This window comes from Lactococcus sp. LG1074, assembly GCF_017309525.1.
Classification (GTDB): Bacteria; Bacillota; Bacilli; order Lactobacillales; family Streptococcaceae; genus Lactococcus; species Lactococcus petauri.
In genome coordinates, this window is record NZ_CP071293.1 from 748,147 (window position 1) to 805,817 (window position 57,671).

Genomic DNA, 57,671 nt, shown 5'->3' on the forward strand with positions numbered 1-57,671 from the left:
AGTACAAACTACAGAAGGACCACTTTTAATCATGGCAGGCGCGGGCTCAGGAAAAACCCGTGTTTTGACACACCGCATTGCTTATCTTATCGATGAAAAAATGGTGAATCCTTGGAATATTTTGGCGATTACCTTTACCAACAAAGCTGCGCGTGAGATGAGAGAACGTGCGCTTAATTTAACCCCGGCAGCTCAAGATACATTAATTGCAACATTTCACTCTATGTGTGTCCGAATCCTCCGACGTGATGCTGACCATATTGGTTATAACCGAAACTTTACGATTATTGATCCAGGGGAACAAAAAACCTTGATGAAGCGTATTTTAAAAGAAGCAAACTTGGATCCTAAAAAATGGGAACCTAAAACGCTCCTTAATACAATTTCAAACGCTAAAAATGACCTTCTAGATCCAGAAGCTTACGAAGGACAAATCAATGCTCGTAATCCTTATGAGTTACTGACAGCCCGTGTTTATAAAACCTATCAGGCAGAACTGCGTAAAGCGGAGTCGATGGATTTCGATGATTTAATCATGCAAACCTTACGTCTTTTTGATAAAAACCCAGATGTTTTAGCCTATTATCAAGGTAAATTTCAATATATCCATGTGGATGAATATCAAGATACTAACCATGCGCAATATCAGCTCGTCAAGTTAATGGCTCAACGTTTTAAAAATATTTGTGTCGTTGGTGATGCTGACCAATCAATCTATGGCTGGCGTGGTGCAGATATGCAGAATATTCTTGACTTTGAAAAAGATTATCCCGATGCGAAAGTTGTTTTACTTGAAGAAAATTATCGTTCTACAAAAACAATCTTACAGGCTGCCAATAATGTGATAAATAACAATGTGAATCGTCGCCCTAAAAAATTATGGACCCAAAATAATGATGGGGAGAATATCCTTTATTACCGCGCCAATGATGAGCGGGATGAAGCAATCTTTGCAGCTTCGACGATAAATGAGCAAGTGCAAGCTGGTCGGAAATATTCTGATTTTGCTGTCCTTTATCGGACAAATGCACAATCACGTACAATAGAAGAAGCGTTTTTGAAGTCAAATATTCCCTATAGTATGGTTGCAGGAACAAAGTTCTACTCACGTAAAGAAATTCGTGATGTGATCTCTTACCTTAACGTGATTGCCAATCCTCGAGATAATATGAGTTTTGAGCGGATCGTTAATGAGCCTAAACGTGGTGTTGGTCCAAGTGCTCTGGAAAAATTGAGAAACTTTGCGGATATGCAAGGTAAATCTTTAGCAGAATCAACGTTGGATATTACTTTATCGGATATTCGAGGCAAAGCAGCTGGCGAAATCTACAATCTTGGGCTAATTTTTGATTTCTTGCGTAGCTTCATTGAAACATCTAGTATCACGGAACTTGTTGAAGAAATGCTTGACCGCACGGGCTATATGAAGTTCCTACGAATGCAAGCAAATCTTGAAGCTCAGACACGGATTGAGAATATCGAAGAATTTCTCTCCGTGACAAAGAATTTTGATGAAAAATCAGAAGTACCACTAGATGAAATGACTGGAGAACCAATCAAGGAAACCGGTTTGGACCGCTTGAGTCGTTTCCTTAATGAAGTGAGTCTTCTTTCTGAGGTGGATGAATACGAAGAAGCGAGTGACGCGGTTACTATGATGACCTTACATGCTGCAAAGGGTCTAGAATTTCCTGTTGTATTTCTTATTGGGATGGAAGAAAATATCTTTCCACTTTCACGTGTTAATGATGATCCTGATGAATTGGAAGAGGAACGTCGTCTTGCCTATGTGGGAATCACGCGCGCCGAAGAATTTCTTTATATGACCAATGCAAATCAACGTGTGCTCTACGGTAAAACCAGCTATAATCGTCCGAGCCGTTTCATCTCTGAGATTGATGATGAGTTATTGGACTATGGAGGGATTGCACGTAAGGCCAATTCAAGCTTCAATGCTAGTTATAAAATGGCTGGAGGTGCGACACGATTTGGTACTGGCATGTCCATGACAGATGCTCTTCATCAACGTAAAGCTGCAGTCAATTCTGGAGCATCACGTGTGATTGAAAAAGCAGATGTAGCTACAGAAGATTGGACGATTGGAGATACTGCCGTCCATCGCAAATGGGGCGAAGGCATTGTGTTAGCTGTTACTGGAACCGGTAAGAATATGGAGCTGAAAATTAAGTTTCCTGAAGTGGGTATGAAACGTCTTTTGGCTGCAATGGCACCAATTGAGAAAAAGGAGTAGTAAATGGATAAGAAGCGATGCAAGTGGTGTCTTTCTTCGGAGAAGATGATTCATTATCATGATACATATTGGGGTACTCCGGTCCATGACGATCAAGAGCTTTTTGCAAAACTCGTTTTAGATATGAATCAAGCAGGCCTCTCTTGGTCAACCATTTTAAACAAACAAGAAAGCTTCTATAAAGCTTATGATCAGTTTGAGATTGAAAAAGTAGCCAGCTATAGTAAGGAAAAGGAAGAAGAACTCCGCCAAAATGCGGGAATTATCCGCAACAAGCTAAAGATAGCAGCTGCAGTAAATAACGCTCAAAAAGTTTTAGAACTTCAGAAAGAATTCGGTTCTTTGGATAAATATATTTGGTCTTTCTCAGAAGGTCAAGTGTTGCAACATCAAATTACTGATGAGAGCCAAGTACCTGTTACCAATGCTTTAGCTGAAGCTATGTCTAAAGACATGAAGAAAAGAGGAATGAAATTTGTTGGTCCAAGAATAATCTATGCTTATCTTCAAGCTGTAGGCGTGATTAATGACCATGCGGATTATTGTTTCCGTAATAAAGAGCTGTTGTAGAAAGAGGAGCGTCTGACATTTATCAGGCGCTTTTTGATGCTTCTTAATAATCAGCAAAATACTAAAGGTTAAGGTTTGAATTGCTTTGAGAACTCTTCCTTTTTTGATATGCTAATATTTAAAAAGGAGAAGAATATCTGTTTGGATTACGGATAAAATTTTAGGCTCCTTAAAGAAAATATAGAAAAAGGAACTCTATGAACACATCAGTCCCGCCAAATTGGCGGAAAAATTTTTATTTGTTTTTGATAGGTCAGCTCCTAACGGGCGTGACTTCAATGATTGTCCAGTATGCGATTATTTGGTATTTGACCCTTGAAACAGGTGAAGAATCTGTCCTTGCAATTGCTACACTTGTAGGTATGTTACCAATGGCGCTTCTAAGCCCGTTTGTTGGGCCATTCATTGACCGTATCAACAAGAAGTTCTTACTTATTTCATATGATGCTGTGGTGGCAGTAATAGCCTTGGGTCTTTTTATTTACGGGATTAATAATGATGTTTATCCACTTTGGATGGTCTTTGTGACTATTGGTATTCGTGCGGTTGCACAGACCGCTCAGATGCCAACAGTCCAATCTATTATGCCCACAATGGTACCAGAAGACGAAATTACTCGAGTCAACGGACAGTTCGGTATTATTCAATCTTTGATATTTATTGTTTCACCTGGGATTGGAGCTTTCATGGTAGCAACTATGCCGATTCATTGGGTTATTTTACTTGATGTGATTGGCTTCATTCTTGGTGCTGGAATGTTGCTTTTAGTCAGGATACCAGAAGTCGCTTCACAGGGCGAAAAGATCTCTGTGATTAGGGATACGCTTGAAGGGTTTAAAATTCTCCGTGAGAATAAACCGATGTGGAAAATGACACTCATCGGTGCCCTATTTATGTTACTTTTTATGCCTGCAATGAGTCTTTATCCTCTAGTGACCACAAAATATTTTGGCGGCACGATTGTCCACGCGGGTTGGGTTGAAGTTCTATTTGCTGCTGCGATGCTGATTGGCTCTTTTGCTGTTGGTATTTTTGGAAAAACTAAGGACCGTATGCCCTGGATTATTGCGGCTTATCTTATCGTTGGCTTGAGCATCGGTGGTTCAGGCTTTCTTCCTGGCAATATGAACGGGTTTTGGGTTTTCCTTGTTTTGAATGTTTTTGCTGGAATTGTGGGACAGATTTATACCACAATGAATATGGCAATCACGCAGCAATCATTTGAAGCCCAATACTTAGGACGGGTTATGGGAATAGTCTCTGCATTGATGAGTATTGCCGGACCAGTTGGGCTAATCTTCGCAGCTCCAGTAGCGGAATCCATAGGTGTTCAAAACATGCTTGTGATTGCAGGCTTTGGAGGCATATTAGCTGCAGCTCTATTATATTGTACGCCCTCAGTTCGGAACTATGATAAACATTTGCAAAGAAAGTTAGAAAATGAAGGACAATGAAATAAATGTCAAATCAATAGTTGAAAGAGCTTCCTTATGATAAAATGAAGGTATCACAATAGCAAGTATAAAAAAGAAAGAGGCGCTTATGGCTAACATACATCCTTATATTGCTCTTAATAATACCAAAGAAGCACTTGCTTACTATGAAGAAGTTCTTGGTGCAAAAAATATCCGCCGTGTTCCTGTTGCTGCTGAACAGGCAAAAGAATTTGGTTTATCTGAAGAACAAGCAGCAGAAATGACAATGCACAGTCAGTTTGATATCTTAGGAACGACTATTATGGCAGCAGATAATTTTCAACATGAAGCTTTAAGTTATACAGGAATATCGATCTTATTAGATCTTAATTCAGAAGATAAAGAGGCGATGGCAGAAGCGCAGGAATTTTGGAAACACTTATCTGATTCAGGAAAAGTGACAATAAATATGCCTTTTGAAGAACAATTCTGGGGCGGCGCTATGGGCGATTTTACTGATAAATATGGCGTACGATGGATGTTGCATGCGCAACCTTACTCTAAACTTGGAGAAATGTAAAAACGGGCAAAGTTCACTTGTATTTTAACGTAGCAGAAAATGCTACGTTATTTTTATGTAAATATTTTAAATTGAAGCGCTCCTTTATCTGAAATAAGTCTGAAAAAGTGCTATAATTATGTATCTATGAATGGAATTTTAAATGTATATAAAGAAGCGGGCTGGACATCTTTTGATGTTGTTGCTAAACTTCGAGGAATTTTAAAAACAAAAAAAATCGGCCACGGAGGAACGCTTGATCCACAAGTGACAGGAGTTCTCCCTGTAGCTGTTGGTAAAGCCACTCGCCTTCTGGAATACATGGAAGAGGCGGGGAAAGTATACGAAGGTGAAGTGACAATCGGTTTCTCTACAGAAACAGAGGATGCTGAAGGTGAAGTCATTGAAACTACACCTGTGCCATCAACCCTCTCAGACGAAGAAATTGATGAGGTAATGACACGTTTTGTCGGGGAGATTCAACAGGTCCCACCTATGTATTCAGCAGTTAAAGTGAAAGGCAAGCGCCTTTACGAATATGCACGGGCTGGGCAAATGGTTGAGCGTCCCATACGAAAGGTTACCATCAAATCATTTACGCGGACAAGTCCAGTGACTTTTGAAAAGGGCTGCGCACGATTTACGTTTCGTGTAGCTTGTAGCAAGGGTACTTATATTCGTACTTTGGCAGTTGATCTCTCTGATGCTTTGGGCTATGCGGGGCATATGTCTAAATTACAGCGGACTGCAGCTAACGGTTTGCATATTGCTGATGCACTGACTTTGGAGCAGATTGAGACTTTAGTTAAGGCTGAAAAACTTGATGAAATATTACAGCCAAACGAAGTCGCAGTCTCTGACTTGCCACGCCTTGATGTGACAGACGAACAAGCAGCAGCAGTACGCGTGGGTAAAAAGTTTGAAGAAGCTGAGTTTGCTAAGCTTGGCGAAGCCACACGTTTTTCTTTCTTTTATCAAGATCAATTGATTGCTGTCTATATGAGACATCCCGAAAAACCAGGAATATTAAAACCAAATAAGGTAATAAATTAAAATGAAAACTTTATATTTTGACGAAATTGAAGATTGGACTGACCCGACAGTTCTTGTCTTGGGCTATTTTGATGGTTTACATCGTGGTCACCAAGCTTTGTTTGCTGAGGCAAAAAAACTCGCAGCTGTTCTAAATTTGAAGATTGCCGTCTTAACTTTTCCAGAAAAACCGACACTTACTTTTCAAAAATTTGAACCAGATATGTTGCTTAAGTTAACAAGTGATAAAAAACGAGAAGCACTTTTTGCAGAAAATGGTGTAGACTATCTAATTTTTAAAGATTTTACTTCAAGTTTTGCTAAACAAACAGCAGAAGAATTCTCTAAAAATGTAGTGGAAAAATTCTTACCGAAAATTGTTATTACAGGCTTTGATCATAAAACGGGCTCAGACATGACACAACTCAAAAGCAATGATCAATATAAAGTGGTCGTTATACCAGAAGTTGCAGATGATGAAGGAAAAATTTCCTCTACTCGGATACGTGAACTTGTAAAAACTGGAGATATTGAAGCAGCAAACGAGCTTTTAGGTTATCCTTATGAGACAACTGGAATTGTGGTGCATGGTTTTGCACGTGGCCGAACAATCGGCTATCCAACTGCTAATCTAGCGATTAAAGACTTTATTCATCTCCCATCAACTGGTGTTTATACGGTAGATGTTCTTTGGGAGGGCCAACGTCAACGTGGCTTTGCTTCAATCGGCTATAATGAAACTTTTAATGGCAAAGAAAAAACAGTCGAAATCCATATTTTTGATAAAGATTTGGACTTGTATGGAGAAAATTTAACGGTTCTCTGGCTAGATAAGATTCGAGAAATGATTAAATTTGACAGCATTGAAGCTTTGATTGTTCAGATGAAAGATGACGAAGAAAAAGCACGTCAATATAAAGTAAAAAAAGCCTAATTTTGATTAGGTTTTTCTGTTACCCTTTACTTGGTTCACGAGTTGGCGGGTAAAAGGTTGAAACGTTAATCCAAGCAGAAAGAGCCAGATTGTGATATACTTAATAAGAACAATTTTTAAGGAGAACATTAATAATGTCACGTAAACCTATTATCGCTGGTAACTGGAAATTGAATAAAAACCTCAAAGAGGTTAAAGAATTTATCGCTAACATTGACGGTAAATTGCCATCAGAAGACAAAGTAGAAGTTGCTATTGCAGCTCCTGCACTTTACCTTGTATCAATGGTACAAGAACGTGGAAATAACCCACTTAAAGTTGCAGCAGAAAATGTTTACTTTGAAAATTCAGGTGCCTTCACTGGTGAAATCGCTCCAGCTATGCTTGCAGCAGAAGGAATCGAATACTCAGTAATCGGTCACAGCGAACGTCGTGAGTACTTCCACGAAACAGACGAAGACATCAACAAAAAAGCTAAAGCTCTTATCGCAGCTGGTGTAACACCAATCCTTTGCTGTGGTGAAACACTTGAAACTTTTGAAGCTGGTAAAACAGCTGAATGGGTTTCAGCTCAAATCGAAGCTGGTCTTGCTGGTATCGACGGTAAAGATGTTGCAAACATGGTTATCGCTTACGAACCAATCTGGGCTATTGGTACAGGTAAAACTGCTACTGCTGAAATCGCTGACGAAACTTGTGGTGTTGTTCGTTCAACAGTTGAAAAACTTTACGGAAAAGAAGTTTCAGATGCTGTACGTATCCAATACGGTGGTTCTGTAAAACCTGAAACAGTTGCTGAACTTATGTCTAAAGAAAACATTGACGGCGCTTTGGTTGGTGGAGCTTCACTCGAAGCTGATTCATTCCTTGGCTTGCTTGAAATTTACAAATAAGATTAACATGCATAATAAAAAAAGGGAACCTTTAAGGTTCCTTTTTTTATTTCATATAGTATTATTTACACTCATCTCTTCTTCAAATAATCCGAGTAATATTCCTTAAGGAGATTGATAATCTGCTTCCCAATCAAGTAATAATCCTCTGTAGGTAAGTTGGCTTGAGAGATGCGGAGTGTTCCGCTAGAAGCACCAAAACCTGTCCCGTCCATCAAAACAACGCCATTTTTGTCGGCGAGATTGAGCAAGAACTCTAAGTAATCAAAGTTTTCTTCCAAATAGATACGGAATTTTTTACCAAAACGGATTTCGGCAAGTTGGTAAATATCTACGAGTGTATAATATTTAGCATTCTCTTTCGAGTTGTCTGGCTCTAATTTCATGGCTTTAAGCAAATCTTGATAACGTTCATCAATAAGAGCATCACAAGCCTCAAAGTAAGGATCTGCCTCTTTACGATGAATCAAATGCGTAAAGGCAAAAAGAACTTCCATGATTTGTTGCGGTGTAGAGAGGCCAGCTGTGTGATAGAGACCAACAGAACGTGAATCCGCAACAATACGTTCGATAAATGGCAACTCTTTAGTGTCATGTGTTACAATATCATAGCGCTTGTCGAGTTTCTCAATATCCTCAGGATCAAGCTCAGAGATAAGACGGTCAAAGACATTATCTTCCTGCATGGCAATAAGCCCTAAACGCCAACCTGTTGCACCAAAAAGTTTTGAGAAAGAATAAACGAGAATGGTATTATAGGGAACAACACTATAGACAGATTGGAAATCTTGAACGAAAGTTCCATAGACATCGTCTGTAATAATGATGAGATCCGGATTTTTTTCAACAGCTCGTTTTAAAGCGTCAAGTGTTTCTTGACTGAAAGCTTTAGAACCTGGATTTGATGGATTAACTAAGAAGAATGCCTTGATTTCAGGATCTGATAATTTTTCGATTTCTGTTTCGGGAATGCTCCAATTGTCGCTCTCATCAGAAGTAATTAATGTTTCAACGAGATTGAATTCACTTAAACCAGGAAGTTGCAAGTAAGGTGTAAAGATAGGTGTGTTAATAGCTATTTTATCACCCGGCACAACTAATTTATTGCGCTTGAGTGAGTTGAAGATATAGACAATCGCAGCTGTACCGCCTTCCGTTGGGAAGATTTGTGTCTTATCTTCGAGATGAACGCCATTATACAGAATTTTTTCCATAAAACGATTCAAGACAATTTCGGTATTTCTCAGACAGCGGCTAGGAACAGGATAATTATTTCCGATAGCACCATCGATAAATTCCTTAATCACATCGTCAATATTTAGCTTAAGATCAATTTCGATATAGTCCATGACATCAATCAAGAATTTATCAATCTCATCATCGTCAGGTTCTAAGAAAGCCTCAAAGCGTTGCCCAATACCTTTCAATGTTGTGTATCCAGCCATATCAGCTTTTTCAATCGTACGAAGGGAGTCTTTAATACCAAATTCAATCAAGCGATTAAAGGCTAAACGTGCTTTTGTATTAATCCAGTTTGGATTGCCGCGACCGGCATTCAAAAAGATATTGGCTTTTTTATTTTTTTCTGCCAGTTTAAGCATTTCAAAGCTAACTTCAAAAGCTCCTAAACCGGTATAATCAGTAATGGTAACTTCTTTTTCCATGTGTTCTCCCATTTAAATTTATTGAACTTTTGTTATTAATTATAACACAATAAATAGAAAACAAATTGACTCAAATAGTCTAAAATGATAAAATTTTCGCTCGTTTTTTGTTACAATAGTAAGATATGAGTTTTTACCAGTAAAGGAGAGCGGCAAGATGGCATATTAACTTATTTTGAGTGCTGCTGTTACCTTGTATTTTGCTTTGGGCTACGTTAGAGCCACACTCAAAGGCTGGGTTATTCCCAATAAAGTAACTTGGTTTCTCTGGGCTTTAGCGCCAATGATTGCTTTTTTTGCCACCTTTTCTTCGTCGGGGTTTAGCCTTGGTCAAATTCCTGTTTTTATGGCTGGCTTTACGCCCTTGCTTGTTTTTGGCGCTTCCTTTATAAATAAGCAGTCTTTTTGGAAAATAACCTTTTTTGACTTGTCCTGTGGAATAGTTTCACTGATCACCTTAGTCATCTGGTATTTGACACAGAATTCTAATCTTGCGATTTTATTGGCCATCATGAGTGATGCTTTAGCAGCTTTGCCTACCTTGATTAAAGCTTGGAGATATCCTGAAACTGAAAGCATTAAGCCCTTTGCTGCGGGAATAGTGACCACGGGAATTGCCCTTCCCGCTACAAGTACTTGGGATTTTGCACATCTTGCTTTCCCTGTTTACCTTTTTCTATTAAACATCTTAATGACAGTGATTTTAAAAGTGAAAGATAAGTCGATAAAAACTAGCGTAAAATGAAAAATTTGTAAAAATCATAGAAACAAATAATGAAGAGGAAATAAAGTGAAAAAGAACGAAACAAAAGCAGCTTATGTACATATCCCTTTTTGCTCACATATTTGTTACTATTGTGATTTTGCTAAAGTTTTGATGACGGGACAACCGGTCGAAGCCTATATTGATGAGTTGCTCAAAGAATATGATAGTTATGATATTAGTAGTTTAAAAACGCTTTATATTGGAGGTGGGACACCGAGTGTTTTACCTGCAGATCAGCTTGAAAAATTACTCACGCATCTGACAAAAACGCTTGATTTAGAAGAACTTGAAGAGTTCACAGTGGAAGCAAACCCTTCTGATTTAACAGATGAAGTCCTTGCTGTTTTAGCGAATTCGCCTGTGAACCGCATCTCACTTGGTGTACAATCGTTTGATGATAAACTGTTGAAAAAAATTGGGAGAACACATACTGAAGCACAAGTTTACTCTTCAATCGAAAGACTACGTGCTGCCGGATTTGAAAATATCACAATAGATTTAATTTATGGCTTACCGAACCAAACGATGGAAATGGTTGAGCGGGATGTTCAAAAATTCTTAGAATTGGACCTTCCCCATGTTGCCTTATATAGCCTGATACTAGAAGATCATACAGTATTCATGAATCGTCAACGTCGTGGACGCCTCCGTTTACCATCTGATGATCGCAATGCGGATATGTATGAGTATATTATTGAAATGCTGACTTCTAAAGGTTATTCGCATTATGAAGTTTCAAACTTTGGAAAAATCGGCTATGAAAGTAAGCACAATATGACATATTGGGACAATGCGGAATACTATGGCATTGGAGCTGGAGCTTCAGGTTATCTTGATGGCATTCGTTATAAAAATCATGGACCTGTTCATCATTATTTACGCGAGGAAAATAAACGTGTAAATGAAGAAGTATTGACAAGAAAACAAAGGATTGAGGAGGAAATGTTTCTGGGCTTACGCAAAAAAAATGGCGTATCCATTGAACGTTTCCATAAAAAGTTTGGTCAAACACTTGAAGAAGTTTATGGCACAATCATTGAAGAATTGGCGTTTCAAAAAATGTTGTTTGAAGCTGATGGACGGATTCAGATGACGGAAAAAGGATTTGAATTAGGAAATGAAGTTTTTGAGCGTTTTTTGTTAGATTAAGTATGCATATCTGAAAGATATTGTTCTAATCTATGTTACAATAGTGTGAATGAAGAGTGAAAATAGTAATATGAGAAAAAAGCTTACCCCTCTAGCAACCATGATTGTTGCTGGAATTTTTACTGCTCTGGTCTTTGCTTTTGGTAACCTAAGATATCAGGTTCCCGAAATGGCAGCGACACATGAAAAAGAAGAAACGGTGGTTGTAAATAAATCATTAAGCAATGATGATGTTGATTTGAACCGTTTTGTAGTAGATATCTCCGCATGGCAACGCCCAGAAGATATTGATTATAATTTAATGAGTCAAGAAGTCATTGGTGCTGTCGTACGTGTACAGACAGGAAAGTCAAGTAAGGACAATGCAGCAGCTTATAAAAGTGGTGAAGATCGTCAATTTAAAACGCATATGAGCGAATTGCAAAAGCGTGGTGTTCCTGTTGCTGTATATGCCTATGTCAATGGTAAAAATGTTGAAGAGATGAAAGAACAGGCACGTCTTTTTTATGAGCGGGCTCATCCTTTTAAACCAACGTATTATTGGCTGGATATTGAAGAAGTCAGCATGGATAACATGAGCGAAGGTGTGGATGCTTTCCGTGAGGAGCTTAAGAGCCTAGGTGCCAAGAATATAGGTATCTACGCGCAAGATTGGTTCTTGACTGACCATAAGATTGACTCTAGCCATTTTAGTTCAATTTGGATGGCTGATTATGGTCGAAATACCGGGATGTGGGATACATCTCCTAAAACAGATTTGAACTATGACATGCACCAGTTCACGGACCGCGGACAATTGTCGAGCTATGGTGGACATTTAGATTTAAATATGATTCGTACGCAAGAACAGTACGATAAACTTTTTAGAAATCCCTAATCTAATAAAGGGAAGTAGCAGTAGACGAAAGTCTATTTTCTTTATGTTGTTTTTGAGACAAGAAGAAACAAACATTGAACAGTAATAAGATAAAATCAGGAGCGAAGATGGCAAAGAAAAAACAAACAGGTTTGAAAGCAGGGGCAGGGATTCTAGGAACAGTTGTCGTTCTTGGTTTAGGATTTCTAAAGTCGAATCCCGAAATATTGTCGACAGTCACAGGAACACCATCACTGAATCAGCCAGCGCAAAGCCAGCAACTTAAGAATTTTAGCAAGGTAGATTATGGCAGTGTCAAAGACAAAGTGCCGACACAATCTTTAGCACAATCAGTTTTGACACCTTCAATTAAAAAGAACCTCAAAGATTCAGTCACTTATAATGGAACTGGTGCCTTTATTGTCAATGACAATAAAACAGACTTGGATGCTAAAGTTAACAGTGCACCTTATGTTCAACTGGCAAAACAAGATGCTTTAAGTCGTCCCAAACTTGCCAATGCACTCCTCAACAAGACAAGCCGCCAGTACAAAAACCGTTCAGAAACAACGGGAGCAGATGGAAAGTCCAACAGTGCGAAAATAAATCCTGTAGGCTGGAAACAACTCATGATTTCTTCTGGTTCATACAGCACACTCTATAACCGAGGACATTCAATTGGCTACGCGCTAGCTGGAAATATTAAAGGCTTTGATGCTTCTGAAGCAAATCCACAAAATATCAGTACACAAACCGCTTGGGCCAATCAGGCAAGTAATGGCAACGAGGAAAATACAGGGCAAAACTATTATGAAGGTTTAGTGCGTAAAGCGCTCGATAAGAATAAAACAGTCCGTTATCGTGTAGAACCTATGTATGATGGGAATGATCTCGTTCCCTCAGGGACGCATATGGAAGCCAAGTCGAAAGATGGAAGCTTAGAGTTTAATGTTTTCATTCCAAATGTGCAGCCAGGTATTCAAATTGATTATGCTTCAGGCAAGGGCATGATTTTGCAGTAGGAGAGTAGATTCCTGTTTGAATAAAATAAAAAACGTAGAAACAGAGTTTTTGTTTCTACGTTTTTTATGTCTTTGAGAAAGAAAGACTAAATCTTATCGTATTGATCTAAACCGTAACTCTCAATCATTTGAATGAGCTTTTCAGTATAGGCTGGGTCAGTTGCATAACCAGAAGTTTGCACCGCTTTCGCAGCTTCTTTATAGTTTTTCGCAGCTAAAACGCTCGCATACTGCTTAGGGTTCCATGTAGTGCCCTTAGTAAAGAGATAGGCATGTCCTTCGACAGATTCTTTCCAACCATCGTAAACGCGAAATTGCGCTTTTACAGTCACCCATTTATCATTTTCAAATTCTTTGGTTTCTAAAGTTACTGTGGGGACATTTCCGTAAGCTTTGATACCAAAAAGATTGTAATATTTTGCGGCAAGTCCGCTTTGACCAAAGTTACTTTCCAAAGCAGCCTGAGCTAAAGTCAGAGAAGCGAGAACATTATACTTTTCTTGTGATTCTTGCGCATATGGTGCTATAGTACGAATGAAGTTATATTCTGTAATTGTTTCAACTTGGTTGGCAAGCTCAGTGTCATTACGATTATCACTGGTTTGTATCACTCTAAAATTCAAGAGGTTAGCTGCAACAAAGAGAAAAATCAAAAGCTGGAAAATAATGCGAAAGAAACTTCGGATTTTAGAAGTCGCCTTGCGGCGCTTTTTATCATATGTCATGTCACTAGTATAACAAAAAAGTCTCAATTTGTGGATAGGTTCAACACTTGTTATGCTAGAAAAATATGCCAGTAGCTTCGCTTTTGAACACAAATAAAAAAGTTTCCACATTTTTGGAAACTTTTTTTCTTACTTTCTATTTCGCTCTTTAATCGTTTGAGTACCAAACTGAGGTAGACGTATGAATGAAAGACGTTGCAAGAGTTCTTGACGATAGTCAGCACGGCCAACAATCAAAGTGACCTTACTGAAGAGGTAACAAGACAACAATGTGATAGCAAAATTGGGTAAGGTAAGGTATGTGAGAAGCGAAAGACTCAAAACAATGACATCACCACCAAATAAAACTTTGTCTACTTTGAAGCTCCATTTTTCTTCTAAAATTCGTCCTAGAAGCAGCGTTCCACCAAAGGTTCCTTCAGAAATAATGACTAAACCAGCAGCTGTTCCTGAGAGAATTCCGTCGAAAATACCAGCAAAGACAATATTAGAAAACTGAATCCCTGTAATTCCGATTGCTTCATAAATTATCATCCAGACACTCATAGCGGCTGCACCCGGAATACTGAGAAGAAGCTCACGCGAAGATAAGTATTTACGGCCAAAAGTAAAGAGTGGCACATTAACGAGGAAGAAAGTTAAAGCTGGATTAACACCAAAGACAAAGTCCATCAATACAGAAAATCCAGCAACGCCATTACTGGCTAGTCGGTTGGGGATGACGAAAAGCTGTACAGATAGGACATATAGTCCTACGCCGATCAGTAGTATCAGTAAATCCCGCATAAAATATTTATCTATTTTTACGCCTAAAAGTGTCATAAGTTCTCCTTAACAGTTCGTTATTTCTAGGATATCCTTAAAGCTTTGAATAAATAATTTCGTATCTTTGTAATTGCTTTAAAAGGAGCCTATATTCATCAGTGTTGTAACTATTATTATTACATTTAAAACTTAATTAAACCTTGTTTAAGGTCAAAATTACTATTATATTATAGTAAATATATAAAAATTCAGACAAATCTAGAAAAAAGATATTAATTCATTAAAAAAGCAGTCTTTTTTAGTCTTGGTTAAGAAGACGAATGTATAATATAACTATTCCAAATAATACTCTTTTTGTAACATCTTTAGTCCTCACCAATGTGAGGACTTTTTAAAATCACAAAATGTTATAATATAAGAATTAGTTAACAATTTAGTTTTTAAGGAGGGAAATAAAAATGAGCAATGCAAATGAGATAGGTGTTACAAGTGAGTTTGCACCACTGAGACGTGTAGTTTTAACACAATCGGAATTTATCTTACCTCACGAAGAGCATACCAATGATGATGGCTCCTTCCTTGAAGATGATGTTCTTGATATGTTTAATAATAAAGACACCAGTGGAAAAAATTATGCAGAAGTATTTCCTGAAAGACAAAGAAAATGGGAAGCAGAGCGTACTAATCTACAAGCTTTGTTAGAAAAATATGATATTGAAGTTTTGCGACCACGTCTTCTCACGGATTATGAGAAAGAACAAGGAAAAGTCTATGGTGCTGCAAACTTTTTTGTACGTGACCCGTTCTTTACGATTGGTGACTCTTTGATTGAAGGGTCTATGCGCTTTTTCCATCGCCGCAACGAGGTTTTACCCGTAAGAAACTTACTCACTGAACAAGCCTATTCTAGCGATGCTTTTTACGTTTCTCTTCCAATGGCAGATACTTCACAAGGAGAAACGGATGAGAGTGGACCTTTCTTAGAAGGTGGCGATATCCTCGTTTTAGGAAAAACAGTATTTGTAGGAAATTCAGGTAAAGCGAGCAATCATAATGGCTATTTATGGCTTAAAGCTTATTTAGCACATTGGGGCTATCAGGTGATTGAGGTTAAACTTCATCATGATGTTTTGCATCTTGATTGCGCTCTAAGTCTAGTTAGAGATGGTCTAATGATTATCTGTGAAGAAGCCTTTCTAACTGGTATACCTGAACAGCTTAAAAATTGGGATAGAATAAATGTTCCTTTTGAAGATATTGCAAAGCTAGCAATAAATGGTCTACCAATAAATGACGAGGTATATATACTAGATTCAGAATTTAAATACATTGGCGAAGCTCTGGAAGCACGAGGCATTCGCTCAGAATACCTTGATTTTAAAATATCCCGAAGCTTGGGCGGTTCATTTAGATGTAGCACACAGCCTTTACTTAGAAAATAAGAAGCATAAGTTTAAAACAGAAAGCCAGCCCTTGGCTGTGATATAATTATCAAATGAACTACGAAAACTATATCTGGGATTTAGGTGGCACTTTACTTAATAATTACGAAAATTCTAGTCATGCTTTTGCTGCAGCACTTTGGCAAAAGGAAGAACGAGTAGTTTTGCATGACGATGTCTATGCAGCACTCAAAGTTTCTACAGCACATGCTGTGGACCAATACGCGAGTCATATACCGCAGTTTCTTGAAACATATCGGAAATTAGAAGCAGAAGCTTTGGACAAGCCAATTTTGTTTGAAGGTGCTGTTGATCTTTTGCATACTATCGTGAGCCAGAACTGCAAAAACTTTATGATTTCTCATAGAGATAAGCAAGTACTGGACATTCTTGAGGCAGCCCATATTTCTCAGTATTTTACTGAAGTTGTTACTGCTGATAATGGTTTCCCACGTAAACCAGCACCAGATTCAATAAAATATTTAGTACAAAAATATAATTTAGACCCCAAGAAGACGGTGATGATTGGTGACCGTCCTTTGGACATTGAAGCCGGTCGTGCAGCGGGTATTGCGACTATTTTCTTTGATAGCCAGCAGGAGTATCCCCAAGCAACGCGAAGCATCAAAAAATTATCAGACATTATGGAGTAAACTGAACCACAATGAATACTTTTTTTATATCGAATGAAAAAGCAGTTGGGCCAGGCTTTGGCCTTTTTAGTGCCAATCACTTTTTTGCCCTTGCTGTTCTAGCACTGCTCAGTTTTGGCTTGATTCGTATTTATCTGCGCGCAAATGACGAGAGACGTAAACTGTTACGTCTACTTGTTGCCTCGTTTACCCTGTTGCTCGAAATCATTAGAGATATCATTTTAGTGATGACTCATCAATTTTTGTACGCAGACTTGCCTTTGCAGCTGTGTGGACTTGGCATATTCATTATTGTTTTTGATGCAATGCGTTCAAATAAGACGAGTCGTGAGCTCTTGTATAGCTTAACTTTACCTGGAGCAATTTTTGCACTTGTGACACCGAACTGGGTAACCAATGATTTTGTTAATGTCTTTGTATGGCAGAGCTTTTTGATTCATTGCTTACTTATCTCGTATGTTTTAATGCGTCTGATTGCAGGCGATTTTGTCCCTCAATGGCGTGAACTCTGGCGCTCTGCTGTCTTTTTGTCGATTGTTGTACCGATTTGTGCAGTCCTCAATCAAGTTTGGAATCAAAATTTTTTCTTCCTAAGGACACCAGTTCCGGGAAGTCCACTTGAACCCATCTATGATGTGTTCGGTTCTTATTATATCTTAGGTTTAATTTTTATTGTATTGATGTTTTGGCTTGTTATTTATCTTCCTTGGTCATGGAAAAAATCACCAAAAGTTCGGATGAATTAAGTAAAAAGACAAAATATATTAAACAAAAAAGCAGCTTAAAGCTGCTTTTTTTCTGAAATTATTAAGATGGAGTAAAAGCTTTTATGGCTCGCAGTATATAGTAAAAAAAGCTAGAATGTGCTATAATTATAAGTAAGTATTTTCAAAGAAATGAGATTATTTTGAACGAAGAAAATAAAGAACAAATTGAAAAAATGGCAGAAGAATATGATGCCAGTCAAATTCAAGTTTTAGAAGGACTTGAAGCGGTGCGTATGCGTCCTGGGATGTATATCGGATCAACTTCAAAGGAAGGATTGCACCACTTAGTGTGGGAGATTGTTGATAACTCGATCGATGAAGCGCTAGCGGGGTTTGCCAGCCATATCGAAGTGTTTATTGAACCTGATAACTCAATTACAGTTGTCGATGATGGACGTGGTATTCCCGTAGACATTCAAGAAAAAACAGGACGTCCTGCGGTCGAAACGGTCTTTACTATCCTTCATGCTGGTGGTAAATTTGGCGGTGGCGGCTACAAAGTTTCTGGTGGTTTACACGGTGTTGGTTCATCCGTTGTTAATGCCCTCTCAACACAGTTAGACGTTACTGTACATAAAGATGGTCAAAAATACTATCAAGAATACCATCGTGGTGTTGTCGTCGAAGATTTGGCCATTATTGGTGAAACAGATAAACGAGGGACAGTCGTTCACTTTACACCAGATCCAACAATTTTCACCGAAACTCAAGTTTTTGACTATGATAAGTTGGTGACACGTGTCCGTGAGTTGGCTTTCTTGAACCGTAGTTTGCGTATTTCTATTACCGATAAACGTGAAGGCCAAGAAGACAATCATGCTATGTTCCACTATGAAGGTGGGATTCAATCTTATGTTTCCTTTATCAATGAAAACAAGGAAGTTATTTTTGATACGCCAATCTATACAGAGGGTGAGTTAGATGGAATCACTGTCGAAGTTGCTATGCAATATACAGGAACTTACCATTCAACAATCATGTCATTTGCAAATAATATCAATACGCATGAAGGTGGTACGCATGAACAAGGTTTCCGTACAGCTTTAACGCGTGCGATAAACAATTACGCAAAGGCTCAAAAGCTTCTTAAAGATAACGAAGAAAACCTTACTGGGGACGATGTTCGTGAAGGTTTGACCGCTGTCATTTCTGTTAAACACCCTAATCCACAATTTGAAGGTCAAACGAAAACCAAACTGGGGAATAGTGAAGTAACAGGTATCGTCAATAAGCTTTTCTCAGAAGCTTTGCAAACCTTTATGCTTGAGAATCCTCAAGTTGCGAAGAAGATTGTTGAGAAAGGGATTCTTGCAAGCAAGGCACGTATTGCGGCCAAACGCGCACGTGAAGTAACGCGTAAAAAATCCGGTTTAGAGATTTCTAACTTGCCTGGTAAACTTGCGGACTGCTCTTCCAATGATCCTAAACAAACAGAACTTTTCATCGTCGAAGGGGATTCTGCTGGTGGTTCTGCTAAGTCTGGCCGTAATCGAGAATTCCAAGCTATTTTGCCCATCCGTGGTAAAATCTTGAACGTGGAAAAAGCGACAATGGATAAGATTTTAGCAAATGAAGAAATCCGTTCACTCTTTACAGCGATGGGAACTGGTTTTGGTGCTGACTATGATTTATCTAAAGCACGGTATCATAAACTGGTTATCATGACCGATGCCGATGTCGATGGGGCACACATTCGTACACTCTTGTTAACTCTTTTTTACCGCTATATGCGTCCTGTAGTTGAGGCCGGTTATGTTTATATTGCTCAACCACCAATTTACGGAATCAAAGTCGGTTCGGAAACAAAAGAATACATTCAACCAGGGGAGAATCAAGAACGTGAGCTGAAGCTTGCACTTGAAAAATGGTCTCAAGGTCGTGCTAAACCAACAGTACAGCGTTATAAAGGTTTAGGAGAAATGGATGACCACCAACTTTGGGAAACAACTATGGATCCAGATGCCCGCCTCATGGCGCGTGTATCTGTAGAAGATGCCGCTGAAGCAGACAAAATCTTTGATATGCTAATGGGCGATCGTGTGGAACCACGTCGCGAATTTATCGAAGCCAATGCACAATATTCTACTATTGACGTTTAATAATTTAAAAAAGCTCTCAGCTATAAAACTGAGAGCTTTTTTGATTTTATTTGTTTTGACGATTGTTAAAATAATTTAAGTATCCAATTGATGATAACATAATAATCGCTGGAAGGAATTGTATTAAGTAGCGACTTCTACCAGCTTCGAATATTGATAAGTATAGAATAACCCCAAATAATACAATCTGCAGGTAGAATTCAAAATTAGAGGTCTGCCTAAATTTTTTAAAATAAGCAACCAATCCCAAAATTATTATAGACCAAGCGATTTGAAGGTATAGGGCGTAATTACCATAGTGAGGATTTCCAACATAGATTACTGATCTTATCTTTTGACCAAATTTAGAGTTTGTAAATTTGGTTTTAACAATATTTTGTTCTTTTAAAACATTTTCTGCAGTCCAACCTAGACTACCATCTTGTGTAAAAATTTTAAATTTAGTACTTTGGTGTTTGATAAGACCCAAAGTACCAAATCGTGAGAATCTTTTTTTTACATCCTCTTTAAGTTGAGGTTCCAGTTCAGATCTTGGTTTAAATTGACCCTTAGCGTCCAAAAACTTAACATCCTGACTGACTGCTGCATGATCTGCTCCTGTAGCAGTCAAGCCTAAGTCTACAAAAAACCAGGGACTCATAGTGTATTTTCCATCATATTCTACAAACTTTTGATTTTCCGCATAAAAATTAATAGCGAAAATCATTGTGAGCATCCCTAAAAGAAGGAGTAAGCTCCGAATGAACAGGCGCTTAAGGTTCACTTGTTTCTTGTCGAAAATCAACCTATAGATAATCAGGAGGATTAAGGCGATAAGGTAAATAAAAATGGGCACTCTAATTTTGTAGGCAATACTAAAAAGAAGGCCAATAGCAAACCATCTAAAAATCCCAGCTTTATCTAAATTTATAATCACTAAATAACACAGCAGAGCCATTAGGAAGAAGGTAGCTGGATCGCTATAGAAAGATAAAAAATGTGGTTGTAACCCAAATAGAAATAGGCTTTCTAAAAAGACAATTCGAGCTAATTTTTCCCCCTTCAGATGATCAGCCAGACCCGTCAGCAATAAAATACCGCCATCAATAAGTAGAGCATTTAAAATTGACACGGTTAAAATAAGGTGCGGGGCTGTAACAATGCCGTTCAAGATTTTAAAGGTGATAAAAATGAGAAAGTTATTCGGAAATAAGGAGAAGTACCTAATGGATGAACCACTGTGTGTTGGTGGAGCGGTTGCTACCTTATATAGAATAGAAGCATCTCCGTTGGGAAGGCATTGGGCAAATACAGATATCACAATCTGACCTATGAAAAGTATTCCGATAACAAAATAACGATAAGTATAAAGGAGTTTGAAGATCTTGATAACCAAGGGTTTTAGAGATTTATAAAAGATGATTCCCGAAACAATTCCCAAAACAAGTAGTGATAAAAAGAATGTGTGACTTATACTTGGAAGAACATCCGAAAAGATGTACCTTACAGACCAAAAAAGCCAATAAAACGAAAGTAAAAATAATAAGAAGAAAAGTATTCTTTTTATTCCGCTATCTATGTGTTGCATCCTCATTTTTCTTATCCACTCCTGTAAAATTAAAATTTTCCAATATTTATATTTTATCATAAAACCAAAGAAATTAAATCCTTATTTTATGGAAACACCAATAAAAATCAACGCTTAAAAAAACTATGTTTAAAATATCAATAAGTCTCCTCGAGTTCACAATGTTTTTTTTAATGATTATGATTTTTTGTGCCTAAACTGCATATCGCAAAGCTAAAATTTAACCTTTTTTATTCAGTTTACCTTAAGATACAAGACTTATAATACATACATTCCATAAAAAGAGTTGGAGATTTTCAAAAACTATTTTTTATCTCCTTGCTCTGTACTAGTATTATCGAAAAAAATGGCCATTAAAGTAGACCACTATTAGGAGGTCTCTTTTTATATGAAAACTTTTTCACTAATATTCCCAAATAAAAAAGAGGGATAACCTTGAGGGATTAAGCTTTCTTTATCGTAGTAAATTTTTGACAATTGATAATAAAGAGAATATAATACTAACAGTGTTAGATAATTAATAGTGTTAGGAATGGAAGATATGGATTACAATCAAGCAGCAGAAACTTTTTTATCTTGTGTGAAGAGTCGCAGTAAAACTGAAGTTATGAGCCGTTTTAGTAAGTATGCGCATGGTGAAAAACTCGTTTTGGTTGGCCTCTATAAAAATACTGGCTCACCAATTTTACCTAGTGACATTGCGAAGCAAACCAATATGAGTACAGCGCGAGTAGCAACAATTCTCAATAATCTTGAGGAGAAAGGACTTGTTACACGTGAAATTTCTCGTACGGACCGTCGTAAAATTTTAGTGGCTATCACGGCTAAAGGTCGTGAAGAAGCGGAGCAATCAAGAAAAGAAGCTGTGAGCCGTATTGTGAAAATCCTTGAACGAATGGGCGAAGAACGCACCAAAAGTTTTGTCGAAAATGTCCAACTATTTTTTGATTTAGCAATGGAAATATTTGAGGAGGAAAACGAAAAAGTATGACTGAAGAATTAACAAAAGATCAGCCACTCGATATTCATGGGAAACCATTTAATCGAGGGATTGTTCTTGCACTTATTTTGATTGCTACTTTTGGAGGGATGCTCATGCAAACCTCATTGGGTACAGCAATGCCCACATTGATGAATGATTTTAATATCTCTTTAGCTACGGGGCAACAAGCCACAACATGGTTCTTGTTGGCAAACGGAATTATGATCCCTGTATCGGCCTATTTAACAACAAAATTCCCAACACGCTGGTTGTATTTGATTTCTTATGCAATTTTATTGGCTGGAATGTTTGTCGCCTATTCGGCACCGACTTCGACATGGAGCGTCTTTTTAGGAGCTCGTATCATGCAAGCTATTGCCGTTGGTATTTCGATGCCCTTGATGCAGGTTGTTATGGTCAATATGTTCTCACCAAAACAAATGGGTGCTGTTATGGGTGCTATGGGACTTGTTATAGGTCTTGCACCAGCAATTGGCCCTACTTATGCAGGATGGATTCTAGATAAAGATCATGTCATTTTAGGATTCACTCTGGAACAATCATGGCGTACAATCTTCTTGATTCCAATGGTTGTTATTGCCATTTGTTGGGTATTGATGCTTATTTTTATGCGTGACATTGTGCCTAATCGTGACATGAAGCTAGATTTTATGTCATTAGTCGAATCAGTTCTTGGTTTTGGGCTCTTTTTATGGGGTTTTACAAATGTAGCTAGCGATGGCTGGGGTGATCTTCAAACGGTTATCCTACCTATCGTTGCGGGGGTAGCAATCATTGCTCTCTTTGTCCGTCGTCAATTGCATATGGAAACACCATTCTTAAATGTTTCCGTATTTAAAAATAAACAATTTGCTTTGACAACCGTTGTTATGGCACTTTCAATGATGGCTATGATGGGTGTTGAGATGATGTTGCCTTTGTATATGCAACAAGTCCACGGTCTTTCACCATTGAGTTCAGGTTTGACACTCTTACCTGGTGCTTTGATGATGGGGATTGTGAGTCCACTTGCGGGTGCTGCCTATGATAAAGTAGGTGCGAAACGCTTGGCCCGTGTTGGTTTTACCATTTTGGCCATTGGTACAATTCCATTTATGTTTTTGACAACAACAACACCAGAACACTTTATTACTGTGCTCTATGGTTTGCGTATGTTTGGTATTGCGATGGTAATGATGCCTCTAACTGCATCAGCCATGAACGCTTTACCACGCGAACAATCAGCACATGGTACTGCAGCAAATAGTACAGCACGTCAAGTTGCTTCAGCTGTTGTTGTGGCGCTCTTAAGCTCTGTTACGCAAAATATTATTACCAATTCACAACCTGCAGCAAGCTTGAAAGAGTCCAACCCACTTGCTTTTGCAGGAGATATGTTAGATGCCATGCTTAAAGGCTATCACGCCTCTTTCGCTATAGGGTTAGCCTTTGCTATCCTTGGGCTCGTGCTTTCATTTTTCCTTCAAGGGCATATTGTTAAAAACAAAAAAGAAGTAGGAGGTGAGAAATAATGATTATCATACTTATTGTTTTATTTACACTTTTAACCTTCTACGGCTTTATCCACATTGATAAAATATTTTGGCGTGGTCTTGTTGGTGGTTTATCATTAGTCCTACTCACAGCATCAGTTATGGCTTTGACAATACACATTAAAGATAACTGGGGTATGGAGAAAGTAACTTCTACTGAAACGAAGAAAATTTACACAGCAGGAGATACTAATGCTGCCTTTGGGATGCTTTTAAAAGCAGAAATCGGTCAAGATACTAATAATTATGCTTTAGTCTACCGTACAAACAAAGAAGATAAGGAGCCTGAAGTTCATTTCCAACCGGATCAAAAACATATGGTTGAAACTTTGAAAAAAACGGCAGACTACAAGCTGACGTCTGAGTCTGAAGCCAAAGTTGTTACAACAACAGTCAAATGGAAATTTAAAGACAACTTTATGAAGTTCCTTTTCGGTATTGGCGGAGAAGAAGGAAAGCTTGTTTATCAACACGCGCGTGCTTACGTGCCTAAGGATACGTGGCTCGTCTTGACCCAAGATGAAGCCAAAAAACTTCAACAAGAAGTACCAGCGATGCAAGCTCAGCAAGAAGCAGCACTGAAAGCAAATCCTGCGCAAGCAAAAGCAATGATGGAACTACAAAAGAACAGCCCAGAGGAATTCACAAAACTGCAAGTTAAGCAGATTAAAGAACGCCTAGGCCTTAAAGAATAACAAGAGAGTCTGAATTTATTCAGACTTTTTTCTTTTAAAGTGTATAGAAAACTGAACTCTTCCCTAATATACGTAAAAAAACAGGAAATGTAACTAAATTGTAATTTTATTCGCTGGGAAATATTGTAAAATAGTGAACATAGAAAGGTTGGTATTATAAAAGTGAACTCTGATAGTAGAAAAAGAATCAGGAACTTGGTGATTGGTGCTCTTCTTACGGCTTTAGGGATTTTAATTCCGATGATTATGCCGGCAAAAATCGTAATTGGCCCCGCATCATTTACTCTTGCTTCACATGTGCCAGTTATGGCCGCTATGTTCTTTAGCCCTTATTTAGCAGCGCTTGTAGCTGTTGGGACCACACTTGGTTTCTTTATTAGTGTCCCAGTTCCCCTTATCTGGATGCGAGCGGCAACTCATATTGTAGTAATGACTGCTGGTGCTTGGTTCTTGAAGAAGAATCCAGATTTAGTTGACAAAAAAGTTAAACTACAAGTTTTTAACCTGATTTTGGGAGTTTTCCACGCAGGATTGGAGGCCTTGGTTGTTTTAGCCTTTTATCGTATTGGTTTTGCAGATCTTAATCCTCAAGCCTTAAATAGCTTGCTTATGCTTGTCTTCTTCGGTGGAATTGTTCATAGCTTTGTCGATTTCAACCTTGCATTTGGTTTATGTAAAGTCCTCAATAAAATTTATACTATTGATGTCTTTAAAAATTCAAAATTAAAATCATTAGCAGAATAACACCAGACAATTGCGCTCATAAAGAGCGCTTTTTTGTATCTTCTTCCTTCTTGGATATGATATAATTGAGTAACTATGGAAAAATTATCAGATGCGGAAATGTATACTTGGGAATTTTTGGAAGAAAACAAGTCAAAAGTTCAATTGATGTCAATTACTCAAATTGCTGAAGAAGCACATGTGAGTACAGCCACAATTGTGCGAACTCTCAAAAAAAGAGGATTTGATGGCTTTGCCGATTTCAAAAATTCTCTCAAAAGAAATAAAAATGGAGCTAATGCGGAAGAAAACAAAATAGTTGGTTTGTCTGACGAGGCTAATCAATATGTTTTTAAGAACTTGATTGAAGTTTCACGGACGATTGGTTTACTTAACCCTGCCGACTTGGAAGCTATTTCGAAAGCTTTAGTGGAAACGAAGATGATCATGACAGTAGCGCGTGGCGCAAGTGAAGCTGTAGCGGATGATATGATTCATCGGTTTCAAACGCTAGGGAAAAATGCAATCAGTCGTTACTATGATGATATGGAAATGTATGCTGAAAAACTGACTTCAGAAGATATGATGCTTATCGTTTCTTCAACAGGTGAGGAGAAAATCATTGTTTCTGCAGCTAAAAAAGCAAAGAAGAAGGGTGCAAAAGTAATAGTTCTGACAAGTAACTACCGAAGCCAATTGGCCCAAATGAGTGACTACTATCTACTTGCTTATCAAAGTAAATTAGAGAAAGAAGAACTCTATGGAGATGCTGGAAGTATTTTACCTTTAGAAGTCATTTGTCGTATTATGGTGGATATGTTTACTATCTATCGCGCAAAAGGTACAATCAGATAAAAGAAGACAAGTTAGTAACTTGTCTTTTTTTGTAAAGTTTTTCAAGATATTTCATGAGAAAGCGAATACATTTTCAGAAATGTTTAAGATATAATAATTATATTCTTTAAAGATAGCGTTTTCATGAAGCGCTTAAATATATCATATCGGAGGACTAACTGTGGAAGCACAACTCTCTACAAGTCAGCAAAATACAGCACAAGAAGTACAGGTAGGCAAAGCCGTTCCTGTCATCCTTTTATTGATGATTTTTTCTTTGGTCATTGATAATTCTTTTAAAATCATTTCCCCGAAACTGGTGGAGTATTTCCATGTTTCTGCCAGTACAGTAGCTTGGCAAGTGACCTTAGCTGGATTAGTTATTGGAATGGGAGCAGTCGTCTATGCATCCCTTTCTGACAGCATTAGTATTCGTTCATTACTTATTTTTGGTATTCTTTTAATTTCTGCAGGTTCTTTTATGGGCTACCTGGTTCATGATAATTATTGGTTGGTTGTTTTTGCGCGTGTCATTCAAGCTGCTGGACTGGGCGCTACTGAAACCCTTTATCTTATTTTTGTAGCTCGCTATGTTGCACCAGATAAACAAAAAAAATATTATGGCTTTTCAACTTCTAGTTTTCAAATTGCGACAGTCATTGGTACTTTGACTGGAGGATTTATCACTACGCATTTGGCTTGGCAAACGCTTTTCCTTGTGCCATTACTTTCTTTATTGGTTATCCCCTTCCTTTTAAAATATCTTCCCAAAGAATCTGGTGAGAAAAAATATATTGATGTGATGGGAATTATGCTTGTTGCAGCTGTTGCTGTTACTGCAATGGTTTACCTGACCAACTTCTCGTGGCTTGTTCTGATTGGTTTTATTTTGGCAACAATTGTTTTCTTACTTTATATTTCTAAAAAGAAAAATGCTTTTATTACGATTGACTTCTTCAAAAACAAATTGTTTGTCTTTACTTTGATTGCTGCACTTTTGATCTACTCGACACAAGCTGCCTTTACCTTGAATACATTTTCATTTTTGCTTACAGATGTGTATCAAATGCAATTAGATAGTGTATCTTTGATGTTTATTCCTGCATGTTTAGCAGCTGCGATTGTAGGTAGTCTTTCAGGAGCAATTGCTTCTAAACTTAATTCATTTAAAGCCGTTATTGTTTCAATGGTGACTATTGTGGTGACAATTGTGCTTGCTGCATTGTTCATGGGAGCCTCAGTTTTCCTTTTCACAGGCTTACTTATTTTAAGTTCATGTGCTTTTGCCATGATGTATGCACCACTTATGCACACAAGTTTGGAAAAAATGCCAGAAGAAAATAAAGGAACAGCAATTGGTTTCTACAATCTTTGCATCAATATTGCAATGTCAATCGGGTTTACTTATTCTTCACGTTTTATTGATGGTGTAAATCTTCATTTTTTTGCGGCAACTATCAAAGGACATTATAGTGAGGTTATTCTCATGATTGCATGTGTAGCCATTGCGGCTTTAGCAGTTTTCGTTTTTCTCATCAAAGGGCAACTTCCGAACGAGAAAAGTTTTTCTGCATGAAGGTTTAGCTCTGGAAACCTATTCATCACTAAATAGTTTATAATGATAATATAGAAGTTCACTAAGTAAGGAGAAAATAATATGCCTAAGAAATTTAATCGTGTTCACCTCGTAGTTATGGATTCCGTTGGAATCGGTGCTGCACCAGATGCAGATAAGTTTTTCAACCACGATGTAGAAACACACGAAGCAGTAAATGATGTGAATTCGGATACAATTGGTCACATCTCAGAAATCCGTGGTCTAAATGTTCCTCATCTTCAAGAAATGGGCTGGGGCAATATCCCACGCGATACAGCCCTAAAAACTATTCCAGCTGCTGATCAGCCTAAAGCTTATGTGACCAAGTTACAAGAAGTTTCTAAAGGTAAAGACACAATGACAGGGCACTGGGAAATCATGGGCTTGAATATTCAAACTCCTTTCCCAACATATCCGGAAGGATATCCTGAAGATCTCCTTCAAAAAATTGAAGAGTTTTCAGGCCGTAAAGTCATTCGTGAAGCCAACAAACCTTATTCTGGAACAGCTGTTATCGATGATTTTGGACCACGTCAAATGGAAACAGGCGAGTTGATTATTTATACTTCAGCTGATCCTGTGTTACAAATTGCGGCACACGAAGATATTATTTCTCGTGAAGAATTGTACAAAATTTGCGAATACGTGCGTTCAATCACACTGGAAGGTTCTGGTATTATGATTGGTCGTATAATTGCTCGTCCTTATGTGGGTGCACCAGGGGACTTTACACGTACTGATGGCCGTCGTGATTATGCCTTGAGCCCATTTGATGAAACAGTGTTAGAAAAACTTTATAATGCTGGCGTAGACACATACTCAGTAGGTAAAATCTCTGATATTTTCAACACAGTTGGTGTGAAATATGATATGGGACATAATAAAAATGATATGGATGGTGTCGATCGTCTTCTCAAAGCAATGCGTAAAGAAGAATTCGTTGAAGGCTTTAGCTTTACGAACTTGGTTGATTTTGATGCGAAATATGGTCATCGTCGTGATGTAGAAGGTTATGGACAAGCAATCGAAGACTTTGACAGACGTTTGCCTGAAATTCTTGAAGCCATGCATGAAGATGACTTGTTAATGATTACAGCTGATCACGGGAATGATCCAAGCTATGTAGGTACAGACCATACACGTGAATATATTCCACTTGTTATCTTCTCACCTTCATTGAAAGAACCAAAAGTTCTACCTTTGGGCCACTTCGCGGATATCTCTGCTACTATTGCAGATAATTTTAATATTGACAAGGCTGAAATCGGGGAGTCCTTCCTTGAAAGCTTGGTCTAATTCATGACTAAAAAAGTTTTTTGTCAATCTTGCGGTATGCCTTTAGCACAAGCGGTCGATTTTGGAACGGAAAGAAACGGCCAAGCAGCTACCGAATATTGTAGATATTGCTACCAGAATGGCTCTTGGACACAACCCAATATTACTTTGGAAGAAACAATTGCTTTAGGAAGTAAAGCCTTGGAACAACTGGAAATATCAGGAATTAAAAAATGGCTCCTCAAGACACTTTACCCGATGCAAATAAAGGGCTTGCAGCGCTGGAAAAAATAAAAATTAAAGGAACACAAAAATGGAATTGAAAATGAAGTTAGCTGAAACGACAAAATACCTCAAAGATCAAGGTGTTGGCGCTATTGATGTCGCTCTTATCTTAGGATCAGGTTTGGGAGAATTAGCAGGAGAAATTGAAAATCCTGTTATTATCAAATATGAAACAATCCCTCACTTCCCTGTTTCAACAGTTGTTGGTCATGCTGGACAACTCGTTTATGGTGATTTATCTGGTAAGAAAGTTATTGCTATGCAAGGGCGTTTCCACTTCTATGAAGGAAATACAATGGAAGTTGTGACTTATCCTGTACGTGTGTTCTCAGCTCTTGGTACACCATCAATTATTGTTACCAATGCTGCAGGTGGAGTAAATAAAGACTTCGCACCTGGCGACTTGATGATCATCAACGATCATATCAACTTCATGGGAACAAACCCATTGATTGGTCCTAATGACGATGAAATCGGTCCACGTTTCCCAGATATGTCACAAGCCTACGACAAAGCCTATCAAGAGCTTGTTAAGGAAACAGCAGCAGAAATGTCAGCTAAAGTTCAAGAAGGGGTCTACATGGGCTTCACCGGACCTACTTACGAAACACCAGCAGAAATTCATATGGCTCGCACGATGGGAGCTTCAGCCGTAGGTATGTCAACTGTTCCTGAAGTTATTGTGGCTGTTCATTCCGGAATGCGTGTTCTAGGTATTTCATGCATTACTAACTTAGCTGCAGGAATGCAAAGTGAACTTAATCACGCTGAAGTTGTTGAGACAACAGAACGTGTGAAAGAAACATTTAAAACACTTGTTAAGAATGTTTTAGTGAAAATGTGATAAAATAAGAGAAAACGTGTTAGCGTTTTCTTTTTTTAGTGAAGAAAGCTGGCACCAAAATAACCTAAACATAAGGAGTAACTATGTCAGTTCATATCGAAGCTAAAAAAGGTCAAATTGCAGATAAAATCCTCTTGCCAGGCGATCCATTGCGTGCCAAGTTTATTGCTGAAAATTTTCTCGAGGATGCTCAACAATTTAATAATGTGCGAGGCATGTTGGGCTATACAGGGACTTATAAAGGACACCGTATCTCAGTTATGGGAACAGGCATGGGAATGCCATCAATCTCCATCTATGCACATGAATTAATCACCGAATACGGCGTGAAAAAATTGATCCGAGTAGGCACAGCAGGTGCGCTAAATGAAGATGTTCATGTACGAGATTTAGTCTTGGCACAAGGCGCTGCCACAACTTCACGCATTATTAAAAATGACTGGCCACAGTTTGATTTGCCGCAAATTGCTGATTTTGATTTGTTAGATAAGGCCTATCACATTGCGAAAAACTTAAATATTCCAACCCATGTAGGAAATGTTCTTTCGGCTGACTTATTCTACAGTGATATTGATACGCTGGCTATAGGTAAATTGGGCGTAAAAGCAGTAGAGATGGAAGCAGCAGCTCTTTATTATTTGGGTGCAAAACATAATGTCCAAACATTAGGAATCATGACCATCTCTGATAGTCTAGTGACAGGAGAGTCAACAAGTTCAGAAGAACGTCAAACTACCTTTACTGATATGATGCGTGTAGGGCTTGAAACACTTATTGTTTAGGAGAAAGTAAAAGTTAAAGCCGAACATTGAAAGGGTAAAATTATTAAATTTAGCATTTGCAAAGGAAATTTCCAGATGTTTCTGTTAAAATGATAAGAAAGTTATGGAGATTAGGGAGTTATTTAAAAGATGAAAACAGATATCGAAATTGCACAAGAATGCAAGATGGAAGCTATCACAAACGTCGCTGAAAAAATTGGTTTAAGTTTTGAAGATATCGAACTTTACGGAAAATATAAAGCAAAAATACCACTCGAAAGCCTTAAAAAGTTTGAGGATAATGCTGAGGGAAAACTTGTCTTGGTTACATCCATTAACCCAACTCCTGCTGGTGAAGGAAAATCAACGGTGACAGTTGGACTAGCAGATGCCTTTGCACGCTTGAACCAAAAGGTAATGGTGGCGCTACGTGAACCTTCATTGGGCCCTGTGATGGGGATAAAAGGTGGTGCAACAGGTGGAGGATATGCTCAAGTTCTTCCGATGGAAGATATTAACTTGCATTTCACAGGCGATATTCATGCCATGACAACAGCGAATAATGCTATTGCAGCACTTTTAGATAATCATATCTTCCAAGGAAATGCTCTAAACATCGATAGTCGTCGTGTTGTTTGGAAACGTGTCTTAGATATGAATGACCGCGAGCTTCGTCATATCGTTGCTGGCTTAGGCAGTGTAGTTAATGGTGTGCCCCGTGAGGACGGTTTTGATATCACGGTAGCCAGTGAGATTATGGCTGTTTTATGTTTGGCTACCTCATTGACAGATTTGAAAGAACGTCTTTCACGTATTGTTGTGGCTTATACTTATGATCGTCAGCCGGTCACTGTGGGTGATTTAGAGATTGAAGGTGCAATTACAGTCCTATTGAAAGATGCACTTAAGCCAAATCTGGCCCAAACTATTGAAGGGACACCCGTATTAGTACATGGCGGTCCTTTTGCCAATATTGCTCACGGCTGTAACTCTGTTTTAGCCACAAAAACAGCCTTAAAATTAGCAGATGTAACTATTACAGAGGCTGGATTTGGAGCAGATTTAGGCGGCGAAAAATTCCTTGATATCAAAACACGTCAACTGGGAAAAACCCCTGATGCTATTGTAATTGTTGCTACTCTTCGTGCATTGAAAATGCATGGTGGTGTAGCTAAAACGGAACTAACTGGCGAAAATGTTGCAGCCGTTACCCAAGGCTTTGCAAATCTGAAACGCCATATTAAAAATATGGCGAGCTATGGTGCGCCAATCGTTGTAGCCATTAATCAATTTGCCAGTGATACTGAGGCGGAAATAGCTGAGTTAACACGACTTGTTGAAGCAGAAGGTGTTTCTGTGAGTTTGACACAAGTCTTTGAAAAGGGCGGCGCAGGTGGAATTGATTTAGCCGAAAAACTAACAAGTATTTTCACGCATGAAGCAAGAGAGTTCCATTATCTTTATGATTTAGAAGCATCGGTAGAGAGCAAGATTACAACAGTTGTGACACAAATTTATGGTGGCAAGAAAGTTAATTTTTCTGCAAAAGCAGCGCGTCAATTAACAGAAATTGAGGAGAATGGTTGGGATAAGTTGCCTGTTTGTATGGCGAAGACACAATATTCATTTTCTGATAATCCTAAACTTCTGGCAGCACCAGAAGGCTTTGAAGTTACCGTGCGTGAGTTGGTACCAAAGATTGGAGCAGGATTTATCGTGGCCTTGTTGGGTGACGTGATGACTATGCCTGGCTTACCTAAAAAACCAGCGGCTTTAAATATGGATATTGACGAAACTGGGAAAATCACTGGTTTGTTTTAAGCAAAGGAGAACGATGGTAAAAGCAAAACTCACCCCTTTTATTACATTAAATGGTAAGGCCAAGGAAGCGATGACTTTTTATGCTCAAGTTTTGCCAGACACAAAGATTATACGGATGGAGTTTTATCATGAAAGTCCAGCTTTTTCTGAGCTGAAAGAAGAACTTGTTTTATATGGGAGTTTGGAAATAAAAGGGACAGAACTTTTCTTTCTTGATATGCAAAAAGAATATGCAGCACCAACACCAAATTGGTCAAATTCCCTTCTTCTGGACTGTGCGACCGAGGCTGAATTTGATGAAATCTTTGCAGCTTTAGTAGACCAAGGAAGCGTGATGATGGGGCCGGAAGCTGTAGGAGATATTCGTAAATGTGCCTGGATCACTGACAAATTTGGCATTACATGGCAACCAATCTGGAAATAAAGAGAAATAGTTATCCTTTTTTACGGATAACTTTTTTGTTTGCTGATATTAAATAAATAAAATTCCGCTATAAAAAAATCTTAACCCCTCGATAAACAAATAATATGACAAACCAATAGGGAGCGTGATAAACTTTAAATATCAAAAAATTAAGGAGAACATTACTATGAAAAAGTCACTGAAGCTTTCACTCGCGCTCGTTTCGCTTATCGCCGCAGGAGCTTTAGCTGCTTGCAGTAATGGTGGTTCATCAAGTAAAGAAGAATCAAAAACCAAGCAAACGGAGATTGTTGTAGCTACAGATGGAGCAACTAAACCCTTTACCTATTCTGATAATCAAGGAAATTTAACAGGATATGACATTGAGGTTGCACGTGCTGTCTTTGATAAGTTACCTGAATATAAAGTAACGTATCAAGCGGTTGACTTTTCTGGGATTGTTCCAGGTTTGGACAGTGGTCGTTATCAGATGGGAGCCAATGATTTTGGTTGGTCAAAAGAACGTGCAGAAAAATATAATTTTTCATCACCAATTTCTAAATCGAATAATGCAGTATTAACGAAAGACGGTGATTATAAAACCCTAGAAGATCTTGCAGGTAAAAGTACAATCGGTAATCCAGCTTCTAACTATACAAAGATTATCAATGATTGGAACAATGCGCATCCAGATAAGAAAATAAATATCAGCTACTCTTCAGATAGCACATCTATCAATACACGCTTTAACCAGATTGAATCTGGGAAGATTGATTTCATGCTTTATGATAAAATTTCTCTGCAATCAAGTATTAAGGATCAAGGATTTGACAGCTTGAAAATTCAAGATATCGATACTTCAACAGGTGATCCTGAACATGACGGTTATGAGTATTTCCTCTTTGCAAAAGATGATGCTGGCAAAGAACTTCAATCTAAAGTCAACAAAGTACTTGCGGAGCTTGAAAAAGATGGTACCTTGAAAAAACTTTCAGAAAAATTCTTTGATGGAGATTTTGTACCTGAAGCAAGCAAATTTAAATAAATATTTCACAGACAAGAAAAAATTTTTAGTTTCTTGTATAATAGTAGGAGTAGTGTAAAAGCTGTCCCTGAGTCTCTCACACACAAATGCTTGTGGCACGAGTGAGGGGTTCAGACAGCTTTCTTTGATGAAGAGAATAAAAATGAATAAAAATAAAAAAATAATTTTAGGCTTGGGAGTTTTGCTCCTGTTGATTATTTTGCCTATGCTTCCCTTTTTGATCATGCAAGGGCAATATAGTTTTGACGAATTTTGGACGATGTTTTTCACCAAAATTTTTAGTTGGAAAGACTTTACAGCAGCCTTTGTACCAATCATTAAAATGATTCCTATTTCATTGCAGATGACACTTATCGCAATGTTCTTTGGTCTCATTTTGGGGTTGCTCCTTGCACTTGTCAGAATAAATAAAATTCCTATTTTAGACCAGTTACGTGCCTTGTTTGTTTCCTTTACACGTGGGACACCAATTTTGGTACAACTTTATTTAACTTATACAGGGATTCCCTTGATTCTTAAAGCAATCAATATGAATTACGGAACAAATTATACAGTTAACTCGGTTCCTGCTATGCTCTTTGTGATTGTGGCTTTTGCCCTTAACGAAGGCGCTTATAATTCAGAAACAATCCGCTCAGCCATTCAATCAGTAGATAAAGGTCAAATCGAAGCAGCACGCTCCCTGGGGATGACAAATTTTCAAGTTTTTTGGCGTGTAACCTTACCTGAAGCAGCTTCTGTTGCAACAGCGCCATTAGGGAATGCTTTGATTGGCTTACTCAAATCAACTTCACTCGCTTTTGTTGCTGGTGTAGTCGAAATGACCGCTCAAGCTCAAATTATCGGTGGTTCAACCTTCCGTCTTTTTGAAACCTATTTAGCTCTGGCCTTAATTTACTGGCCAATCTGTATCGTTCTGGAAATCTTGATTCGTAAGATTGAAAGCAAACTGGAAATAAAAATGCCTAAAGCAGCGCGGAAAATCTCACTTGGACGCAATCCTTTTGATAATGGGGTGACCAACAAATGATAAAAATTTCAAATTTAAGTAAATCTTTTGCAGGTAATGTTGTTCTTGACAATCTTAATCTGGAAATTAATGAAGGTGATGTCATTGCGCTTATTGGTGCATCAGGTGCCGGTAAGTCAACATTTTTACGCTCTATTAATTATCTGGAAGAAGCAGACAGTGGACAGTTAGAAATTGATAGTTTTAAAGTCGACTTTGAACATATCAGTAAACAAGAAATTCTTGAGCTTCGTCGCAAAACAGGAATGGTCTTCCAGCAGTTCAATCTCTTTGAACGTCGTACAGCCCTCCAAAATGTGATGGAAGGTTTAATTCAAGTTAAGAAAATTCCCAAAGCAGAAGCACAGAAGCTAGCTGAGGAAAATTTAAGAAAAGTCGGTCTTGAAGATCGTATGGATTACTATCCAAAATTCTTATCCGGCGGTCAAAAACAGCGTGTAGGAATAGCACGAGCGATGGCAATGCAGCCAACTTTACTCTTGCTTGATGAGCCGACATCAGCGCTTGATCCGGAACTTGTTGGCGAGGTGCAAGACACTATTCTCAATGCAGCTAAAAATAAACAAACAATGGTTTTGGTGAGTCATGAGATGGACTTTGTCTATAATGTTGCTACAAAAGTACTCTTCCTTGAAAAGGGTAAAATCATTGAAGAAGGTAGCCCTGAGGAAGTGTTCCATCATCCTAAAAATCCGCGGACGAGTGAGTTTCTCTCTCGTCATGTTAAAACCATTGATATAGGAAGTTCAAATGATTAATTTAGTTTTACAGTTTTATCTTAAAGGTTTACTCATTTCTTTTTTAGTTGTAGGTTTACTCAGTCTTTTGTACGGTTTTATCTATTGGATCCGTAATCATCATAAATCCCGAAATGTCTGGCGCAATCGTTTATTTGACATTATTTTGGTGGATATTTTGACGATTCCGATTTTGAGTTTTGCAGTTGTTGGTATACTGATTATTTTAAGAATCAGATGATTGTAAATCAAAATAATGGCAAATAATCAAAAGAGAATTTATAATGGTTCTATACTTGAAGAGGTGAATTATGACAGAAAAAATTTACGATGTAGTAGTTATCGGTGCAGGGCCTGCAGGCATGACCGCAGCTATGTACAGCGCTAGAAGTGAAATGAAAACCTTGCTTTTGGAACGAGGTGTTCCGGGCGGGCAAATGAATAATACAGCAGAAATTGAAAACTACCCAGGCTATGGTCAAATCATGGGTCCTGAACTTTCAATGAAAATGTATGAGCCTTTAGCTGATCTTGGTGTTGAAAATGCTTATGGCTTTGTCACATCAATCGTTGATAATGGTGCAACTAAAACAATCAACACTGAAGAAGAAGTATTTGAAACAAAATCAATCATCATTGCGACAGGAGCAAATCACCGTAAGTTAGGAGTTCCTGGAGAAGAAGAATACGGTGCCCGTGGTGTATCTTACTGTGCTGTCTGTGATGGTGCATTCTTCCGTGATCAAGATATCTTGGTTGTTGGTGGTGGTGATTCCGCTGTTGAAGAAGCCATTTTCTTAACTCGCTTTGGTAAAACAGTAACAATTATGCATCGCCGCGACGAATTACGCGCGCAAAAAATTATTCAAGAACGCGCCTTTGCTAACGATAAAATAAAATTTATATGGGATTCTGTTCTTGAAGAAATCAAAGGTGATGAACGTAAAATTGAATCTGTACGTTATAAAAACGTTAAGACAGGTGAAGTTACAGAAGCCAACTTCGGTGGTCTCTTTATCTATGTAGGTTTGGATGCTGTATCTGAATTTGCTCGTGATTTAGGTATTACAGATGAAGAAGGTTGGATTATCACAGATGCTACGATGAAGACAAGCATTCCAGGTATCTTTGCCGTTGGTGATGTTCGTAAAAAAGATTTCCGCCAAATTACTACTGCAGTAGGTGATGGAGCCCAAGCAGCTCAAGAAGCTTACAAATATGTAGAAGGTTAAACAAAAAAGAACGTGCATTACTGCCGTTCTTTTTTGTTTTTATCGTTCGTATTCTAGTAACAAATGTGTTATAATCTTATTAGTGTAATTCTGATTAAGGAAGAAAAGTATATATGGATAAAGTAATTTACGACGTTTTACTCGTCATTATGTTGGTTATTTCTGCAATTTTAGTTATTTCAATTTTGATGCAACCTTCTAAACAAGATGGTGCTGCTGATGCTTTTTCAGGTGGTTCAGGCGAGCTATTTGAACGACGTAAAGCGCGTGGTTTTGAGGCTGTGATGCAACGTTTTACAGGTATTACTATTGGTATTTGGCTTGTACTTGGTTTCATCTTGGTCGTTCTCTCTACGAAATAAAAGAATGATAATATGCAAAATGAAGCGGTCGAAAAATAATGGACCGCTTTTTTATTTAAAAAGAAAAATTTATAGACAAATGTTAACCACTAGTGTAAATTTTTTGATACAATTTAAATACATAATTTCATAATTTCAATTTACTCTTCAACTTGGAGAGTTTTTTCTTTTGACTAAAAAGTCCCTTTATCTTTTAAAGGGACTTTTTAGTATTCTTCAGGTATTTAACGATAAATTTTCGCAAATATAAATCGTGAACTTGGACCGACCAAAAGTAATTGAAGAGGAAGTGCAACGACAATGTTTAATGCCCATGTTTTACCATACAAGAGAAGCAGACTATCTGTTGTTGGTGTCCCTTCCATGATAATCCCGAAAATAGACATAAGGGTAACCATTCCTAGAATCATAAACAAGGAAATAAAAATACCAAGTTGCGCAGGAGAGGGCTGTAAGTTCTTTTTTTCGATATGAGAAAAGACAATTTTTTTCGCCAGCGGGCCAACAAGTGCAAGATCAAGTATGACAGCGACAAGTAGAGCGAGTGGAAAACCAGTAGCTACATTTCCCCAACTTTCCATATTTATACCGCTGGCTTTAAAAACATTATACATGGTCATTCCAAAAACCATCATTCCAGCAATTAATCCGGTAAAAACAAGTTCTTCTTTAAAATTTTTAGGCATCTTTTTTTCTCCATTCTTTTTAAGTGCACTATATCATAACATAAATGACAGTGTCTTCGTAAGTGAAAACTTGATAAAGAACAAAAAAAGTAAAAATTCAAGGACAATTAAAGTGAGTTGCAGGATTTTAGTCACTAAAAAATTTTTGAAAAAATAATCTTAAATACTTGACGTTTACAAAAGTAAACGATATAATACAAATATAGTTTACAAACGTAAACGAAAAGGAACAAAAAATGAAAATTAAAAAAAAACATAAAACGATGTTGAGGCTGTATCAAAAATAGGGAAGTCTAATCTGTATCAGAAAGAGGAAATGAAATGACCAACTATATTTTTAAACCCGGCGATGAGAGTCTTGCACCTGTTCTGGTTTTGCATAGCACAGGTGGTGATGAAGAGCAGCTGATTCCATTGGCTGAAGACTTATTTCCCAATCACCCTCTCTTATCCATTCGTGGACGCGTCAGTGATCAAGGGATAAACCGCTACTTTAAACTCAAAGGTCCTGGTTTTACGAAAGAAAATTTTGACTTGAAATCGCTGAGCCAAGAAGCCCAATGGTTAGCTACAGAAGTGACACGTTTAGGACAAAAATATCAGCTGGATCTTACGCGACTTGCAGTAATTGGTTATTCTAATGGTGCGAATGTTGCACTATATATGCAACTGAAAGGTATAATGCAATTTGATAGAGTTTTAGCCTTTCATGCCATGCAACTTACCGATATAGAAGAACCTGTAATTGCAGATGAAAGTAAAATTTTTCTGACTCACGCGGACAATGATCCTATCGTAAGTCGAGCAAATCTGGAAGAGCTCTCTTCTGACTTGCAAAAGACAGAATGTGAGCTGGAAGTATTTAAAACCAGTTTTGGTCACCAACTAAGCAATGATGAACTTGTAGCAGCAAAGAAATGGTTAGCAGCATGAAGAAAAAGATAAGCTTACATGAACATGTCTTTCCAATTGAGAAAATCATAAAAAAACTAAAAAAAGAGGAAAATCCCATGAACACAGAAATTGAAACACAAAATATCCTTGGTGGAGTTCACCACGTTACAGCAATCACATCAAGCGCACAAAAGAATTATGACTTTTTTACAAATATCTTAGGCTTACGTTTGGCAAAATTAACCGTCAATCAAGATGATTATGAGACTTATCACCTTTACTTCACAGGGGAAGATGGGAAAAGTCCAAATATGACCTTCTTTGACTTCAAAGATATTCCCAAAGGAAAGCATGGGGCAAACAATATTGAGCGTGCTTCGTTTCGTGTACCAAGTGACGCTTCTCTTACTTACTGGACAGAGCGTTTTGAAAAAGCGCATGTTAAACATGGCGAAATTAATGTCAAATTTGGCAAGAAAACACTCGAATTTGAAGATTTTGATGGTCAAAAATACCAATTGATTTCCGATCAAGACAACACAGGTGATGCTGCACTGGATCGTTCATGGCTTCTCTCAAATGTAGCGCCTGAACATGGAATCATTGGCATGGGTCCAGTCTTTGTGAAAGTTACGGACACTTACAATTTACGGATTATTTTGGAAACAGTCTTTGGCTTCCGTTATGCTGGTCAAGAAAATAATTTGCATCTTTTTGAAGTAGCCAATGGAGGCAATGGTGCAGCTTTGATCATTGAAGAAGCGCAAGAAAATGAGCGTTATGCTTATCAAGGCTACGGTACAATTCATCATTTAGCATTAGGAACGACAAATCCTGAAACTTTAAATTACTGGATTGAACGTATTCAAGCCTTTCGTTTACCACATTCTGGCTTGGTGGATCGTTTCTACTTCTCTAGCGAATACGTGCGTGTAGCTCCGGGTGTTCTGTTTGAAATTGCTACATTTACACCAGGTATTGGCGCTCTTGATATGGCTGAGTCAGGTGATGGTGCTGTCGACAGTTATGAAGAGGCATTAATTACTTCAGGTTTCTGGATTGACGAATCAAAAGAAGAAGCAGGGAAAGACTTAAGTTTACCTCCTCATCTCTTCCCAGAAGATGAAGCTGTCAAAGCACGTACAGCAGCAAGTTTACGTCCTTTAGATACTTCAGATACGATGCGTGATCGTAGCCATGATGAATTATGGACTGTTGAAAAAGTTGTTGAACGTCGAGAAGGTGAAAGCCTTGAAGCTTTTGAACAACGTTATCTTGGAAAATAAATAATATAATAAAAAAACGTTTCTGTCCTTATGACAGAAACGTTTTTTATTATAAATTAAAGCGATAGCCCACGCCCCAAATAGTTTCGATAGGCTGTGTTGGCGACTGAACGCTTTTGAATTTTTCTCTTAGTCTTTTAATATGAACAACAACAGTAGCAACATCTGTATCATAAATATCCATCTCCCAGATTTGTTCGAATAAGCTTTCCTTGCTCCATACTCGATTTGGGTGTTCGGCTAAAAAGAGCAACAGTTGGAATTCCTTGTTCGTGAGGATGATTTCTTTGTCTAATACGTAAACCTTATGTGAATCCTTGTGGATGATAAGGTCATCTATCTTAAGAATATCGGAGTTTTCTTTAGGCTTTAAAATTTTATAGTTCTGGATATGAGCTTTGACTCGTGCCACCAGTTCATTGGGACTGAATGGTTTAATCATATAATCGTTAGCACCCAAGCCAAGTCCGCGAATTTTATCAATATCTTCTTTTTTTGCGGAAACAATCATGATAGGCGTTTGTTTTTTATTTCGAATTGCTTTACAAATCTCAAATCCATCAACCCCAGGAAGCATAATATCCACGATAATTAAGTCAAAATTTAGATTTAGAGCAGTGTTTAAACCAGCTGTTCCGTCTGTTTCAATCACAGCATCCATTCCGTTAATTTCCAAATAGTCCTTTTGTAAGTTGGCGATACTCACATCGTCTTCGATGATTAAAATTTTATCTTTCATTGTTACTCCTTATGCTTTAGGCAGAATTATTATAATACGTGTGCCTTTATTTAAAGTACTTTCGGCATGAACAGACCCTTGATGTTGTTCTATGATTTGTTTGACAATACTCAGCCCTAAACCACTGCCTTTTATCTGAGAAGTGCGCGACTTATCAGATCGGTATAAACGATCGAAAATATAAGGTAAGTCCTCAGGTGAAATTCCTCTGCCGTTGTCTTCAAATATAAACTGGATACCTTTTGAGGTTTTAAATAAAGTGAGTATAATCTCTAACTGCTGCTCTGCTTGGGCAAATTTAAAACTGTTTTGGATGAGGTTTTGCATAACTCGGTCAAAGTAAGCTGTATCCAACAGCACAGGAAGTTCATCTTGTGGGAGCTGCAGGATAACATTGACATTTTCGTGTCTTGCAATTTCGGATTCAAACTTCTGAATATAGAAGGTAAAGTCGATTTTGCTAAAACTTAAGTTGACACTATCCATATCTAGCTTCGAGTAAAGGAAGAGTTCATCGATAAGTTCATTGAGTACCAAGCTCTTTTCATGGATGGTTGCCAAATAAAGTGCTCGTTTTTCTGGCGTCTGAGCAATGTTTTCCTGCAAACCTTCGACATAACCAAGGATTGAAGTTATCGGTGTTTTAAGATCATGCGAGATGTTGGCAATCAGTTCTTTGCGATTTTCTTCATACTTTTTCTGAACCAGACGTGCAGATTGAAGATCCGTCCACATCTGGTACAAACTTTCTTTTAGCTGTTCAACCTCTTTTGCACCCTTTGAATCATCAGTAAATGGATTTTCCGTAAGTATATTATTCTGTTCGACCAGATAGCGGGCATTTTTTTCTAGAGTAACTAAGGGATTGATGACGGTTTTTGAAAGCCGCTTACTGATAAACCAGAAAATAAGAGCAGATAAAATGAGAATGAACAGAATCATCCAGATGCCCCAACGAATGAAAAACTCAAATAAGTTAGTTTGTCTTTTTAAAATTAGAAAATCACCAAAAGTCCCGTCTTCATATCTAAAGCTGTACTTGATGTAATTATAAAAACGTCCATTGTTATCCATCGTGCCTGTCGGATTAAGATTGCTTTCGTCGAACTCAGGCATATGAACCCGAAGTGAAGAAGCTTTCAGCTCTTCGGAATGATAGAGGACATTATTGCCTTTGCGAATGACGATATTAATATTTTGCTTTTCGATGCTCTGAATAATATCTTTGGCTTCGTCCTTTAAAGGAGGCTCAAGAAGATTTGGCGAACTTTTTACCAATGTTTACAAAGTCAGAAAACTTTGCTTTTCTTGCTCTGAGAGAGGCTGGTTTGTCGTTAACATACTGTAAATATTTTTAATAGAAGGAATCTTACCCAAAGTACTGTAAGATACAACAGAGAAAATTAAGAACACAGAAACTAATGTCACTGCGATAGCACTGATGTAAGTTGTGATAAATCTATGTTTTATTGTCATATAGCTCTTTCTCAACCAAATGCTAAAAGTTTATAATTTGTTCATAATTTAGCCATTTGGAGTTTATATTTGCTTGCTATAATAAATTATACAATAAAAAAGGAGATTATCTTATGAAAGTTCAAAAAATAGTATTGTTCTCATCTGTCTTAGCACTTGGTGTCTTTGCAGATACTTATGTGTCAGATCACTCGACCCAAGCCAATCAGGTGTCTCAACATTCATCTTCACATAAAAACGATTCTTCATTAGGAAATCAATATGAAAAAACATTGTCACAGACAAACTGGCAAGGCACAAAAGTTTATGATGCGCAGGGCAATGATTTAACAAAAGAAAATAGTAACTTTATCGGCCTTGCAAAGTATGACAGCAAAGCAGGTTACTATGAATTTTTTGATAAGACAACCGGAAAAACAAGAGGTGATGAAGGAACATTTTTCGTAACAAATGATGGTACAAAACGTGTTCTCATCTCTGCGACACAAAACTATCAAGCTGTCGTTGATATCACAGAGTTGAATCACCACAAATTTACTTACAAACGAATGGGTGTCGATAAAAATGGTCAATCTGTCGAAGTATATGTCGAACATGTACCCTATAAGGCGAAAAATCTTAAATTTACACATGGTCGTGAAAAATTGCATACTCAAACAGGCAAAATTGTGAAGTCAAAGCCCGGCAGTCAAATTCTTGGTAGTACCTTATGGCATGGTACAGTAGTACGTGATGAGCAAGGTAATGACGTGACAAAAGAAAACCAGATGTTTATTAGTCTTGCGAAATTTGATGCACAAACTAGCAAATATGAATTTTTCGATGTCAATACAGGCAATACCCGTGGTGATTTTGGTTACTTTGATGTGATTTTCAAAAATAAAATTAGAAGTCATGTTTCTATTGGTCAAAATAAATACGGTGCAGTATTAGAAATCACTGAGCTAAATTCTCAAAAATTTACTTACAAACGTATGGGGAAAGATGCAGCTGGTAAGGATATTGTGGTCTATGTTGAACATGAGCCATATAGAGGGGTTTTTAATCCAGCATTTACCTTCTAGTAAAAAAATAGAGTATTTTACTCTATTTTTTTATGCCGATTCAAGGAGAGACAATAGAAAAGCATTTTATTGATATTCATACTTACTGCAGTTTATTAATAAATTCTTGCATAAATATACATATAGCTGTATAATAAATCCAAAGAAATACATAAAGAGGAAGAAAATGTCGCAACTAAAAAAAAATAAATTAACAGCAATTTCTTTAGCCCTGATGATTTTTACATCGGTGTATGGCTTTGGGAATGTTCCGCTCGCCTTTTTTCAAATGGGCTACGGATCAATCATTTGGTATATTATTAGTGCCTTAGTCTTTTTCATCCCATTTTCTTTAATGGTCACTGAATTTGGTTCTGCTTTTAATGCTGAGAAAGGTGGTATTTATACATGGATGGAAAAATCAGTGGGGCCATCCTTTGCCATGGTTGGTACTTTGATGTGGTACATGTCATGGGTTATCTGGTTTGTCTCTGTAGGTAACAGGATACTTGTACCTATATCGAACATGATTTTTGGTACAACAATCTTACCAAGCACAGTTATTGTGTCACTTTTGGCCATTCTTATCATGTTTCTCGTGACGTTCATTTCGCTTAGAGGGCTTGAAACCATAAAAAAAGTGGCCTCAGTTGGAGGTATTGCTGTTGTTTCACTTAATTTTATTCTCATCATCGGTGCCTTTATTATTTTAGCTAAAAGTGGTTTTCAGCCTGCAACGCCCTTAACGATAAAATCCTTGATTTCAACACCAAATCCAACATTGCAACCTACAAGTTTTGTTACTTTTATTGCTTTCTTAGTATATGCTATTTTTGCCTACGCCGGAGTAGAATCCGTGGGAGGACTGGTTGATGAAACAGTGGAACCGAAAAAGAACTTTCCTAAAGGTATCTTACTTTCGGCAGCCATTATTGGCATTGGTTATTCTTTCATGATTCTTTGTACAGGTTTTTTCATTAATTTTGATAAAGACTGGATTCCGGGGATTATGGATGGTTCAGTCAACCAAGGTAATATTACTTATTTTATGATGCAGCAGCTGGGTGAAAAACTGGCAGAATCCTTCAATCTATCATCTGGTGCTGTACATACTTGGGGAACAGTTTTTGCTCGTTATGTAGGTCTCTCGATGTTTCTCACTCTTATAGGTGCACTCTTTACTTTGATTTATTCTCCCCTTAAACAACTGATGGAGGGGACACCGGAAAAAGTGTGGCCAGGAAAACTTGGAAAAATAGAAAATGGTGTGCCTAAAAATGCTATGAAAGCTCAATTCATCATTGTGACTCTAATGATTTTATTGAATATGGGAATTTCACTCATCAATAAGGGAGCAGCAGATAAATTCTTCCTAGTCATTACTAACATGAGTAATATTGCTTCTAGTCTTCCCTATGTCTTTATCGTCTTTGCTTATATCAAATTCAAGAAAAATCAGGCGATCGAGAAACCTTTCACGATTATGAAAAATCAATCCTTTGCTATTGGCATCTCTTGGATTGCAGCGCTGATGATTATTCTGGCGGACTTCTTTACAATTATTGAACCCGTCATAAATTATCTCCAAGCGCCAGCTGAAATTCCTTTGGGAAGTGTTTATTCGGATATTATCTCAATGATAGCCGGACCAGTTGTCTTCAGTGTATTAGGCTGGTGGCTGATCCGAAACTATAAGAAGCAAAGCGTTAAGATATAAAATATAAGGAAAAGGCGGAAATCTTTGAAGAGATTATTACAATTTTAGGAAATTCCTAACATTTCTTTGGAAATATTTTTCCTCACAATTTATTTTGAATTGATTCATGATATTATATGCTATAATAATATCCTACTAAAACATGTGAGGAACACAATGGACGATCGGATCAGAATAAGCAGTACATGGCTTGTCATAATAGCAGTTGGTCTTGTTTTATTTAGCTATGGCGCACACTCTCACAAATTATTTTTAGAAGGGCTGGGAGCGATAGCTTCCGTTGGTGCTCTCTTTTGTGGCTTATCGGGTGTAGTTATTCGGTTGATAAGACGAAAGCGTGGACAACGTTTTAAGTAATCCCGCAAAAAACATCCTTATCTTTTGAAGATGAGGATGCTTTTTCATTTATCGTGAATATTTACCATCGATAAAGGTAATATCGTCTGTGTCACTATATGTACTGTAAGCTTTCACGAGGGAGATTATCCAGTCGGTGAGTGACCAAATACCAAAAGTCATCCAGTTACATAGAAGTTTAAAGATACCCATGCCGATTTGACCACGCATAAAGCGGTCAACGCCAAAGTGTCCAACTAAAAAGTTTCCAATCCAAACAAAAATATGTTTGTTAATCTTCTTTTCATTCATAAAAGTTTCTCCTTACCCTTTTAGCGTGATTTGCGCACGTATTTCATTCTTCAAGAGACTAGCTTGCGATATGATTTGTTCCCATTTTTTTATCTCTTACTCTTTTCATTATATAGACAAGCTCCCCAAGATTCAAACATTTAATAAAAATTTTTCAATAAAATATACTCTTTCATTTAGTTAATAATAAATACTTTTTGTATCATCCCGTACGTGTGATAAAATGAGAGAAGGAGGATAAAAAATGGATACAACTCAAGCTCTAGCAAAACTTAAAGCTCTTGTAAACACTTCTTTGTATTATAATAAAGATGTGCATGACCGAGAAAGATTAGAAGAAATGAAAGAAATTCTCTTTGAAATTTCTCAAAAGTTGACCTCTTACTCAAAAAATGAACTGGAATCCTTCTTTAATGAGGATTTAGGTTATGTCACACCCAAAGTGGATGTAAGAGCTGTTGTCTTTGAAGATAACCGTCTCTTACTTGTGAAAGAAAAAACTGAAGGACAATGGTCTTTACCTGGTGGTTGGGCAGATGTCGGTTATTCTCCCGCAGAAATAGCTCAAAAAGAAGTAAGAGAAGAAAGTGGGCTTGAAGTGATACCGTTACAGTTGTTTAAGCTGGTTGATAAGGCCAAACATCCTTATCCTAAAAGCTTGAATTATGTTTATAAGCTCTTCTTTTATTGTGAGCCCAAAACTTTTGAGTTGCATCCGGGATTAGAAACTTCGGAGGCACGCTTTTTCTCGCGGGAAGAAGTTAAAAACTTGCAGAATATTTCTGTGGATCGAAACACACGTGAGGATCTTCTGGAAGCTTTTGAATATCATAATCATCCAACAGCAGGAGCAAGATTTGATCGCGTGCAGTAAAAGGTGGTTCACGAAAATATCAAATATGTTATAATATCATTATTCCATGCGGACGATGAAAAAGATTGGGCTGTTTAGGATGATTGCCCCTATTGAATAAACGATTACGGAGAAATCAGTGGAGATTTTACGTTTATCGAACCAAAAAGTAGCGGGCTGCTGACAGTCCGCATTTTAATTTTTAAAATAATAATGTATGTTCTTGGGATTGAAAAGAATCACCAAAGTGCATAGAGAAAAAGAAATATTGGAGAAACATGAAAATAAAAGAAGTTATATTGGATGAACTTAAAAAACATCCAAAGAGAGCCTATGCTGTAGAAGAACTGGCAATGGAACTTGACCTAACAAAGGCTTCAGATTTTAAACTATTTGTTAAAACTTTAGCTGCTCTTGAAGGGGAAGGATTACTGGAATTTACAAAAAATGGAAAAGTCACACTAGCCGAAGTAAAAGCAGAACTCGTCGGAATCTTCCGTGCTAATGCGAACGGTTTTGGTTTTGTAACAGTGGATTCTGATGAGCCTGACGTTTTTATTCCTAAGGGAAGAACGGCTTTTGCTCTTGAAGGAGATGAAGTAAAAGTCGAACTGAAAAGTAATGCTAATCCTTTAAAAGGCACAAGTGCTGAAGGGGTAGTTACAGAGGTTTTAAAGCGCGCGGTTACTCAGCTTGTCGGAACTTTTGTCAAATTTGACGAAAAAGAACGTCAAGAGTTCAATCGTATCGGTTACGTAAAATCACGCAATAAAAAGTTGCCTTATCATGTCTTTTTGACAGATAAGGGCTTGGTACCAGAAGATAAAGCAGTAGTTCGTGTTGACATTACCGCTTATCCAGATAAGAAAAATCCCAAAAGTATGCAAGGTTTGGCTGTCGAAATTGTCGGACAAGCAGGTGATAAAGGAATCGATGTTCTTGAAGTTTTAGCTTCACTTGGTATTCGTTCTGAATTTCCAGAAGACGTTTTGGCGCAAGCGAACGCTGTACCAGAAGAAGTTGATGAAAAAGATATCATGGGGCGCGTGGACTATCGTAATGAGATTACTTTCACTATCGATGGCGCTGATGCAAAAGACTTAGACGATGCTGTGCATATCAAACGCTTGGGTAATGGTAACTATGAGTTGGGCGTTCACATTGCAGATGTGTCACACTATGTCACTGAAAATTCGCCCTTGGACCGTGAAGCTTTTGAGCGTGGAACATCAGTATATGTGGCTGATCGTGTCGTGCCAATGTTGCCTGAACGACTCTCAAACGGTATCTGTTCACTCAACCCACGCGTTAATCGCTTGACACAGTCTTGTGTGATGGAGATTACGCCAGAAGGAAAAGTCCTTCAATCACAAATAGGTCCTTCCATTATCAAGACGACAGAACGTATGACCTACGATGATGTTAACCTTATGCTTGCTGGTGACGAGGAAACATTAGAAAAATATGCTGCAATTAAAGAATCCGTAGAAATTATGTCTGAACTTCACGAAGCTTTGGCAGCGATGCGCCGCCGCCGTGGAGCGATTGATTTCGAAACGATGGAAGCACGGATCATCGTTGATGAAAATGGCTTGCCTATCGAAATTCGTAAGCGCAGTCGTGGAACAGCAGAACGAATGATTGAGTCCTTCATGTTGATTGCTAACGAAACAGTTGCAAGCAGTTTTGAAGCACGTCATTTACCAGGGATTTATCGTATTCACGAACATCCAAAAGAAGAAAAAATGACCCGTTTTATCGACTTTGCTGCAACTTTTGGTTTGCAAGTCAAAGGCACTTCGACAGAAGTTAGTCAAAAAGCCTTGCAAGAATTTTTGAAAAAAGTGAAAGGCCAACCAGGAGAAATGGTTCTCTCAACGATGCTTCTGCGTTCGATGCAACAAGCACGCTATTCGGAAGACAACTATGGTCACTTTGGCTTGGCAGCAGAAAACTATACGCACTTTACCAGTCCGATTCGTCGTTATCCTGACTTGATCGTGCACCGCTTAATTCGTGAGATGGCTCAACCAAGTCCAAAGACCATCGAATATTGGGCCGAAAAAATACCGGAAATTGCTCAACAATCAAGTAACCGTGAACGCCGTGCTGTCGATGCTGAACGTGAAGTTGAAAAGATGAAAAAAGCCGAATTTATGGAAAAACATGTCGGTGAACAGTTCGAAGGTGTTATTGCTAGCGTTACTCGCTTTGGGATGTTTATTGAGCTTGAAAATACTATTGAAGGTTTGGTTCATATTTCTACTATTAAAGGTGAATATATGAACTTTCATGAACGTATGATGGCGCTTGTGGGAGAAAAAACAGGACTTGTCTTCCGAATTGGTCAACCCATCAAAATCCAAGTTACTAAAGCGGATAAAGTTACCGGTGATATCGACTTTGAATATATCAAGAGTGATCTCGATGTTGTCGAAAGTAATTTAAAATCTAAAAAAGAAAAAGGCCCACGCCGTAGACCAAAAGCAAATCGTTCCGAAAATAAAGAGGAACGTAAAGCCTCAAAACACGGAAAAAATTTCTCTGAAAATAACAAAAACAAAAAATACAGAGGAAAATCCAAGGATGAGGATCGAGAACGTAAAAACGATTTCGATAAAAAACCAAATAAAAAGAAAAAGAAGAAGCCTTTCTATGCGGATGCAGCAAAAGGAAAATTCGGAAATAATACGAAGAAAAAATCGAAAAAATAAAAATACTTTAGAGGAGAAAAGCCTATGTCAGAACAATTGAATCTTGAGAAAACGGCCTTGGTCCTGATTGATTTACAAGAAGGCATTGTAAATCGTTCACAGCTTGAACCCTATAGTAAGGAAGAAATTCTTGACAAAAATGATAGATTGCTGGACAAGTTCAAAAATACAGCAGGACTTATCGTTTTTGTGCATGTGAAAAATTATGGGCCAGAAATGCTCACTCCGCTTACAGATACAAATATAAGTGCTTCTGGTCCACTTCCCGACAATTATAGCCAATTTGTTTCTCCTCTGGCTTATGATGAAGAGGTTAAAAATAAAATCCATGTCAAAAAGCACAATTGGGGCGCTTTTTATGGGACAGATCTCGATGTGCAGTTACGTAGACGAGGCATTGAAAACATTATCTTGACAGGTGTTGCTACAACGATAGGTTGTGATACAACGGCGCGTGAAGCTTATCAACATGGATATAATGTGATTGCTGTTGAAGATGCAATGACAGACTTTAATGGGGCACTACATAGAGGCATCGTTAACGGTATCTTTACACGCTTAGGACGCGTCCGCTCGACAGAGCAAGTCTTGAAGATGATACAGGATTAGACCATAGAGAACAGTAGGTTTTGGTGATTTGAAAAGTTCAAGATGTAGAAGAGCACAGGCTTTTCTGCATCTTGAGCTTTTTATATTTTTAGACAATTGATAAGAAGTTGGAGAAGATAAAAGAAATCACCGTAACAGTATGTTATTTTTTTCATAAAGTAAAATTGACACATTTTTTTGCTATAATGTTAACGGTGATTTTTTCACATTTATTTGAAAGTGTAAGTAATGATTTAAAGTGGGAAAATGTCCGATAATAAGATAAAAAAGACAGTAAGCCAAACCTTAACCGGCTTAAAATACGGAAGAAATAGAAGATGGCTTATATAAGCTATTTAAGGATATTGAACATGGAAAATAGGACAAGATTTAATTTAACAAGTGGTTGGAATATATTATGCACAATAGCAACCATAGTTGTTTTAGGACTGACCTTTATTTTTATTTTGAACCTCAACCGCTTTACAGGCTACACGGGCGATGATTTTTTGTATCACTTTATCTATACAGGTGCTTGGCCAAGTGAACATCTGAGTGAATATCATAATATTGGTGATTATATTTCAGCAGTCTATACGCACATGACACTATGGAATGCCCGCATGACTTCGATAATTTTCGAAATCTTAGCGATGCAGCTTCCTAAAGGAATTTTCAATATCCTTAATGCCAGTATTTATGTATTGGTTGGGCTGTTATTGAATGTAATAATCAGTGGTAAAAAGGTACTTTTAAAACCTTTGCATCTGACGTTAACTTTTCTGTTGATGTGGTTTTTCATTCCGGGGATGGGCAGCACAGTGCTTTGGGTCAGTGGAGCTGCAAATTACCTGTGGGCCACAGTAATCATACTCCTCTTTTTATTACCCTACCGTTTTAATGTAAGTACAAAACGTGGTTGGGAAGAATACTATCTCCCGGTTTTGGGACTTTTAGCAGGCTTAACAAATGAAGTCGGTGGCGCGACAACTGTATTGCTTGTTCTCATTTTTACGGTTTATAATTTTAAAAAATCGACAAACGGAAACACGGTGGCGCAGATTTTAGGAACCTTAGCTGCCGCCTTTGGTTTTGGGATGCAAGTCATCTTATCATCAGGATCTGCTGAAACGCAGAACTACGGTGCTTCTTCCGGTTTAGGCCAACGTTTCCTCGATATCATATTGGGAACTGCGCATTATTCTGGTTTTCTGATACTGCCTATCCTTGTATTTGGGGGAATTCTTTATTTTAACCGGAAGCAACTCCAAGAAAAAGCATGTTATCTCTGGCATGGAGGACTTATCTTTCTGGTATCAGGTCTTGCAGGTTGTGCTGCAATCCTGGCATCGCCCATCACACCTGCCCGTCTTTGGTTTGCAAGTAATATTCTGTTTATCATAGCTTTATTAATGATGATTGAAGCATGGCAGGAGTTACATACACAAAGCTCTTGGACCAATGTGCCTTTGTGCATTGCCATTCTTTGCTTAAGCTTTGTGAGTTTGCCCAGCTATGACTATAATTTAAAAGACATCAAAAATTCATATGAATATTTTTATACAGCCCAATCTATAGCCCAAAAAGCAAAAGAAGAGGGTAAAACTTCCGTCCGCGTACCTGGGATTCCGATGACTTCTAACGACTTTAATGCTTATTTTGGGACGCCTTATTTGGTTTCAAGTGAGCACCCAGAAAAAGAATGGGCGAACACATGGTTTGCCAAATATTATGGGCTAGAGAAAGTCTATTTGGATGATACAGTGCCAATGGCAAAAGTAAACTTAGAGAATGCTCAACCTATTGATAACATTCTGAATGCTTACAATAAATATTTTGGTTATTTCCAACGCAAGATTCTTCCTTTCAATACTGATAAGGTCTTAAAACGTGAGCAAACTGCTAAAACTTCGGCAGCAAAAACAACCATTACTAAGAATCCTAAACCAAATAACAAAAACTTACCGGCAGATAAACCTTGGCTTCGTAACGCGCTTATTCGCTATATCGATGTAAACAAGGATGAAATCGTTGCAACAGAGCAAATCACTTCACCTTATAATGAAGCTTATGATATTTCTCATGCAGCAACTGCAGGCTATGAAATACTATCAAATAATCCTAAATCTTATATTTTTAATAAACGTTTCGATCAGACCATTGACATTCATGTCAAGCCTACACTTCATACCATCACACTTTTCTTTAATGATAAACATCAAAAAAATATTTCCATCACAAACATTGAAGGCCAAACAGGAGAAACACTCACCGTACAATTGCCACGAGGCTACAGTAGCAATGGATCAAAAACAACTCGTATTACCATTGATGCAGAGACACCTTGGAATAAAACAGTAGAAGTAACCAAAATTCCATTTTGGAAAAATCTAGGAAGCTTCTCGACTTTTTATAGCGTAGTTGCTGGGTTATTAATTTTTGTGGTTTATGATATTTTTCTTAAACAACGACAGGGAAGATAAGTATTAAGGGTGAAAAATACAAAAAACTCAAGTAGATAGAAGAAATAATTTCTTCGATACCTTGAGTTTTTTTAGTGCCTTCTATAAGTTTATTTTCTTTTGAGTTTATTGCTTATGTGCCCGACTATAAAAGTTATTCTAAAAAACCAGGTTTGACGATCGATTATCTGCAAGAATTTCCCGGAGAGGTTACTTTTAATGAAAGTGAGCTCATCCAAGCGCTCCAAGCAACAGATAGTGCTTCCTACCAAAAAGAAAGAGCTCTCTTTTTCAAGAAAACATATAACTATGGCGATGGCAAAGCAACAGAACGTGTGCTTAAGTTGATTGAAGCAATTATGAACCAGAGCTTGTAGATAAAATTTACATAAAAAAAGCCATTAGACTAGAGCTAAATGGCTTATTTTTTTACTTTTATCCTTATTTTTGAATGAAGTAATAAGATGTTGCTTCACCTGAAGCGAGGAGAGCATTTGCTTTATCTTGAAGTTCCTTGTATGATGTTGAAACTGTTGACTCATGCTTGTTGCCTGCTTTATCTACATAAACCAAGACCCAAGCACGTCCGTTGGGAGTTGTTTCAGAGCTAGATGGTGTTGCATTAGGGTCAGCCTGAGGACTATGACCACCTGCACCGTTATTTTCTACTGGATTATTTGAGTTATCGACCCAGCCCTGATCTGAACTTTCTGATGTTGCAGGTTCAGACGGTTGTTCAGATGTAGCTGGGGCTTCAGAAGTAGCTGTTGTGGAATCTGAAGTTGAACTGGCATCTGAACTCTCAGATGTTGTAGTTGTTGTTTCTGAACTGCTGGCTTTACTTGTACTTTCACTTGAGCTTTTAACAGAGCTAGAAGGTTCAGAAGATGTGTCTTTCTTTGCGCTAGTTGTGTTGCTGCAAGCTGTCAGTAGCAAGACAGCAGCTAATGAACTAACTAAAAGTAATGATAATTTAAATTTTTTCATATGTAAGACTCCTTAAAATTCCTTTTCTTTCTTCCAGTATAACATATTGTCTCTCAAAAACCTGATTAATTATCTATAAATTAAAAGTTAATGAAGAAAAAACTGTCATCTAAAAAAGATAAGTCGAATAATTTGTAAGCGTTTTTTAACTTTGTTAGAATTATTATATAGAAAAAATAATAAATAGAAAGAAAGAGGTGCTTTATGATTTGGTCATTAATCGTTGGTGCAATTATCGGGGTGATTGCGGGTGCAATCACAAGCAAAGGGAAGTCTATGGGATGGATTGCTAATATCTTAGCGGGTCTCGTGGGTTCTGCTGTTGGTCAAGCTTTACTGGGATCATGGGGCCCTAGTTTAGCTGGTATGGCGCTTATGCCTTCCATTATCGGTGCCGTTATCGTGGTAGCTGTTGTTTCTTTCTTCTTAAGTAAAATGGGCGATTAAACAGTAGCTGCAGTAAAACGGGAGGAGGAAATGTGTCAAAAGGAAAAAAAATTATTCTAATTTTAGTTGATTTATTTCTTATTACAATCATCCTACCACTGTTTCTTTACACACTCGGGAAATTTAATATAGTCCAACCAATTACAGATATGGCGCAGGTCCCTTATATTGGACCTTACTTGCCTACATATTTCTTGTTTGCAACAGGTATTTTAGGAATTCTCTTACTCATTCTTTTACTTGTCATTATCTTCTATCCAAGAAGATATACAGGCTTTGTCTTAGGAGAAGGTAGAGGAGAACTGCTCCTTAAAAAATCTGCGATTGAAGGCTTTGTGCGAGAAACGCTCAGAGAAAATGGTTATATTAAAGATCCGAAAATCGATACTTTGCTAGGTAAAAATAAGATTAAAATTGCGATTAAAGGTGAGATTATACCTCGTGTGCAAATTTCAGAAAAGGCTTTGCTTATTGAAGAAGAAATTCGTAAGGGCTTGAAAGAGTTTCTCGGGGTAAATCATCACTTAAGTTTGAAAATAAAAGTGAACGCTGTAACACCAAAGAGTAAAAGCAGTTCACGTGTGTTATGATTGGAGGTTAGATGAATCTTTTAGAAGAATATCAATATCCAATTATAGGTGGGGCAATTGGAGCAATCATCGCTATCTGTATCTTTACAATTGGTTTTTGGAAGATGCTCTTACTGTTTTTACTCATCGCGCTTGGTAGTTATATTGGTTTCTATCTCGAACGTACAGGATATATTGATAAAATAGGTAAAAAATAATTAAATAATTTATAAATAAAAAGGAGAAGCTATGGTACAAGAAAACAAAAAAACTTTGGATAACTCAGTTGATGCAGTAAGTGGAACTTTAACTTATGAAGATAAAGTGATTCAAAAAATCGTAGGACTTGCCTTGGAAAAAGTAGACGGCTTGCTTGCAGTTGATGGTGGCTTCCTGTCTAATCTCACAGGAAAACTCGTAAATACGGACGATGTAACTTCTGGTGTAGGTGTCGAAGTTGGTAAACAACAAGTTGCGGTTGATCTTAAAATCGTAGCTGAATATAAGAAATATGTTCCTGACATTTATAAAAATATAAAAGAAGTTGTTTCAAAAGAAGTTAAAGGCATGACAGACCTTGAAGTTGTAGAAGTTAACGTAGATGTTATCGATGTTAAAACGAAAGAACAACAAAAACAAGATGAACAAAGCCTTCAAGATAAAGTAGGCGATGCCGCAAAATCAACAGGACGATTTACTTCGGAAAAAGTTGATCAAGTGAAAGACAAAGTCAGCGATGATGATGAACCACGTGTAAAATAAAAAAATAAGGAGATTTTCTCCTTATTTTTTTTATTAAATCTCTTCCTTTAGTTGGACAACTTTGACTTGATAGATACTCGACTCATGAAGCATTTTTTGGAGAGCATTAATCATCAGAACCAACCATGTAAAGGAAATTGCAAAGGCAATAATCTCGAAAACCGTCAGAGACAGATAATGAACTTTCAGAAATAAAATTGCTGAAGTAACAAGAGCGACGAAAACAATAGCTGACATGCTGAGAAATTCTTTCGAAATTTGGGGTAACAGATATTTACTTAATACTATCAAGATAATAATGCACAAAACAATACCATACGCAGAGGCATTGTGAAAGGTCATTGTCCATGATTGAGCGGGGAAAATACCTACACCAGCAATAAACAGAGCAATGACATAGTAGAAAGCTTGAACAATTTTGACTTTGAAATTGTACAAGTCGCTTTTTTGAAAATCCATAAATAAATAATCAGTGATCGTTAATAGCATCAAAGCAGAAAAAATCATCGTAAAATTAAATTGCCACTGATTTTTAGCTTCACCTGTTCCTAAAAAGCTAAAGTTGTATTGCCACCAGCCATTTTGACCATTAGTGGCCATGGAAAGGAAAATACCACCAATAAAGGTAATAAACAATAAGATAATCAGATGAGAAATTTTAACAGAGGCTGCAAAAAGAATCAAAAAGTAAAAAACAATAGCTGAAAAGAGAGCAGCTACAAAAGAAGCTGTGAAGCGATCGAGAGTTACTCCGACAAAGGTCATCCCCAAAATGTACCAAATTAATGCTTGAATCGCAAAAACAATCAAGGTATAGGCAAGGCTGATTGTGACAAGTTCTCTTATACGGCTAAGCATGCGTTTTTGTGGTGAGGTATTTTGCTTGGCATAAACCCAAAGGAAGGTTGCAAAGCCAATAATTGTCGCACACAGCATGCTGATTCCAGCGACAGAATGATACCGCCCGCCCGTAAAATTAATCTGAGAATGACCACTTAAAAAGAAAGTAAGTAGCGAGATAACTAAACTTAATAAACTGGGAATAAGCATATAGTGTAAAGAAAAATTTTGTGCATCAAGCTGATCAACGTCACTTTTTAAGACAATCTGGTTTTGCTCGACTGACATTTTATAGTTTTGTTGCTCAAATTTATCCGCAACATCATCCGGAATTTCAATTATTTTTTTCATTTATCTTCTCCATTTTTTAACTCCTATTCTTATTATTATATCAATATTTTAACGATTTAACTTCTCCGATTCATTTAAGAAATGAAAATTTTCTGAATTGAAAGATTTGAGTTAAGTTTTTCGCTAATTTTAAAGAGAAGTGTTAAAATTAATGAAATGAAATCGGTTGCCGAGTAGGATACGAAGTGGAAAAGGGGTATAAGATGTTTCAATTTTTAAAGTTGTTTTTAATCAATGCAGTAATTTTCCTTATTTTAGATAGTTTATGGTTAATCTTTGCAAATAAAAAATTTTATCAACCATACATTGGCCATCTGATGGGGCAAACCAAACTTTTGCCTGCCGTCATTTTTTATCTTATTTATGTGGCTGCACTTGTATTTTTTGTTTTGGTACCTGGACAAGAAAAAGAAAGCCTTTCTTATGTTCTTTTAGCCGGAGCTTTTTTTGGAGCAGTATGTTATGCCACATATGATTTGACAAATCTTGCGACATTGAGCGATTGGCCATTGAAAATTACAATTGTTGATATTATTTGGGGGAGTTTTGTGACTTCCCTTAGTGCAACACTCACTTATATAATTGCTGCAAAGCTTTAGAAGGAGAAAGAAGTGGGAGAAAAAAATGAAAATTATCGCTTGTTACAGAGTTTTAGAGCTGGGGCAGAAAAAGTAATCCTTCAGAAAGAAGAGCTGAATAAAATAAATGTTTTCCCTGTGGCAGATGGAGATACAGGTAGTAATCTTGCCTCACTAATGCAAGCTATTATTGACAATGTGCCGATGAAAAATTATCCTATGGATATTCTTTTAGATGAGATATCAGCAGCTGCACTTATTGGTGCTCGAGGAAATTCAGGAATCATTTTTGCCCAATATTTAAGTGCTGTGGCTGAGAACTACCAGAAAGCAGAAACGAATTTTGAAAGTTTTGTGGAAGCTTTAGAACAAGCTGTAAACAAAGCTTATAGTTCGTTAATAGATCCTAAGGAAGGGACTATTTTAACAGTAATGCGTGCCTGGTCTATTACACTGGAAAAAAATTATAGATTGAATCACTCCTTTGAAGAGGCCTTGTTAGAAGCAAAAGCAGAAGCACAAGAAGCACTAAATGCTACGCAATTTCAAATGTCTTTGTTACGGAAAAATAAGTTGGTAGATGCAGGGGCGAAAGGTTTTTATTATTTTATCCTTGGTTTTACAGACTTTTACTGTGGTAGAGTTTTAAAAGTTGGGGATGAAGAGGCAGATGACGGTCTAGAGAGGGTTAAAGAACTTTCGGTAAATCATATCATAGCTGAA

General features: G+C 37.6%; 59 protein-coding genes (2 of these 59 only partly in view). 48 read left to right on the forward strand and 11 right to left on the reverse strand.

Annotation, left to right across the window (positions count from 1 at the left end; all coding sequences use genetic code 11):
• From pcrA to tpiA, 7 genes are all read left to right on the forward strand, one after another.
• Window positions 1-2,251, forward strand: partial view of a DNA helicase PcrA gene (gene pcrA / locus J0J36_RS03760; protein WP_019335327.1) — the 3' portion only. The gene continues 44 nt to the left of window position 1, outside the view; 2,251 of the gene's 2,295 nt are visible here — the last part of the coding sequence; the start codon falls outside the window, past its left edge; it ends in the stop codon at window positions 2,249-2,251.
• Window positions 2,252-2,254: 3 nt separating this feature from the next.
• On the forward strand, window positions 2,255-2,821 hold the full coding sequence (locus J0J36_RS03765) for a DNA-3-methyladenine glycosylase I (RefSeq protein ID WP_019292497.1): 567 nt from the start codon (window positions 2,255-2,257) through the stop codon (window positions 2,819-2,821).
• A 197-nt stretch (window positions 2,822-3,018) separates the two neighbouring features.
• Window positions 3,019-4,275 (forward strand): multidrug efflux MFS transporter Mdt(A), encoded by a 1,257-nt coding sequence (gene mdt(A) / locus J0J36_RS03770; protein WP_019292498.1) that lies wholly within the window; start codon window positions 3,019-3,021, stop codon window positions 4,273-4,275.
• An 88-nt stretch (window positions 4,276-4,363) separates the two neighbouring features.
• A complete protein-coding gene (locus tag J0J36_RS03775; protein WP_004258242.1) occupies window positions 4,364-4,816 on the forward strand; it encodes a VOC family protein in 453 nt (150 codons plus the stop codon).
• A gap of 126 nt (window positions 4,817-4,942) precedes the next feature.
• Window positions 4,943-5,848, forward strand: coding sequence for a tRNA pseudouridine(55) synthase TruB (gene truB, locus J0J36_RS03780; RefSeq protein WP_019292499.1), 906 nt, complete (start codon window positions 4,943-4,945; stop codon window positions 5,846-5,848).
• A gap of 1 nt (window position 5,849) precedes the next feature.
• The gene (locus tag J0J36_RS03785; RefSeq protein WP_153924664.1) at window positions 5,850-6,761 is read left to right on the forward strand and encodes a bifunctional riboflavin kinase/FAD synthetase; all 912 of its coding nucleotides are present in this window, start codon (window positions 5,850-5,852) and stop codon (window positions 6,759-6,761) included.
• A gap of 134 nt (window positions 6,762-6,895) precedes the next feature.
• A complete protein-coding gene (tpiA, locus tag J0J36_RS03790; RefSeq protein WP_004258230.1) occupies window positions 6,896-7,654 on the forward strand; it encodes a triose-phosphate isomerase in 759 nt (252 codons plus the stop codon).
• 71 nt (window positions 7,655-7,725) lie between these two features.
• Here the strand turns inward: tpiA and J0J36_RS03795 are convergent, their stop codons facing one another.
• Complete coding sequence (locus J0J36_RS03795; protein WP_019292501.1) at window positions 7,726-9,318, reverse strand: bifunctional aspartate transaminase/aspartate 4-decarboxylase; 1,593 nt, start codon at window positions 9,316-9,318, stop codon at window positions 7,726-7,728.
• A gap of 175 nt (window positions 9,319-9,493) precedes the next feature.
• On the opposite strand from J0J36_RS03795, the gene J0J36_RS03800 reads away from it, so the two are divergent.
• The 4 genes from J0J36_RS03800 to J0J36_RS03815 all read left to right on the forward strand — a co-directional run bounded on the left by J0J36_RS03800 (window position 9,494) and on the right by J0J36_RS03815 (window position 13,111).
• Entirely contained in the window at window positions 9,494-10,063 is a 570-nt protein-coding gene (locus tag J0J36_RS03800) for a hypothetical protein (protein WP_242520642.1), read from the forward strand.
• A 45-nt stretch (window positions 10,064-10,108) separates the two neighbouring features.
• A complete protein-coding gene (gene hemW, locus J0J36_RS03805) occupies window positions 10,109-11,233 on the forward strand; it encodes a radical SAM family heme chaperone HemW (protein ID WP_019292140.1) in 1,125 nt (374 codons plus the stop codon).
• A 70-nt stretch (window positions 11,234-11,303) separates the two neighbouring features.
• Window positions 11,304-12,110: a GH25 family lysozyme gene (locus tag J0J36_RS03810; protein WP_019292139.1), complete on the forward strand. Its 807-nt coding sequence runs from the start codon at window positions 11,304-11,306 to the stop codon at window positions 12,108-12,110.
• A 107-nt stretch (window positions 12,111-12,217) separates the two neighbouring features.
• Window positions 12,218-13,111: a DNA/RNA non-specific endonuclease gene (locus J0J36_RS03815; RefSeq protein WP_153924667.1), complete on the forward strand. Its 894-nt coding sequence runs from the start codon at window positions 12,218-12,220 to the stop codon at window positions 13,109-13,111.
• Between the two features lie 86 nt (window positions 13,112-13,197).
• On the opposite strand, the gene J0J36_RS03820 is transcribed toward J0J36_RS03815, so the two are convergent.
• Both J0J36_RS03820 and J0J36_RS03825 read right to left on the reverse strand, forming a co-directional pair.
• Entirely contained in the window at window positions 13,198-13,836 is a 639-nt protein-coding gene (locus J0J36_RS03820) for a glycoside hydrolase family 73 protein (protein ID WP_230625245.1), read from the reverse strand.
• A gap of 129 nt (window positions 13,837-13,965) precedes the next feature.
• A complete protein-coding gene (locus J0J36_RS03825; RefSeq protein WP_019335332.1) occupies window positions 13,966-14,658 on the reverse strand; it encodes a YitT family protein in 693 nt (230 codons plus the stop codon).
• Window positions 14,659-15,059: 401 nt separating this feature from the next.
• Between J0J36_RS03825 and J0J36_RS03830 the strand changes: the two genes are divergently transcribed.
• From J0J36_RS03830 to gyrB, 4 genes are all read left to right on the forward strand, one after another.
• Window positions 15,060-16,043 (forward strand): dimethylarginine dimethylaminohydrolase family protein, encoded by a 984-nt coding sequence (locus J0J36_RS03830; protein ID WP_019292136.1) that lies wholly within the window; start codon window positions 15,060-15,062, stop codon window positions 16,041-16,043.
• Between the two features lie 53 nt (window positions 16,044-16,096).
• Window positions 16,097-16,696, forward strand: coding sequence for an HAD family hydrolase (locus tag J0J36_RS03835; RefSeq protein WP_019292135.1), 600 nt, complete (start codon window positions 16,097-16,099; stop codon window positions 16,694-16,696).
• 11 nt (window positions 16,697-16,707) lie between these two features.
• The gene (locus J0J36_RS03840) at window positions 16,708-17,442 is read left to right on the forward strand and encodes a TIGR02206 family membrane protein (RefSeq protein ID WP_019292134.1); all 735 of its coding nucleotides are present in this window, start codon (window positions 16,708-16,710) and stop codon (window positions 17,440-17,442) included.
• A gap of 161 nt (window positions 17,443-17,603) precedes the next feature.
• Window positions 17,604-19,562 carry a DNA topoisomerase (ATP-hydrolyzing) subunit B gene (gene gyrB, locus J0J36_RS03845; RefSeq protein WP_153924672.1) on the forward strand — a complete coding sequence of 653 codons (1,959 nt, stop codon included), beginning with the start codon at window positions 17,604-17,606 and terminating at the stop codon, window positions 19,560-19,562.
• Window positions 19,563-19,608: 46 nt separating this feature from the next.
• Here gyrB and J0J36_RS03850 read toward each other — a convergent pair whose 3' ends face one another.
• On the reverse strand, window positions 19,609-21,135 hold the full coding sequence (locus J0J36_RS03850) for a membrane protein (RefSeq protein ID WP_019292132.1): 1,527 nt from the start codon (window positions 21,133-21,135) through the stop codon (window positions 19,609-19,611).
• A gap of 535 nt (window positions 21,136-21,670) precedes the next feature.
• Between J0J36_RS03850 and J0J36_RS03855 the strand changes: the two genes are divergently transcribed.
• The 18 genes from J0J36_RS03855 to secG all read left to right on the forward strand — a co-directional run bounded on the left by J0J36_RS03855 (window position 21,671) and on the right by secG (window position 37,308).
• A complete protein-coding gene (locus J0J36_RS03855; protein ID WP_029343317.1) occupies window positions 21,671-22,120 on the forward strand; it encodes a MarR family winged helix-turn-helix transcriptional regulator in 450 nt (149 codons plus the stop codon).
• Window positions 22,117-23,643 (forward strand): MDR family MFS transporter, encoded by a 1,527-nt coding sequence (locus tag J0J36_RS03860; RefSeq protein WP_019292130.1) that lies wholly within the window; start codon window positions 22,117-22,119, stop codon window positions 23,641-23,643. Before J0J36_RS03855 ends, J0J36_RS03860 begins: the two co-directional genes overlap by 4 nt.
• Window positions 23,643-24,359: a DUF4811 domain-containing protein gene (locus J0J36_RS03865; protein WP_019292129.1), complete on the forward strand. Its 717-nt coding sequence runs from the start codon at window positions 23,643-23,645 to the stop codon at window positions 24,357-24,359. The genes J0J36_RS03860 and J0J36_RS03865 overlap by 1 nt, the downstream gene beginning before the upstream one ends.
• 162 nt (window positions 24,360-24,521) lie before the next feature.
• The gene (locus tag J0J36_RS03870) at window positions 24,522-25,103 is read left to right on the forward strand and encodes a hypothetical protein (protein ID WP_004258153.1); all 582 of its coding nucleotides are present in this window, start codon (window positions 24,522-24,524) and stop codon (window positions 25,101-25,103) included.
• Window positions 25,104-25,178: 75 nt separating this feature from the next.
• Window positions 25,179-25,937, forward strand: coding sequence for a MurR/RpiR family transcriptional regulator (locus J0J36_RS03875; protein ID WP_019292127.1), 759 nt, complete (start codon window positions 25,179-25,181; stop codon window positions 25,935-25,937).
• Between the two features lie 160 nt (window positions 25,938-26,097).
• Window positions 26,098-27,492, forward strand: a complete 1,395-nt coding sequence (locus J0J36_RS03880; protein ID WP_153924674.1) for an MFS transporter — start codon at window positions 26,098-26,100, stop codon at window positions 27,490-27,492.
• A gap of 81 nt (window positions 27,493-27,573) precedes the next feature.
• Window positions 27,574-28,809 carry a phosphopentomutase gene (locus J0J36_RS03885; RefSeq protein WP_019292126.1) on the forward strand — a complete coding sequence of 412 codons (1,236 nt, stop codon included), beginning with the start codon at window positions 27,574-27,576 and terminating at the stop codon, window positions 28,807-28,809.
• A 3-nt stretch (window positions 28,810-28,812) separates the two neighbouring features.
• Complete coding sequence (locus tag J0J36_RS03890; protein WP_153924677.1) at window positions 28,813-29,082, forward strand: zinc ribbon domain-containing protein; 270 nt, start codon at window positions 28,813-28,815, stop codon at window positions 29,080-29,082.
• Between the two features lie 19 nt (window positions 29,083-29,101).
• Window positions 29,102-29,917: a purine-nucleoside phosphorylase gene (locus tag J0J36_RS03895; RefSeq protein WP_019292124.1), complete on the forward strand. Its 816-nt coding sequence runs from the start codon at window positions 29,102-29,104 to the stop codon at window positions 29,915-29,917.
• Between the two features lie 83 nt (window positions 29,918-30,000).
• Window positions 30,001-30,699 (forward strand): purine-nucleoside phosphorylase, encoded by a 699-nt coding sequence (deoD, locus tag J0J36_RS03900; RefSeq protein WP_019292123.1) that lies wholly within the window; start codon window positions 30,001-30,003, stop codon window positions 30,697-30,699.
• 129 nt (window positions 30,700-30,828) lie between these two features.
• Window positions 30,829-32,499, forward strand: coding sequence for a formate--tetrahydrofolate ligase (locus J0J36_RS03905; protein WP_153924683.1), 1,671 nt, complete (start codon window positions 30,829-30,831; stop codon window positions 32,497-32,499).
• A 13-nt stretch (window positions 32,500-32,512) separates the two neighbouring features.
• Window positions 32,513-32,923, forward strand: coding sequence for a VOC family protein (locus J0J36_RS03910; protein ID WP_019292121.1), 411 nt, complete (start codon window positions 32,513-32,515; stop codon window positions 32,921-32,923).
• 166 nt (window positions 32,924-33,089) lie between these two features.
• Complete coding sequence (locus J0J36_RS03915; protein ID WP_019292120.1) at window positions 33,090-33,947, forward strand: amino acid ABC transporter substrate-binding protein; 858 nt, start codon at window positions 33,090-33,092, stop codon at window positions 33,945-33,947.
• A 142-nt stretch (window positions 33,948-34,089) separates the two neighbouring features.
• Window positions 34,090-34,977: an amino acid ABC transporter permease gene (locus tag J0J36_RS03920; protein WP_004258125.1), complete on the forward strand. Its 888-nt coding sequence runs from the start codon at window positions 34,090-34,092 to the stop codon at window positions 34,975-34,977.
• Window positions 34,974-35,735 (forward strand): amino acid ABC transporter ATP-binding protein, encoded by a 762-nt coding sequence (locus J0J36_RS03925; protein WP_153924686.1) that lies wholly within the window; start codon window positions 34,974-34,976, stop codon window positions 35,733-35,735. The genes J0J36_RS03920 and J0J36_RS03925 overlap by 4 nt, the downstream gene beginning before the upstream one ends.
• Entirely contained in the window at window positions 35,728-35,955 is a 228-nt protein-coding gene (locus tag J0J36_RS03930; RefSeq protein ID WP_019292117.1) for a DUF4059 family protein, read from the forward strand. The genes J0J36_RS03925 and J0J36_RS03930 overlap by 8 nt, the downstream gene beginning before the upstream one ends.
• Before the next feature lie 70 nt (window positions 35,956-36,025).
• The gene (gene trxB / locus J0J36_RS03935) at window positions 36,026-36,946 is read left to right on the forward strand and encodes a thioredoxin-disulfide reductase (RefSeq protein ID WP_153924689.1); all 921 of its coding nucleotides are present in this window, start codon (window positions 36,026-36,028) and stop codon (window positions 36,944-36,946) included.
• A 113-nt stretch (window positions 36,947-37,059) separates the two neighbouring features.
• A complete protein-coding gene (gene secG / locus J0J36_RS03940; protein WP_004258115.1) occupies window positions 37,060-37,308 on the forward strand; it encodes a preprotein translocase subunit SecG in 249 nt (82 codons plus the stop codon).
• Between the two features lie 224 nt (window positions 37,309-37,532).
• On the opposite strand, the gene J0J36_RS03945 is transcribed toward secG, so the two are convergent.
• Window positions 37,533-37,994 carry a DUF2798 domain-containing protein gene (locus tag J0J36_RS03945; RefSeq protein ID WP_019292116.1) on the reverse strand — a complete coding sequence of 154 codons (462 nt, stop codon included), beginning with the start codon at window positions 37,992-37,994 and terminating at the stop codon, window positions 37,533-37,535.
• Window positions 37,995-38,315: 321 nt separating this feature from the next.
• On the opposite strand from J0J36_RS03945, the gene J0J36_RS03950 reads away from it, so the two are divergent.
• Both J0J36_RS03950 and J0J36_RS03955 read left to right on the forward strand, forming a co-directional pair.
• Window positions 38,316-38,927 (forward strand): alpha/beta hydrolase, encoded by a 612-nt coding sequence (locus tag J0J36_RS03950; RefSeq protein ID WP_019292115.1) that lies wholly within the window; start codon window positions 38,316-38,318, stop codon window positions 38,925-38,927.
• 77 nt (window positions 38,928-39,004) lie between these two features.
• Complete coding sequence (locus tag J0J36_RS03955) at window positions 39,005-40,174, forward strand: VOC family protein (protein ID WP_206886789.1); 1,170 nt, start codon at window positions 39,005-39,007, stop codon at window positions 40,172-40,174.
• Window positions 40,175-40,223: 49 nt separating this feature from the next.
• Here the strand turns inward: J0J36_RS03955 and J0J36_RS03960 are convergent, their stop codons facing one another.
• From J0J36_RS03960 to J0J36_RS03970, 3 genes are read right to left on the reverse strand one after another with little or no spacing between them, the layout of a single operon-like run.
• A complete protein-coding gene (locus tag J0J36_RS03960) occupies window positions 40,224-40,913 on the reverse strand; it encodes a response regulator transcription factor (RefSeq protein WP_019291902.1) in 690 nt (229 codons plus the stop codon).
• Between the two features lie 9 nt (window positions 40,914-40,922).
• Window positions 40,923-42,191, reverse strand: a complete 1,269-nt coding sequence (locus J0J36_RS03965; RefSeq protein WP_153924692.1) for a cell wall metabolism sensor histidine kinase WalK — start codon at window positions 42,189-42,191, stop codon at window positions 40,923-40,925.
• Between the two features lie 3 nt (window positions 42,192-42,194).
• Window positions 42,195-42,389 carry a hypothetical protein gene (locus J0J36_RS03970; protein ID WP_029346132.1) on the reverse strand — a complete coding sequence of 65 codons (195 nt, stop codon included), beginning with the start codon at window positions 42,387-42,389 and terminating at the stop codon, window positions 42,195-42,197.
• Window positions 42,390-42,502: 113 nt separating this feature from the next.
• Between J0J36_RS03970 and J0J36_RS03975 the strand changes: the two genes are divergently transcribed.
• Complete coding sequence (locus J0J36_RS03975; RefSeq protein ID WP_019291900.1) at window positions 42,503-43,453, forward strand: DUF4822 domain-containing protein; 951 nt, start codon at window positions 42,503-42,505, stop codon at window positions 43,451-43,453.
• Window positions 43,454-43,619: 166 nt separating this feature from the next.
• Complete coding sequence (gene yjeM / locus J0J36_RS03980) at window positions 43,620-45,149, forward strand: glutamate/gamma-aminobutyrate family transporter YjeM (RefSeq protein ID WP_019291899.1); 1,530 nt, start codon at window positions 43,620-43,622, stop codon at window positions 45,147-45,149.
• Window positions 45,150-45,554: 405 nt separating this feature from the next.
• Here the strand turns inward: yjeM and J0J36_RS03985 are convergent, their stop codons facing one another.
• Complete coding sequence (locus J0J36_RS03985; protein ID WP_019291898.1) at window positions 45,555-45,797, reverse strand: NINE protein; 243 nt, start codon at window positions 45,795-45,797, stop codon at window positions 45,555-45,557.
• 244 nt (window positions 45,798-46,041) lie between these two features.
• Between J0J36_RS03985 and J0J36_RS03990 the strand changes: the two genes are divergently transcribed.
• The 5 genes from J0J36_RS03990 to J0J36_RS04010 all read left to right on the forward strand — a co-directional run bounded on the left by J0J36_RS03990 (window position 46,042) and on the right by J0J36_RS04010 (window position 52,791).
• Entirely contained in the window at window positions 46,042-46,671 is a 630-nt protein-coding gene (locus J0J36_RS03990; protein ID WP_019291897.1) for an NUDIX hydrolase N-terminal domain-containing protein, read from the forward strand.
• Between the two features lie 257 nt (window positions 46,672-46,928).
• Window positions 46,929-49,364: a ribonuclease R gene (gene rnr, locus J0J36_RS03995; RefSeq protein ID WP_019291896.1), complete on the forward strand. Its 2,436-nt coding sequence runs from the start codon at window positions 46,929-46,931 to the stop codon at window positions 49,362-49,364.
• 24 nt (window positions 49,365-49,388) lie between these two features.
• A complete protein-coding gene (locus J0J36_RS04000; RefSeq protein WP_019291895.1) occupies window positions 49,389-49,973 on the forward strand; it encodes an isochorismatase family protein in 585 nt (194 codons plus the stop codon).
• A 350-nt stretch (window positions 49,974-50,323) separates the two neighbouring features.
• Window positions 50,324-52,435 (forward strand): DUF6056 family protein, encoded by a 2,112-nt coding sequence (locus J0J36_RS04005; RefSeq protein WP_153924694.1) that lies wholly within the window; start codon window positions 50,324-50,326, stop codon window positions 52,433-52,435.
• Between the two features lie 116 nt (window positions 52,436-52,551).
• Window positions 52,552-52,791, forward strand: a complete 240-nt coding sequence (locus J0J36_RS04010) for a CDP-glycerol glycerophosphotransferase family protein (protein ID WP_230625243.1) — start codon at window positions 52,552-52,554, stop codon at window positions 52,789-52,791.
• A gap of 64 nt (window positions 52,792-52,855) precedes the next feature.
• Here the strand turns inward: J0J36_RS04010 and J0J36_RS04015 are convergent, their stop codons facing one another.
• On the reverse strand, window positions 52,856-53,401 hold the full coding sequence (locus J0J36_RS04015) for a hypothetical protein (RefSeq protein ID WP_019291892.1): 546 nt from the start codon (window positions 53,399-53,401) through the stop codon (window positions 52,856-52,858).
• A 204-nt stretch (window positions 53,402-53,605) separates the two neighbouring features.
• On the opposite strand from J0J36_RS04015, the gene J0J36_RS04020 reads away from it, so the two are divergent.
• Genes J0J36_RS04020 through J0J36_RS04035 form a run of 4 tightly spaced genes read left to right on the forward strand, consistent with a single transcriptional unit; the run spans window position 53,606 to window position 55,179 of the window.
• Window positions 53,606-53,848 carry a GlsB/YeaQ/YmgE family stress response membrane protein gene (locus tag J0J36_RS04020; protein ID WP_019291891.1) on the forward strand — a complete coding sequence of 81 codons (243 nt, stop codon included), beginning with the start codon at window positions 53,606-53,608 and terminating at the stop codon, window positions 53,846-53,848.
• Window positions 53,849-53,880: 32 nt separating this feature from the next.
• Window positions 53,881-54,438, forward strand: a complete 558-nt coding sequence (gene amaP / locus J0J36_RS04025; protein ID WP_019291890.1) for an alkaline shock response membrane anchor protein AmaP — start codon at window positions 53,881-53,883, stop codon at window positions 54,436-54,438.
• Between the two features lie 11 nt (window positions 54,439-54,449).
• The gene (locus J0J36_RS04030) at window positions 54,450-54,635 is read left to right on the forward strand and encodes a DUF2273 domain-containing protein (protein ID WP_019291889.1); all 186 of its coding nucleotides are present in this window, start codon (window positions 54,450-54,452) and stop codon (window positions 54,633-54,635) included.
• A gap of 31 nt (window positions 54,636-54,666) precedes the next feature.
• Window positions 54,667-55,179 carry an Asp23/Gls24 family envelope stress response protein gene (locus J0J36_RS04035; protein WP_019291888.1) on the forward strand — a complete coding sequence of 171 codons (513 nt, stop codon included), beginning with the start codon at window positions 54,667-54,669 and terminating at the stop codon, window positions 55,177-55,179.
• A gap of 33 nt (window positions 55,180-55,212) precedes the next feature.
• Here J0J36_RS04035 and J0J36_RS04040 read toward each other — a convergent pair whose 3' ends face one another.
• The gene (locus J0J36_RS04040) at window positions 55,213-56,370 is read right to left on the reverse strand and encodes an ABC transporter permease (protein WP_019291887.1); all 1,158 of its coding nucleotides are present in this window, start codon (window positions 56,368-56,370) and stop codon (window positions 55,213-55,215) included.
• 203 nt (window positions 56,371-56,573) lie between these two features.
• Here J0J36_RS04040 and J0J36_RS04045 point away from each other — a divergent pair, with 203 nt between their 5' ends.
• Window positions 56,574-56,969 carry a DUF2177 family protein gene (locus J0J36_RS04045; protein WP_046401201.1) on the forward strand — a complete coding sequence of 132 codons (396 nt, stop codon included), beginning with the start codon at window positions 56,574-56,576 and terminating at the stop codon, window positions 56,967-56,969.
• A 12-nt stretch (window positions 56,970-56,981) separates the two neighbouring features.
• A protein-coding gene (locus tag J0J36_RS04050) for a DAK2 domain-containing protein (RefSeq protein ID WP_019291885.1) crosses the window boundary here: on the forward strand, window positions 56,982-57,671 show its start. 1,104 nt of this gene lie beyond the right edge of the window; 690 of the gene's 1,794 nt are visible here — the first part of the coding sequence; the start codon lies at window positions 56,982-56,984; its stop codon lies off the right edge, out of view.

What these genes read in the sequence shown, in the direction of transcription:
- J0J36_RS03765 (WP_019292497.1), top strand. Translation starts at nt 2,255, where the DNA reads ATGGATAAGAAGCGATGCAAGTGGTGTCTTTCTTCGGAGAAGATGATT.
- J0J36_RS03775 (WP_004258242.1), top strand. Translation starts at nt 4,364, where the DNA reads ATGGCTAACATACATCCTTATATTGCTCTTAATAATACCAAAGAAGCA.
- truB (WP_019292499.1), top strand. Translation starts at nt 4,943, where the DNA reads ATGAATGGAATTTTAAATGTATATAAAGAAGCGGGCTGGACATCTTTT.
- J0J36_RS03785 (WP_153924664.1), top strand. Translation starts at nt 5,850, where the DNA reads ATGAAAACTTTATATTTTGACGAAATTGAAGATTGGACTGACCCGACA.
- tpiA (WP_004258230.1), top strand. Translation starts at nt 6,896, where the DNA reads ATGTCACGTAAACCTATTATCGCTGGTAACTGGAAATTGAATAAAAAC.
- J0J36_RS03795 (WP_019292501.1), bottom strand. Translation starts at nt 9,318, where the DNA reads ATGGAAAAAGAAGTTACCATTACTGATTATACCGGTTTAGGAGCTTTT.
- J0J36_RS03810 (WP_019292139.1), top strand. Translation starts at nt 11,304, where the DNA reads ATGAGAAAAAAGCTTACCCCTCTAGCAACCATGATTGTTGCTGGAATT.
- J0J36_RS03815 (WP_153924667.1), top strand. Translation starts at nt 12,218, where the DNA reads ATGGCAAAGAAAAAACAAACAGGTTTGAAAGCAGGGGCAGGGATTCTA.
- J0J36_RS03820 (WP_230625245.1), bottom strand. Translation starts at nt 13,836, where the DNA reads ATGACATATGATAAAAAGCGCCGCAAGGCGACTTCTAAAATCCGAAGT.
- J0J36_RS03825 (WP_019335332.1), bottom strand. Translation starts at nt 14,658, where the DNA reads ATGACACTTTTAGGCGTAAAAATAGATAAATATTTTATGCGGGATTTA.
- J0J36_RS03830 (WP_019292136.1), top strand. Translation starts at nt 15,060, where the DNA reads ATGAGCAATGCAAATGAGATAGGTGTTACAAGTGAGTTTGCACCACTG.
- J0J36_RS03835 (WP_019292135.1), top strand. Translation starts at nt 16,097, where the DNA reads ATGAACTACGAAAACTATATCTGGGATTTAGGTGGCACTTTACTTAAT.
- J0J36_RS03840 (WP_019292134.1), top strand. Translation starts at nt 16,708, where the DNA reads ATGAATACTTTTTTTATATCGAATGAAAAAGCAGTTGGGCCAGGCTTT.
- J0J36_RS03850 (WP_019292132.1), bottom strand. Translation starts at nt 21,135, where the DNA reads ATGAGGATGCAACACATAGATAGCGGAATAAAAAGAATACTTTTCTTC.
- J0J36_RS03855 (WP_029343317.1), top strand. Translation starts at nt 21,671, where the DNA reads ATGGATTACAATCAAGCAGCAGAAACTTTTTTATCTTGTGTGAAGAGT.
- J0J36_RS03860 (WP_019292130.1), top strand. Translation starts at nt 22,117, where the DNA reads ATGACTGAAGAATTAACAAAAGATCAGCCACTCGATATTCATGGGAAA.
- J0J36_RS03865 (WP_019292129.1), top strand. Translation starts at nt 23,643, where the DNA reads ATGATTATCATACTTATTGTTTTATTTACACTTTTAACCTTCTACGGC.
- J0J36_RS03875 (WP_019292127.1), top strand. Translation starts at nt 25,179, where the DNA reads ATGGAAAAATTATCAGATGCGGAAATGTATACTTGGGAATTTTTGGAA.
- J0J36_RS03885 (WP_019292126.1), top strand. Translation starts at nt 27,574, where the DNA reads ATGCCTAAGAAATTTAATCGTGTTCACCTCGTAGTTATGGATTCCGTT.
- J0J36_RS03890 (WP_153924677.1), top strand. Translation starts at nt 28,813, where the DNA reads ATGACTAAAAAAGTTTTTTGTCAATCTTGCGGTATGCCTTTAGCACAA.
- J0J36_RS03895 (WP_019292124.1), top strand. Translation starts at nt 29,102, where the DNA reads ATGGAATTGAAAATGAAGTTAGCTGAAACGACAAAATACCTCAAAGAT.
- deoD (WP_019292123.1), top strand. Translation starts at nt 30,001, where the DNA reads ATGTCAGTTCATATCGAAGCTAAAAAAGGTCAAATTGCAGATAAAATC.
- J0J36_RS03905 (WP_153924683.1), top strand. Translation starts at nt 30,829, where the DNA reads ATGAAAACAGATATCGAAATTGCACAAGAATGCAAGATGGAAGCTATC.
- J0J36_RS03910 (WP_019292121.1), top strand. Translation starts at nt 32,513, where the DNA reads ATGGTAAAAGCAAAACTCACCCCTTTTATTACATTAAATGGTAAGGCC.
- J0J36_RS03915 (WP_019292120.1), top strand. Translation starts at nt 33,090, where the DNA reads ATGAAAAAGTCACTGAAGCTTTCACTCGCGCTCGTTTCGCTTATCGCC.
- J0J36_RS03920 (WP_004258125.1), top strand. Translation starts at nt 34,090, where the DNA reads ATGAATAAAAATAAAAAAATAATTTTAGGCTTGGGAGTTTTGCTCCTG.
- J0J36_RS03925 (WP_153924686.1), top strand. Translation starts at nt 34,974, where the DNA reads ATGATAAAAATTTCAAATTTAAGTAAATCTTTTGCAGGTAATGTTGTT.
- J0J36_RS03930 (WP_019292117.1), top strand. Translation starts at nt 35,728, where the DNA reads ATGATTAATTTAGTTTTACAGTTTTATCTTAAAGGTTTACTCATTTCT.
- trxB (WP_153924689.1), top strand. Translation starts at nt 36,026, where the DNA reads ATGACAGAAAAAATTTACGATGTAGTAGTTATCGGTGCAGGGCCTGCA.
- secG (WP_004258115.1), top strand. Translation starts at nt 37,060, where the DNA reads ATGGATAAAGTAATTTACGACGTTTTACTCGTCATTATGTTGGTTATT.
- J0J36_RS03945 (WP_019292116.1), bottom strand. Translation starts at nt 37,994, where the DNA reads ATGCCTAAAAATTTTAAAGAAGAACTTGTTTTTACCGGATTAATTGCT.
- J0J36_RS03950 (WP_019292115.1), top strand. Translation starts at nt 38,316, where the DNA reads ATGACCAACTATATTTTTAAACCCGGCGATGAGAGTCTTGCACCTGTT.
- J0J36_RS03955 (WP_206886789.1), top strand. Translation starts at nt 39,005, where the DNA reads ATGAACACAGAAATTGAAACACAAAATATCCTTGGTGGAGTTCACCAC.
- J0J36_RS03960 (WP_019291902.1), bottom strand. Translation starts at nt 40,913, where the DNA reads ATGAAAGATAAAATTTTAATCATCGAAGACGATGTGAGTATCGCCAAC.
- J0J36_RS03970 (WP_029346132.1), bottom strand. Translation starts at nt 42,389, where the DNA reads ATGACAATAAAACATAGATTTATCACAACTTACATCAGTGCTATCGCA.
- J0J36_RS03975 (WP_019291900.1), top strand. Translation starts at nt 42,503, where the DNA reads ATGAAAGTTCAAAAAATAGTATTGTTCTCATCTGTCTTAGCACTTGGT.
- yjeM (WP_019291899.1), top strand. Translation starts at nt 43,620, where the DNA reads ATGTCGCAACTAAAAAAAAATAAATTAACAGCAATTTCTTTAGCCCTG.
- J0J36_RS03985 (WP_019291898.1), bottom strand. Translation starts at nt 45,797, where the DNA reads ATGAATGAAAAGAAGATTAACAAACATATTTTTGTTTGGATTGGAAAC.
- J0J36_RS03990 (WP_019291897.1), top strand. Translation starts at nt 46,042, where the DNA reads ATGGATACAACTCAAGCTCTAGCAAAACTTAAAGCTCTTGTAAACACT.
- rnr (WP_019291896.1), top strand. Translation starts at nt 46,929, where the DNA reads ATGAAAATAAAAGAAGTTATATTGGATGAACTTAAAAAACATCCAAAG.
- J0J36_RS04000 (WP_019291895.1), top strand. Translation starts at nt 49,389, where the DNA reads ATGTCAGAACAATTGAATCTTGAGAAAACGGCCTTGGTCCTGATTGAT.
- J0J36_RS04005 (WP_153924694.1), top strand. Translation starts at nt 50,324, where the DNA reads ATGGAAAATAGGACAAGATTTAATTTAACAAGTGGTTGGAATATATTA.
- J0J36_RS04015 (WP_019291892.1), bottom strand. Translation starts at nt 53,401, where the DNA reads ATGAAAAAATTTAAATTATCATTACTTTTAGTTAGTTCATTAGCTGCT.
- J0J36_RS04020 (WP_019291891.1), top strand. Translation starts at nt 53,606, where the DNA reads ATGATTTGGTCATTAATCGTTGGTGCAATTATCGGGGTGATTGCGGGT.
- J0J36_RS04030 (WP_019291889.1), top strand. Translation starts at nt 54,450, where the DNA reads ATGAATCTTTTAGAAGAATATCAATATCCAATTATAGGTGGGGCAATT.
- J0J36_RS04035 (WP_019291888.1), top strand. Translation starts at nt 54,667, where the DNA reads ATGGTACAAGAAAACAAAAAAACTTTGGATAACTCAGTTGATGCAGTA.
- J0J36_RS04040 (WP_019291887.1), bottom strand. Translation starts at nt 56,370, where the DNA reads ATGAAAAAAATAATTGAAATTCCGGATGATGTTGCGGATAAATTTGAG.
- J0J36_RS04045 (WP_046401201.1), top strand. Translation starts at nt 56,574, where the DNA reads ATGTTTCAATTTTTAAAGTTGTTTTTAATCAATGCAGTAATTTTCCTT.